General features: G+C 62.8%; 57 protein-coding genes and 1 pseudogene (1 of these 58 only partly in view). 28 read left to right on the forward strand and 30 right to left on the reverse strand.

The genetic code is table 11. The annotated features are described in order from the left end of the window. The 8 genes and pseudogenes from AB0I57_RS09675 to AB0I57_RS09710 all read left to right on the forward strand — a co-directional run. Nucleotides 1-210, forward strand: a pseudogene (locus tag AB0I57_RS09675) (hypothetical protein); the annotation flags it as partial. Between the two features lie 252 nt (nucleotides 211-462). After that, nucleotides 463-1,563: a YncE family protein gene (locus tag AB0I57_RS09680; protein ID WP_358333516.1), complete on the forward strand. Its 1,101-nt coding sequence runs from the start codon at nucleotides 463-465 to the stop codon at nucleotides 1,561-1,563. 279 nt (nucleotides 1,564-1,842) lie between these two features. After that, nucleotides 1,843-2,949, forward strand: coding sequence for a beta-propeller fold lactonase family protein (locus AB0I57_RS09685; protein WP_358333518.1), 1,107 nt, complete (start codon nucleotides 1,843-1,845; stop codon nucleotides 2,947-2,949). A 250-nt stretch (nucleotides 2,950-3,199) separates the two neighbouring features. After that, on the forward strand, nucleotides 3,200-4,294 hold the full coding sequence (locus tag AB0I57_RS09690; RefSeq protein WP_358333521.1) for a YncE family protein: 1,095 nt from the start codon (nucleotides 3,200-3,202) through the stop codon (nucleotides 4,292-4,294). A 383-nt stretch (nucleotides 4,295-4,677) separates the two neighbouring features. After that, nucleotides 4,678-4,815, forward strand: a complete 138-nt coding sequence (locus AB0I57_RS09695) for a hypothetical protein (RefSeq protein WP_358333524.1) — start codon at nucleotides 4,678-4,680, stop codon at nucleotides 4,813-4,815. Nucleotides 4,816-5,063: 248 nt separating this feature from the next. Continuing rightward, nucleotides 5,064-6,164, forward strand: a complete 1,101-nt coding sequence (locus tag AB0I57_RS09700) for a beta-propeller fold lactonase family protein (RefSeq protein WP_358333527.1) — start codon at nucleotides 5,064-5,066, stop codon at nucleotides 6,162-6,164. Nucleotides 6,165-6,466: 302 nt separating this feature from the next. Further along, nucleotides 6,467-7,498, forward strand: coding sequence for a YncE family protein (locus AB0I57_RS09705; RefSeq protein WP_358333530.1), 1,032 nt, complete (start codon nucleotides 6,467-6,469; stop codon nucleotides 7,496-7,498). A 92-nt stretch (nucleotides 7,499-7,590) separates the two neighbouring features. Then, nucleotides 7,591-8,658, forward strand: a complete 1,068-nt coding sequence (locus AB0I57_RS09710; RefSeq protein WP_358333533.1) for a YncE family protein — start codon at nucleotides 7,591-7,593, stop codon at nucleotides 8,656-8,658. Nucleotides 8,659-8,687: 29 nt separating this feature from the next. On the opposite strand, the gene AB0I57_RS09715 is transcribed toward AB0I57_RS09710, so the two are convergent. From AB0I57_RS09715 to AB0I57_RS09730, 4 genes are all read right to left on the reverse strand, one after another. After that, a complete protein-coding gene (locus AB0I57_RS09715) occupies nucleotides 8,688-8,981 on the reverse strand; it encodes a DUF427 domain-containing protein (RefSeq protein WP_358333536.1) in 294 nt (97 codons plus the stop codon). 95 nt (nucleotides 8,982-9,076) lie between these two features. Then, on the reverse strand, nucleotides 9,077-10,552 hold the full coding sequence (locus AB0I57_RS09720) for an FAD-dependent oxidoreductase (RefSeq protein WP_358333539.1): 1,476 nt from the start codon (nucleotides 10,550-10,552) through the stop codon (nucleotides 9,077-9,079). Beyond that, entirely contained in the window at nucleotides 10,549-10,827 is a 279-nt protein-coding gene (locus AB0I57_RS09725) for a zf-HC2 domain-containing protein (RefSeq protein WP_358333542.1), read from the reverse strand. Before AB0I57_RS09725 ends, AB0I57_RS09720 begins: the two co-directional genes overlap by 4 nt. Next, nucleotides 10,824-11,384, reverse strand: a complete 561-nt coding sequence (locus tag AB0I57_RS09730) for a sigma-70 family RNA polymerase sigma factor (protein ID WP_358333545.1) — start codon at nucleotides 11,382-11,384, stop codon at nucleotides 10,824-10,826. The genes AB0I57_RS09725 and AB0I57_RS09730 overlap by 4 nt, the downstream gene beginning before the upstream one ends. 82 nt (nucleotides 11,385-11,466) lie before the next feature. On the opposite strand from AB0I57_RS09730, the gene AB0I57_RS09735 reads away from it, so the two are divergent. The 6 genes from AB0I57_RS09735 to glpK all read left to right on the forward strand — a co-directional run bounded on the left by AB0I57_RS09735 (nucleotide 11,467) and on the right by glpK (nucleotide 17,445). Continuing rightward, complete coding sequence (locus AB0I57_RS09735) at nucleotides 11,467-12,144, forward strand: methyltransferase domain-containing protein (protein WP_358333548.1); 678 nt, start codon at nucleotides 11,467-11,469, stop codon at nucleotides 12,142-12,144. Nucleotides 12,145-12,289: 145 nt separating this feature from the next. Then, nucleotides 12,290-12,841 (forward strand): carboxymuconolactone decarboxylase family protein, encoded by a 552-nt coding sequence (locus AB0I57_RS09740; RefSeq protein ID WP_358333551.1) that lies wholly within the window; start codon nucleotides 12,290-12,292, stop codon nucleotides 12,839-12,841. Next, a complete protein-coding gene (locus AB0I57_RS09745; RefSeq protein WP_358333554.1) occupies nucleotides 12,838-13,515 on the forward strand; it encodes a haloacid dehalogenase type II in 678 nt (225 codons plus the stop codon). The genes AB0I57_RS09740 and AB0I57_RS09745 overlap by 4 nt, the downstream gene beginning before the upstream one ends. 119 nt (nucleotides 13,516-13,634) lie before the next feature. Further along, complete coding sequence (locus AB0I57_RS09750; protein WP_358333557.1) at nucleotides 13,635-14,849, forward strand: AI-2E family transporter; 1,215 nt, start codon at nucleotides 13,635-13,637, stop codon at nucleotides 14,847-14,849. Nucleotides 14,850-15,042: 193 nt separating this feature from the next. Then, a complete protein-coding gene (locus tag AB0I57_RS09755; RefSeq protein ID WP_358333560.1) occupies nucleotides 15,043-15,873 on the forward strand; it encodes an MIP family channel protein in 831 nt (276 codons plus the stop codon). A gap of 54 nt (nucleotides 15,874-15,927) precedes the next feature. Next, complete coding sequence (glpK, locus tag AB0I57_RS09760) at nucleotides 15,928-17,445, forward strand: glycerol kinase GlpK (protein ID WP_358333563.1); 1,518 nt, start codon at nucleotides 15,928-15,930, stop codon at nucleotides 17,443-17,445. A 6-nt stretch (nucleotides 17,446-17,451) separates the two neighbouring features. Here the strand turns inward: glpK and AB0I57_RS09765 are convergent, their stop codons facing one another. The 5 genes from AB0I57_RS09765 to AB0I57_RS09785 form a co-directional block, all read right to left on the reverse strand. After that, nucleotides 17,452-18,456 (reverse strand): PHP domain-containing protein, encoded by a 1,005-nt coding sequence (locus AB0I57_RS09765; protein WP_358334856.1) that lies wholly within the window; start codon nucleotides 18,454-18,456, stop codon nucleotides 17,452-17,454. Between the two features lie 158 nt (nucleotides 18,457-18,614). Further along, complete coding sequence (locus tag AB0I57_RS09770; RefSeq protein WP_358333565.1) at nucleotides 18,615-19,772, reverse strand: insoluble domain protein; 1,158 nt, start codon at nucleotides 19,770-19,772, stop codon at nucleotides 18,615-18,617. A gap of 347 nt (nucleotides 19,773-20,119) precedes the next feature. Further along, nucleotides 20,120-21,583, reverse strand: a complete 1,464-nt coding sequence (locus tag AB0I57_RS09775; RefSeq protein ID WP_358333568.1) for an AMP-binding protein — start codon at nucleotides 21,581-21,583, stop codon at nucleotides 20,120-20,122. Nucleotides 21,584-21,744: 161 nt separating this feature from the next. Beyond that, nucleotides 21,745-22,863 carry a DUF5938 domain-containing protein gene (locus AB0I57_RS09780; protein WP_358333570.1) on the reverse strand — a complete coding sequence of 373 codons (1,119 nt, stop codon included), beginning with the start codon at nucleotides 22,861-22,863 and terminating at the stop codon, nucleotides 21,745-21,747. Nucleotides 22,864-22,918: 55 nt separating this feature from the next. Beyond that, the gene (locus tag AB0I57_RS09785; RefSeq protein WP_358333573.1) at nucleotides 22,919-23,722 is read right to left on the reverse strand and encodes an SDR family oxidoreductase; all 804 of its coding nucleotides are present in this window, start codon (nucleotides 23,720-23,722) and stop codon (nucleotides 22,919-22,921) included. Nucleotides 23,723-24,030: 308 nt separating this feature from the next. Between AB0I57_RS09785 and AB0I57_RS09790 the strand changes: the two genes are divergently transcribed. Further along, nucleotides 24,031-24,663, forward strand: coding sequence for a TetR/AcrR family transcriptional regulator (locus tag AB0I57_RS09790; RefSeq protein WP_358333576.1), 633 nt, complete (start codon nucleotides 24,031-24,033; stop codon nucleotides 24,661-24,663). Nucleotides 24,664-24,699: 36 nt separating this feature from the next. Here AB0I57_RS09790 and AB0I57_RS09795 read toward each other — a convergent pair whose 3' ends face one another. From AB0I57_RS09795 to AB0I57_RS09830, 8 genes are all read right to left on the reverse strand, one after another. Beyond that, complete coding sequence (locus AB0I57_RS09795; protein ID WP_358333579.1) at nucleotides 24,700-25,908, reverse strand: CoA transferase; 1,209 nt, start codon at nucleotides 25,906-25,908, stop codon at nucleotides 24,700-24,702. Continuing rightward, nucleotides 25,905-27,377 (reverse strand): dihydroorotase family protein, encoded by a 1,473-nt coding sequence (locus AB0I57_RS09800; protein WP_358333582.1) that lies wholly within the window; start codon nucleotides 27,375-27,377, stop codon nucleotides 25,905-25,907. The genes AB0I57_RS09795 and AB0I57_RS09800 overlap by 4 nt, the downstream gene beginning before the upstream one ends. A gap of 29 nt (nucleotides 27,378-27,406) precedes the next feature. Further along, nucleotides 27,407-28,774 (reverse strand): FAD-binding protein, encoded by a 1,368-nt coding sequence (locus AB0I57_RS09805; protein ID WP_358333585.1) that lies wholly within the window; start codon nucleotides 28,772-28,774, stop codon nucleotides 27,407-27,409. A gap of 194 nt (nucleotides 28,775-28,968) precedes the next feature. Continuing rightward, nucleotides 28,969-29,691: an ABC transporter ATP-binding protein gene (locus tag AB0I57_RS09810; protein WP_358333588.1), complete on the reverse strand. Its 723-nt coding sequence runs from the start codon at nucleotides 29,689-29,691 to the stop codon at nucleotides 28,969-28,971. Next, nucleotides 29,688-30,407, reverse strand: a complete 720-nt coding sequence (locus tag AB0I57_RS09815) for an ABC transporter ATP-binding protein (RefSeq protein ID WP_358333590.1) — start codon at nucleotides 30,405-30,407, stop codon at nucleotides 29,688-29,690. Before AB0I57_RS09815 ends, AB0I57_RS09810 begins: the two co-directional genes overlap by 4 nt. Next, nucleotides 30,404-31,447, reverse strand: coding sequence for a branched-chain amino acid ABC transporter permease (locus AB0I57_RS09820; RefSeq protein WP_358333593.1), 1,044 nt, complete (start codon nucleotides 31,445-31,447; stop codon nucleotides 30,404-30,406). Before AB0I57_RS09820 ends, AB0I57_RS09815 begins: the two co-directional genes overlap by 4 nt. After that, nucleotides 31,444-32,439, reverse strand: a complete 996-nt coding sequence (locus tag AB0I57_RS09825) for a branched-chain amino acid ABC transporter permease (protein ID WP_358333596.1) — start codon at nucleotides 32,437-32,439, stop codon at nucleotides 31,444-31,446. Before AB0I57_RS09825 ends, AB0I57_RS09820 begins: the two co-directional genes overlap by 4 nt. Then, nucleotides 32,436-33,668 (reverse strand): ABC transporter substrate-binding protein, encoded by a 1,233-nt coding sequence (locus tag AB0I57_RS09830; RefSeq protein ID WP_358333599.1) that lies wholly within the window; start codon nucleotides 33,666-33,668, stop codon nucleotides 32,436-32,438. Before AB0I57_RS09830 ends, AB0I57_RS09825 begins: the two co-directional genes overlap by 4 nt. Before the next feature lie 219 nt (nucleotides 33,669-33,887). Between AB0I57_RS09830 and AB0I57_RS09835 the strand changes: the two genes are divergently transcribed. Then, nucleotides 33,888-34,694 carry an IclR family transcriptional regulator gene (locus tag AB0I57_RS09835; RefSeq protein WP_358333602.1) on the forward strand — a complete coding sequence of 269 codons (807 nt, stop codon included), beginning with the start codon at nucleotides 33,888-33,890 and terminating at the stop codon, nucleotides 34,692-34,694. Beyond that, nucleotides 34,691-35,530, forward strand: a complete 840-nt coding sequence (locus AB0I57_RS09840; RefSeq protein ID WP_358333605.1) for an aldolase/citrate lyase family protein — start codon at nucleotides 34,691-34,693, stop codon at nucleotides 35,528-35,530. The genes AB0I57_RS09835 and AB0I57_RS09840 overlap by 4 nt, the downstream gene beginning before the upstream one ends. Here AB0I57_RS09840 and AB0I57_RS09845 read toward each other — a convergent pair whose 3' ends face one another. Beyond that, nucleotides 35,531-36,958, reverse strand: a complete 1,428-nt coding sequence (locus AB0I57_RS09845; protein WP_358333606.1) for an MmgE/PrpD family protein — start codon at nucleotides 36,956-36,958, stop codon at nucleotides 35,531-35,533. Continuing rightward, nucleotides 36,955-37,767: a cyclase family protein gene (locus tag AB0I57_RS09850; protein ID WP_358333609.1), complete on the reverse strand. Its 813-nt coding sequence runs from the start codon at nucleotides 37,765-37,767 to the stop codon at nucleotides 36,955-36,957. The genes AB0I57_RS09845 and AB0I57_RS09850 overlap by 4 nt, the downstream gene beginning before the upstream one ends. Nucleotides 37,768-38,182: 415 nt before the next feature. Here AB0I57_RS09850 and AB0I57_RS09855 point away from each other — a divergent pair, with 415 nt between their 5' ends. From AB0I57_RS09855 to AB0I57_RS09865, 3 genes are all read left to right on the forward strand, one after another. Beyond that, a complete protein-coding gene (locus AB0I57_RS09855; RefSeq protein ID WP_358333612.1) occupies nucleotides 38,183-38,587 on the forward strand; it encodes a TIGR03668 family PPOX class F420-dependent oxidoreductase in 405 nt (134 codons plus the stop codon). Between the two features lie 37 nt (nucleotides 38,588-38,624). After that, complete coding sequence (locus tag AB0I57_RS09860) at nucleotides 38,625-39,293, forward strand: SDR family oxidoreductase (RefSeq protein WP_358333615.1); 669 nt, start codon at nucleotides 38,625-38,627, stop codon at nucleotides 39,291-39,293. A 181-nt stretch (nucleotides 39,294-39,474) separates the two neighbouring features. Next, complete coding sequence (locus AB0I57_RS09865) at nucleotides 39,475-39,816, forward strand: hypothetical protein (RefSeq protein ID WP_358333618.1); 342 nt, start codon at nucleotides 39,475-39,477, stop codon at nucleotides 39,814-39,816. Between the two features lie 3 nt (nucleotides 39,817-39,819). Here the strand turns inward: AB0I57_RS09865 and AB0I57_RS09870 are convergent, their stop codons facing one another. The 4 genes from AB0I57_RS09870 to leuS form a co-directional block, all read right to left on the reverse strand. Continuing rightward, the gene (locus tag AB0I57_RS09870) at nucleotides 39,820-40,470 is read right to left on the reverse strand and encodes a maleylpyruvate isomerase family mycothiol-dependent enzyme (protein WP_358333621.1); all 651 of its coding nucleotides are present in this window, start codon (nucleotides 40,468-40,470) and stop codon (nucleotides 39,820-39,822) included. A gap of 66 nt (nucleotides 40,471-40,536) precedes the next feature. After that, nucleotides 40,537-41,208 (reverse strand): isochorismatase family protein, encoded by a 672-nt coding sequence (locus AB0I57_RS09875; protein WP_358333624.1) that lies wholly within the window; start codon nucleotides 41,206-41,208, stop codon nucleotides 40,537-40,539. Nucleotides 41,209-41,313: 105 nt separating this feature from the next. Further along, nucleotides 41,314-41,694: a nuclear transport factor 2 family protein gene (locus tag AB0I57_RS09880; RefSeq protein ID WP_358333626.1), complete on the reverse strand. Its 381-nt coding sequence runs from the start codon at nucleotides 41,692-41,694 to the stop codon at nucleotides 41,314-41,316. Between the two features lie 119 nt (nucleotides 41,695-41,813). Next, nucleotides 41,814-44,651 (reverse strand): leucine--tRNA ligase, encoded by a 2,838-nt coding sequence (gene leuS / locus AB0I57_RS09885; RefSeq protein WP_358333629.1) that lies wholly within the window; start codon nucleotides 44,649-44,651, stop codon nucleotides 41,814-41,816. A gap of 118 nt (nucleotides 44,652-44,769) precedes the next feature. Between leuS and AB0I57_RS09890 the strand changes: the two genes are divergently transcribed. From AB0I57_RS09890 to AB0I57_RS09905, 4 genes are all read left to right on the forward strand, one after another. Then, complete coding sequence (locus AB0I57_RS09890) at nucleotides 44,770-45,171, forward strand: SdpI family protein (protein ID WP_358333632.1); 402 nt, start codon at nucleotides 44,770-44,772, stop codon at nucleotides 45,169-45,171. An 18-nt stretch (nucleotides 45,172-45,189) separates the two neighbouring features. Continuing rightward, nucleotides 45,190-46,182, forward strand: coding sequence for a DUF1648 domain-containing protein (locus AB0I57_RS09895; RefSeq protein WP_358333635.1), 993 nt, complete (start codon nucleotides 45,190-45,192; stop codon nucleotides 46,180-46,182). 153 nt (nucleotides 46,183-46,335) lie between these two features. After that, on the forward strand, nucleotides 46,336-46,992 hold the full coding sequence (locus AB0I57_RS09900) for a hypothetical protein (protein WP_358333638.1): 657 nt from the start codon (nucleotides 46,336-46,338) through the stop codon (nucleotides 46,990-46,992). A gap of 118 nt (nucleotides 46,993-47,110) precedes the next feature. Next, on the forward strand, nucleotides 47,111-48,103 hold the full coding sequence (locus AB0I57_RS09905; RefSeq protein WP_358333640.1) for a bile acid:sodium symporter family protein: 993 nt from the start codon (nucleotides 47,111-47,113) through the stop codon (nucleotides 48,101-48,103). 63 nt (nucleotides 48,104-48,166) lie between these two features. Here AB0I57_RS09905 and AB0I57_RS09910 read toward each other — a convergent pair whose 3' ends face one another. Together AB0I57_RS09910 and AB0I57_RS09915 are read right to left on the reverse strand one after the other, a co-directional pair. Continuing rightward, complete coding sequence (locus tag AB0I57_RS09910; RefSeq protein ID WP_358333643.1) at nucleotides 48,167-48,742, reverse strand: TerD family protein; 576 nt, start codon at nucleotides 48,740-48,742, stop codon at nucleotides 48,167-48,169. A gap of 129 nt (nucleotides 48,743-48,871) precedes the next feature. Then, nucleotides 48,872-49,327 carry a TerB family tellurite resistance protein gene (locus tag AB0I57_RS09915; protein WP_358333646.1) on the reverse strand — a complete coding sequence of 152 codons (456 nt, stop codon included), beginning with the start codon at nucleotides 49,325-49,327 and terminating at the stop codon, nucleotides 48,872-48,874. Between the two features lie 467 nt (nucleotides 49,328-49,794). Here AB0I57_RS09915 and AB0I57_RS09920 point away from each other — a divergent pair, with 467 nt between their 5' ends. After that, nucleotides 49,795-50,568, forward strand: coding sequence for a Mut7-C RNAse domain-containing protein (locus tag AB0I57_RS09920; protein WP_358333649.1), 774 nt, complete (start codon nucleotides 49,795-49,797; stop codon nucleotides 50,566-50,568). Here the strand turns inward: AB0I57_RS09920 and AB0I57_RS09925 are convergent. From AB0I57_RS09925 to AB0I57_RS09935, 3 genes are all read right to left on the reverse strand, one after another. Beyond that, entirely contained in the window at nucleotides 50,556-50,750 is a 195-nt protein-coding gene (locus AB0I57_RS09925) for a hypothetical protein (protein WP_358333652.1), read from the reverse strand. The two genes, AB0I57_RS09920 and AB0I57_RS09925, sit on opposite strands and share 13 nt — an antisense overlap. An 89-nt stretch (nucleotides 50,751-50,839) precedes the next feature. Beyond that, nucleotides 50,840-51,445 carry a YqgE/AlgH family protein gene (locus AB0I57_RS09930; protein WP_358333655.1) on the reverse strand — a complete coding sequence of 202 codons (606 nt, stop codon included), beginning with the start codon at nucleotides 51,443-51,445 and terminating at the stop codon, nucleotides 50,840-50,842. Between the two features lie 104 nt (nucleotides 51,446-51,549). Beyond that, on the reverse strand, nucleotides 51,550-52,248 hold the full coding sequence (locus AB0I57_RS09935) for a WHG domain-containing protein (protein ID WP_358333658.1): 699 nt from the start codon (nucleotides 52,246-52,248) through the stop codon (nucleotides 51,550-51,552). A gap of 141 nt (nucleotides 52,249-52,389) precedes the next feature. Between AB0I57_RS09935 and AB0I57_RS09940 the strand changes: the two genes are divergently transcribed. The 3 genes from AB0I57_RS09940 to AB0I57_RS09950 all read left to right on the forward strand — a co-directional run bounded on the left by AB0I57_RS09940 (nucleotide 52,390) and on the right by AB0I57_RS09950 (nucleotide 55,283). Further along, nucleotides 52,390-53,328, forward strand: coding sequence for an NAD-dependent epimerase/dehydratase family protein (locus AB0I57_RS09940; RefSeq protein WP_358333660.1), 939 nt, complete (start codon nucleotides 52,390-52,392; stop codon nucleotides 53,326-53,328). A gap of 10 nt (nucleotides 53,329-53,338) precedes the next feature. Beyond that, nucleotides 53,339-54,637, forward strand: coding sequence for an MFS transporter (locus tag AB0I57_RS09945; RefSeq protein ID WP_358333663.1), 1,299 nt, complete (start codon nucleotides 53,339-53,341; stop codon nucleotides 54,635-54,637). Nucleotides 54,638-54,794: 157 nt separating this feature from the next. Beyond that, complete coding sequence (locus tag AB0I57_RS09950; RefSeq protein ID WP_358333666.1) at nucleotides 54,795-55,283, forward strand: hypothetical protein; 489 nt, start codon at nucleotides 54,795-54,797, stop codon at nucleotides 55,281-55,283. A 128-nt stretch (nucleotides 55,284-55,411) separates the two neighbouring features. Here AB0I57_RS09950 and AB0I57_RS09955 read toward each other — a convergent pair whose 3' ends face one another. Beyond that, nucleotides 55,412-56,035, reverse strand: a complete 624-nt coding sequence (locus tag AB0I57_RS09955; RefSeq protein WP_358333669.1) for an alpha/beta hydrolase — start codon at nucleotides 56,033-56,035, stop codon at nucleotides 55,412-55,414. A 92-nt stretch (nucleotides 56,036-56,127) separates the two neighbouring features. Continuing rightward, on the reverse strand, nucleotides 56,128-56,845 hold the 3' portion of the coding sequence (gene argJ, locus AB0I57_RS09960) for a bifunctional glutamate N-acetyltransferase/amino-acid acetyltransferase ArgJ (RefSeq protein WP_358333672.1). The gene runs 446 nt beyond the window's last position; 718 of the gene's 1,164 nt are visible here — the last part of the coding sequence; its start codon lies off the right edge, out of view — the gene reads right to left on this strand; its stop codon occupies nucleotides 56,128-56,130.

Consider the following 56,845-nt stretch of genomic DNA (forward strand, 5'->3'; position numbering starts at 1 on the left):
ACGCAAACCAACACGGTGATCAACACCATGACAGTCGGGAACGACCCACGCGCAGTAACGATCACGCCGAACGGGAAACGCGCCTACGTCACCAACTTCAGTGCCGACACTGTGTCGGTGATCGCCATCGACCAATGCATCGGATCGCTGTGCATCGACTTCGGCGCGCTGACCGACCCCGTCTGGAACGCCGCCAGCGTGTTCAGCTGACACCCAGCCTGCCGCCTCGTCGCCAGGCGAATGTACCGTTCGACGCCTCGGTTGAAGCCAAAGGTACATTCGCCCCCGTCCGAAGACGTCTACATGCTCGTGCACCAGAGTGACCGTGACAGTTCCGGCGCGCCTCGAACCGATTTAGCTATCCGTTGGTTAATCTCCAATGGGCTGCCGGCGTCCGTATCCGGGCGACGGTTCCCCCCAACATTGTCGATCCGTTTTGTTCCTCGCGCAGCAGGAGAAAATGTGAATCACGACAGTAGATTTGGCGCTCATTCCACGATCCGGGGTCGCGTCCGACGCCTGGTGCTCGGGATGCTGGCCACGTTCGCGATGATATTCGGCATCGCCGGAGCAGGGGCAGCGACCGCGGCAGCGGACACCGTCATCGCCACCATCCCGGTCGGGGGCAACCCGAACGGGGTGGCGATCACCCCGGACGGAACCCGCGCCTACGTCGTCAACTTTGGCCCGAACACGGTATCGGTGATCGACACCGGCACCAACACCGTCATCGGCCTGCCCATCCCGGTCGGAATCGACCCGCTAGGGGTGGCGATCACTCCTGACGGCACCCGCGCCTACGTCACCAACTTTGGTGACGACACGGTGTCGGTGATCGACACCGGCACCAACACCGTCCTCGGCCTGCCCATCCCGGTCGGAATCGACCCGTGGGGGGTGGCGATCACCCCCGACGGCACCCGCGCCTACGTCACCAACTTTGATGACAACACGGTGTCGGTGATCGACACCGGCACCAACACCGTCCTCGGCCTGCCCATCCCGGTCGTACTCGGCCCGATCGGGGTGGCGATCACCCCCGACGGAACCCGCGCCTACGTCGTCAATCACGTTTTGTTCAGCGGGGTATCGGTGATCGACACCGCCACCAACACCGTCATCGACAACATCTTCGTCGGGGTCGATAGCGGGTCGAACGGGGTGGCGGTCACCCCGGACGGGGACTTCGCCTACGTCGCCAACCAATTCGACGGCACGGTGTCGGTGATCGACACCGCCACCAACACGGTGATCGAGACCGTCACGGTCGGGGGCGCCCCGATCGGGGTGGCGGTCACCCCGAACGGCACCCGTGCCTACGTCACCAACGGCGACGGCACGGTGTCGGTGATCGACACCGCCACCAACACGGTGATCGAGACCGTCACGGTCGGGGGCGCCCCGCATCGGGTTGCGATCACCCCGGATGGCACCCACGCCTACGTCACCAACGGCGACGGCACGGTGTCAGTGATCGAGATCGACCAATGCGTCGGATCGCTGTGCATCGACTTCGGATCGCTCACAGGCAGCGGGTCGGGCGCCGGCAGCGTGTTCAGCTGACGCCGGCCCTGCCAATACCAGTGACGCCGCCACCGGCGACCATTCCGGTGGCGGCGTCATTCGGTCGTCGGCGTGTGCAAGCACGAAATCGGGCGGTGAGTGCGGTACTGGAAGATCCGGCCACGTATGGCGTTGTGGCCGTCGAAGTTCGGGCGTGTTGGGGATCGAGATGGGTATCCGGCGGTTAACATCCGATAGGCTGCCGGCGCTTCCATCCCGACCGTTGACGCTGCCACGGCACGGTTGATCCGTGTTGTTCCTTGTACAGCAGGAGAAAATGTGAGTCCCCACAGTAGATTTGGCGCTCATTCCACGGTCCGGGGTCGCGTAAGACGCCTGTTGTTCGGGATGCTGGCCACGTTCGCGATGGTGCTCGGCATCGTTGTCCCTGGGGCGGCGACCGCGGCAGCGGACACTGTAATCGATACCATCACCATCGGGGACGCCCCACAGGCGGTGGCGATCACCCCGGCCGGGGCCTTCGCCTACGTCACCAACCTGGGTGCCGACACGGTATCGGTCATCGACACCGGCGCCAAGATGGTCGTCGGAGCACCCATCCCCGTCGGAAGCCTTCCGACCGCAGTGGCGGTCACTCCCAACGGAAACCGCGCCTACGTCATCAACGCCAATGACGGCACGGTGTCAGTCATCGACACCGGCACCAACACCGTCGTCGGCAAACCCATCTCCGTCAGGTTCTTCCCGACCGGGGTGGCGATCACCCCCGACGAGGCCTTCGTCTACGTCACCAACAGCGGTGCCAACACTGTGACCGTGATCGACACCGCCACCAACACCGTCGTCGGCAAACCCATCCTCGTTGGGTTCTTCCCGACCGGGGTGGCGATCACCCCCGACGGGGCTTTCGCCTACGTCACCAACAGCGCTGCCAACACTGTGACCGTGATCGACACCGCCACCAACACCGTCGTCGGCGAACCCATCCCCGTCGGGACCGACCCGCGCAAGCTGGCGATCACCCCGAACGGAAACCGCGCCTACGTCACCAACCAGGGTGACGGCACGGTATCGGTCATCGACACCGCCACCAACACGGTCGTCGCCGTACCCATCCCCGTCGGGAACACTCCGACCGGAGTGGCAGTGTCGCCGAACGGAAACCGCGCCTACGTCACCAACAGCGGCGACGGCACGGTATCGGTGATCGACACCGCCACCAACTCCGTCGTCGACGCACCCATCCCCGTCGGCGACACCCCGACCGAGGTGGCGATCAGCCCCAACGGCACCCGCGCCTACGTCACCAACAGCGGTACCAACACGGTGTCGGTGATCGCCATCGACCGATGCCTCGGATCGCTGTGCATCGACTTCGGTTCGCTCACCGGCAGTAGCTCGGGTGCGGACAGCGTATTCAACTGACGCAAGCCATGCGAAGACCAGTGACGCCGGTTCGTCGACATATATGCGCAGCGAAATCGGGCGTTGGACGTGGTCCTGACGCTCGATCCAGACTCGTGTGGCGCTAAGCCCGCGAAAGTTCCGGCGTGTTGGGGATCGAGACAGCTATCCGACGGTTAACATCCGATGGGCTGCGGGTATTCGTATCCGTCCTGCCAACTCTGCCACCGCACGGTTGATCCGCTTTGTTCCTCGTACAGCAGGAGAAAATGTGAATCACCACAGCAGTTTCCGCAAGTACTCCACGGTCAAGGGCCGCGCCCGCCGCCTGTTGCTGGGGATGACGGCCACCGCCCTGATGGTGGTCGGCATGGCCGGAGGTGGGGCGGCGACAGCGGCGGCGGATACAGTCATCGATACCATCCCGGTCGGGTTCGAACCGAGGGGGGTGGCGATCACCCCGGACGGAACCCGTGCCTACGTCGTCGAGATAGTAAGCGAATCAGTGTCGGTGATCGACACCGCCACCAACACCGTCGTCGGCGCACCCATCCCGGTCGGGAACGGCCCGAAAGCAGTGGCGATCACCCCCAACGGAACCCGGGCCTACGTCATTGCCGCCAACACGGTATTGGTGATCGACACGAGCACCAACACCGTCGTCGGCGCACCCATAGCGGTCGGGAACAATCCGAATGCGGTGGCGATCACCCCCAACGGGGCATTCGCCTACGTCACCAACACCAATGACAACACGGTGTCGGTGATCGACACCGGCACCAACACCGTCGTCGAAACCATCCCCATCGGGAACGGCCCGATAGCGGTTGCGATCACCCCGTTCGGAAACCGCGCCTACGTCACCAGCGTCCTTGATAATTCGGTGTCGGTGATCAACACCGCCACCAACACCGTCGTGGGCGCACCCATAGCGGTTGGGAACAATCCGAGAGCGGTGGCGATCACCCCCTTCGGAACCCGCGCCTACGTCGCCAACTCCAATGACGACACGGTGTCGGTGATCAACACGATCACCAACACCGTCGTCGGCGCACCCATCCCGGTCGAGGACTCCCCGGAAGCGGTGGCGATCACCCCCAACGGAAACCGCGCCTACGTCGCCAACACCGGTGCCGGCACGGTGTCGGTGATCGACACCGGCACCAACACAGTCGTCGAAACCATCACGGTCGGGCACGGCCCGATAGGGGTAGCGATCACCCCAAACGGAAACCGCTCCTATGTCACCAACTTTGGTGACGACAATGTGTCGGTAATCGCCATCGACCGATGCCTTGGATCTCTTTGCGTCGACTTCGGATCGCTCACCGGCAGCGGCTCGGGTGCAGGCAGCGTGTTCAGCTGACGGCGACCCAGCGAAGACCAGTGACACCATGCGGTTCGTCCATGTGCGTGCCTCGTAAGCAGGGTGATCGTCAGAGTTTCAGCGTGTTGTGGTCGAGGTAGCTACGGACGGTTAACATCCGTTGGGTTGCCGGTGATCGCCTCGGACCGTCGGCTCTGCCACGGCACGGTTGATCCGTTTGGTTCCCCGCACGCCAGGAGAAAATGTGAATCATCACAGTAGTTTTCGCTCGTACCGCGCGGGACGGGCCCGTGCCCGGCGCCTGTTGCTCGGGATGCTGGCCACGTTCACGATGGAGCTAGGCATCGCCGGCGCCTGGACAGCGACCGCCGCCGCGGACACCGTCATCGGACACCATCCCGGTCGGGGACGGCCCGGGAGGTGTGGCGATCACCCCGGACGGGGCCTTCGCCTACGTCGCTAACTCCGGTGATGACACGGTCTCGGTGATCGCCATCGACCAATGCCTCGGGTCGCTGTGCATCAACTTCGGCTCGCTCACCGGCCGGGCGTTCAGCTAACACCTGCACAGCAAAGTCCGTCGTTCGATTCATCGGCGGGTATTGCATGACGAAATAGGGCGTTGGGCTTGGTCCTGACGCTCGATCCAGGCTCGTGTGGCGCTACAACCGCGAAAGTTTCGGCGTGTCCTGGATTGAGATAGCTATCTGACAGTTAACATCCGATGGGCTGCTTGTATCCGTACCCGCGCGCCGACTCTACCTCGGCCCGGTTGATCCGTTTTGTTCCTCGCACGGCAGGAGAAAATGTGAATCACCACAGCAGTTTTGACACACGACCCACGGCGCCCGTACGTGCGCGGCGCCTGTTGAGCGCAGTAGTGGCCACATTCGCGATAGTACTCGGCATCGCCGGAGCGGGAGCGGCAACCGCGGCCGCCGACACAGTCATCGCCACCATCCCGGTCGGGCCCAGCCCGTTCGGGGTGGCGATCACCCCAGACGGGTCCCGAGCCTACGTCACCAACACCGCCGGCGTCTCGGTCTCGGTGATCGACACCGCCACCAACACGGAGATCGACACCATCGGGGTCGGGGGCGGTCCGTTCGGCGTGGCGATCACCCCCAACGGAACCCGCGCCTACGTCGCCAACCTCCTCGGCAATTCGGTGTCGGTGATCGACACCACCAACGACACCGTCGTCGGCGCACCCATCCCCGTGGCAAACAGCCCCGTCGGGGTGGCGATCACCCCCAACGGATCCTTCGTCTACGTCACCCGCGTTGGCACCAATTTGGTGTCGGTGATCGACACCAACACCAACATGGTGGTCGACACCGTCACGGTGGAGAACGGCCCGTTCGGCGTGGCGATCACCCCCAACGGAACCCGCGCCTACGTCGCCAATGCCGATGACGACACGGTGTCCGTGGTCAACACCGCCACAAACACCGTCGTGGGCGCACCCATCCCGGTCGGAATCAACCCCTTCTTGGTGGCGGTCACCCCCGACGGAAGCCGTGTCTACGTCACCAACCGTAACGGCAATTCGGTGTCGGTCATCGACACCGGAACCGACTCGGTGGTCGACACCATCACGGTCGGGACCCTCCCGGAAGGAGTGGCGGTAACCCCGGACGGAACCCGCGTCTACGTCACCAACAGCGGTGGCGCCAGCAATTCGGTATCCGTGATTGACACCGCCACCAACATGGTGATCGAGACCATCCCGGTTGGGCTCAGCCCGGAGGGGGTGGCGATCACACCGGACGGGAGACGCGCCTATGTCACCAACAGGGGTGAAGGCACCGTGTCGGTGATCGCCATCGACCAATGCCCGGGATCGCTGTGCTTCGACTTCGGCTCGCTCACCGGCAGCGGCTCGGGCGCCGGCAGCGTGTTCAGCTGACGTCGACCCTGCGAAGGCGGTTACGCCGACGTGCACGAGAGTCGAAATCGGGCGTCGGGCTGGGGCTCGATCCGGCCTCGTGCAGCGTTGTGCCCGTGAAAGCTCCGGCGTGTTGGGGATCAAGGCAGCTACTCGGCGGTTAATATCCGATGGGCTGCCGGTGTTCATATCCGTCCGCTGGCGCTGCCACGGCACGGTTGATCCGTTTTGTTCCTCATACGCCAGGAGAAAATGTGAATCACCACAGCAGGTTTCGCTCTCATCGCGCGGCCCGAGGTCGAGCCCGACGCCTAGTACTCGGAATGACCGTCATCACCCTGACGGTATTTGGCATGGCCGGGATGAGTCCGGCGACCGCGGCAGCGGACACGGTCATCGACACCATCAATGTCGGTATCACTCCGCTGGGGGTGGCGATCACCCCGGACGGAACCCGCGCCTACGTCGTTGAGTTTTCCGACGAATCGGTATCGGTGATCGACACCGGCACCAACACGGTCGTGGGCGCACCCATCCCCGTCGGACAAACCCCCCGCGCGGTGGCAATCACCCCCGACGGAACCCGCGCCTACGTTACCGAGATTGACGACGATTCGGTGGCGGTGATCAACACCGGCACCAACGCGGTGATCGACACTGTCACCGTCGGAGACAGCCCACGCGCAGTGGCGATCACTCCGAACGGAACCCGCGCCTACGTCACCAACAACAATGCCAACAGTGTGTCGGTGATCGACACCGGCAACAACACAATCGTGGGCGTACCCATCCCGGTCGGGCTCGGACCGTTGGCAGTGGCAGTCAATCCGAACGGAAACCGCGCCTACGTCGCCAACGCCGGCGGTAGTTCGGTATCAGTGATCGACACCGGCACCGACACGATCGTGGGCGTACCCATACCCGTCGGAAACAACCCGTCCGGGCTGGCGGTCACCCCGAACGGAAACCGCGCCTATGTCACCAACTTTGGTGACAATACGGTGTCGGTGATCGACACCACCACCGATACCGTCGTGGGCACACCCATACCCGTCGGAGACGGCCCGCTTGGGGTCGCGGTCACCCCGAACGGAACCCGCGCATACGTCACCAACAGCGAGGACCATTCGGTGTCTGTGATCGACACCGCCACCGACACCGTGATCGAAACCATCCCTGTCGGGCAAGGACCGAACGTGGTGGCGATCACCCCGGACGGCACCCGCGCCTACGTCACCAACTTTGGTGACAACACCGTGTCAGTGATCGCCATCGACCAATGCCTCGGATCGCTGTGCATCGACTTCGGTTCGCTGACCGGCAGCGGCTCAGGCGCAGGCGGCGTGTTCAGCTGACATCGCCCCTTGGCCTGGTCACGGGTGTAGTCGCGAGTGTGCGGTTTCCAGCCCGGTTGATCCGTTCTGTTCCGCGTACGACAGGAGAAAATGTGTATCACCACAAGAGTTTTCGCGTATATCCCACGGTCGTAGGGCGCACCCACCGTCTCATTCTCCGGTTGACCGCAGTTGTCGCGATGTTGCTGGGTATCGCCGGGGCATGGGCGCCGACCTCGGCCGCGGATACCGTCTTCGAAACGATCCCTGTCGGGAGATTCGCGCAGGGGGTGGCGATAACCCCCGACGGAACACGCGCCTACGCCGTCATCGGGGACGACGACTCGGTGTCCGTGATCGACACCGCCACCAACACCGAAATCACGACCATCACCGTCGGCCACTTCCCGATTGGGGTGGCGATCGCTCCCAACGGAACCCGCGCCTACGTCACCAACCTCCTCGACAACTCGGTGTCGGTGATCGACACCACCACCAACACCGAAATCACGACCATCACGGTAGAGAACGTCGCCGAGGAAGTGGCGATCACGCCGGACGGAACCCGCCTCTACGTCACCAACTTTCTCGACAACACGGTGACGGTGATCGACACTGGCGCGAATACCGAAATCAAGACCATCACCGTCGGGACCGGCCCGTCCGGGGTGGCGATCACCCCGGACGGAACCCGGGCCTATGTCCCTAATGCGTCGGACAATTCGGTGTCGGTGATCGACACCACCACCAACACTGAAATCACAACCGTCACCGTCGGCGAACTCCCGCAAAGGGTGGCGATCACCCCGAACGGGTCCCTCGTTTACGTCACCAACGCCGATGACAACACAGTGTCGGTGATCGATACAGGCACCAACATGGTCGTCGGCATGCCCATCGCGGTTGGGGACGGCCCGCAAGGGGTGGCGATCACCCCGAACGGGAAACGCGCCTACGTCACCAACTTCGACGACGATACGGTATCGGTGATCGACACCGGCACGAACACCGTAGTCGAGACCGTTACCGTCGACGGCGCCCCTTTCGGGGTGTCGATCACCCCGAACGGAAAGCGCGCCTACGTCACCAACTTCGTCGACCGTACGGTGTCGGTGATTGCCATCGACCAGTGCCTCGGCTCGCTGTGTTTCAACTTTGGTCCGCTGACCGGCAGCGGCTAGGTCGCAGGCGGCGTGGTCAGCTGACAAATTCAGCTGGAGCGGACGTCCACGCCGTTCCAGAACGCTATCCGTCCCTTGATTCGGCGGGCCAGTGGTGACGGGTGGCGATAGGTAAAGGCTGCGCTCCGGAGAGTTATCCCTCCCGCCGCGACGTCGTAGTAACTGGCGATGCCCTTCCAGAAGCAGAGGCTCTTGGATCGGTTCGCTACCAGCACACCATCCACGACGTCGCTCTCGGGAAAGTACACGTTCCCCTCGACGATCACAGCATCGTCCGTGGTCGCTATCTGGGTGTCGCCCACGAAGGCGGTAGCAGTGTTCATGGCGTCCTCGTTTCGTCATCCATTATGGGAACCCGGTCACCCCTACGACAACTTCTCGTTCCGAGGGTTCCTTTCGAAAGCGGTGGTCGCGGGCGTCAATTTGCCCGAATGCGCTGCCAAGTTCTGCGGATGCGAGCGAGGACTTTGATGGCCCCCGACACGACGGGCCGGGCCAACTGAGACCGAACGTCGACTATGGAGGCGTTCCACGGCGCGTCGTTGTAGGTCGGGTAAGGGTGGGTGGCTCCCGCCAGATCGCGTGTCCGCAGACCCTGCCTGATCGCGAGCACCATCTCCCCGATCGTCTCACCTGCCCGAGGGCCGACGACGGTGGCTCCGACGATGCGGTGCCTGCCATCGACTACCAGACGGGTGAACCCGCGCGTCTCACGCTCCACGATCGCCCGGTCGACGTGCTCGTGGCCGAGAGTGTGCACCTCCAGGCCGGGGATGCGGCGGGCGGCCTCGACATCGATTCCGGCGACGGCGATCTCGGGGTCGGTGAAGGTTACGCGTGGGGTGCCGGTGCGGTCGACGGTGCGCCGCAACCCCAGGATCGCGTTGGTAGCGGCAATACTGCCGTGCATACCTGCCGTATGAGTGAACTGGGGGTGACCGGTGAGATCGCCTGCCGCCCATATCCTCGGGTTGGTGGTGCGAAGGTGATCGTCGACGGTGACGAAACCGCGGCGATCGACGGCGACGCAGGCCGCGTCCAGTCCGATCGACGCTGTCCTCGGCTTGCGCCCGACGGCGATGAGCAGGCTGTCGAACTCGACGCGAGTACCGTCAGCGAGCACGAGTGCCTGGCCGGTGACGGACTCCGCCGTCACGCCGGTCAGCACGGTGACCCCGTCATCCACCAGGCTCTCGGCGACGAACGTGGCGGCTTCCCGGTCTTCCGCCGGAAGAAGCGAATCCGCGGCTTCGACTACCGTGACTGCGGAACCAAGTCGCGCGAAGGCTTGGGCGAGTTCACATCCGACGCTTCCACCGCCGAGTACCGTCAGCCGCGGCGGGAGTTCGGTCAGTCCCCAAATCGTCTCGCTGGTGAGGTAGTCGATCTGGTCGAGCCCCGGCAGATTCGGCAATGCCGGAGCAGCCCCTGTCGCGATCACTGCCTGCCCGAACGTGATGGTGTTCGCTCCGAGGGACAGGGAGCGGGGACCGGTGAAGCGGGCCGCCGCGCTGACGACGTTCACGTTCGCACGGCGGAGTGTGTCAGGTGAATCGACCGGCGCAATGGTCGCGATCGCGTCCTTGACATGCTCCATCACCCGAGCGAAGTCGACGGTCACGTCCGAGGCGTCGATTCCGAACTCGTGTCCGCGACGCATCGCTGCGGCCACCGACGCCGCGGCGAGCAGCGATTTCGACGGGACGCATCCAGTCCACAAGCAGTCTCCACCAGTGCGGCCGCGTTCGACCAACACCACTTTCGCCCCGAAGCCTGCCGCCGTCTTCGCTGCGACAAGACCGGCAGACCCGCCCCCGATCACAACAAGATCCGCCGATCCGGGAATCGAGTGCCGACTCGGCGGTGGGGAAGCGGCGAATTCCGCTCGGGTCACTGCAGGTCACCACGGACGAGGCGGTCGATCACCTGGCGCATGTGAGTGACACTATCTGCCTCGGGCATCCGCCGGGCCGCCCACCGAGAGAGGGCGGTGTTGATCTGGCGGTACTCGGCTGCTGCAGCACTGCACTTGTCGCATTCGGCCAGATGTGCCTCCAGCCGACGAATCTCGTTCTCGTCGAGCAACGCTGCCGGGTCGGAGTCCAGATAGCGCTGGATCCGGCGCGCCGACCAATGGCACGTCAGCATCGTGCGAACAGCCCTGATCATCGCTTCTCCCTCATGGCCGCCGCGAAGCCCGGCCGCAATTGTTTACGCACGCGTCCACGTGCTCGGTTGAGCCGCGACATCACCGTCCCCACCGGAACGCCGAGAACGTCGGCGGCTTCGCTGTAGGTGAGTTGATCGACGTCGACGAGAAGCAGCACCGTGCGGAACTTCGAGTCCAGAGCCTGGACGGCACGTTCCAGATCGGCAGGCAAGATCGCCGCCATGACCCGGTCCTCGGTCGTGGGTTGCTCGACCCCGAACGCCGGCCGGGCGTCAGGGTAGACAGTGGCGTCCTCGATAGCATCCGGACGCCGGCGTCGATGCATGTTCATGTTCGTGTTCCTCAGGATCGTCAACAACCACGCCCGGGGATGGCGCCCGTCGAAACGGTCCACGCTCCGCCAGGCCCGCACCAATGTCTCCTGGACGAGATCCTCCGCATCCGCCGGACCGGTCAGCGTCCGCGCTACCCGCAACAGCACTTCGATCTCGGGTTCGACATGCTGCCGAAAGCCGCGGGCGCGCTCGTCGTGGTCGTCTGGCTCGGGTGGATGCACACTGGGGAAACCCCCCGACTTCCCCGCCGTGTTCCCTCTTCGAGAAAAGAGATGCTGCGGAACACCGACGAACGGATTGCCCTTGAGACGAACGGCCCGCTACCGCTCCTCGGCCCGCTTCTATGACCTCATCTCTGCCGAATGGCCGGTGTATCGGGCCGGACGTGTCGCGGCTATCGATCTCCTCATGCTGAAACCAGGCGAAAAAGTCCTCGACCTAGGCTGCGGCACCGGCTTGACCTTCTCCTATATCCAGCGACGGATCGGTCCGACCGGGTCGATCACCGCAGTCGACGCGAGCTCCCACATGCTCGACCAAGCACGAAAACGGACCCGATCGGCCGGATGGAACAACGTTCACCTAGTCGAAGCCGACGCCGCCGAATTGAACCCGGCGGATCTCGGCGGGGGCGGCACGTTCGACGTCTCCCTCAGTACCTACGTGTTGTCGCTGATACCGAATTGGCCGCGAGCACTCGCCACGATGATCGACGTGACCCGCCCTGGCGGTCGCGTGGCCGTCGTCGACATGCAGAAACCGGTCGGGTCCGCAGCCGTGTGGACTCCGCTCGCCCAGTTGGCATGCCTGCTGGGGGGATCGGACATCAACGCACACCCTTGGACCTTGATCGATTCCTCGCTCACCGATGTTCGTGCAACGTCCGCCCGCGGCGGGCACATCCAGGTTCGAGTGGGCTCGGTTGCCGGTACGTCCAGGTGCTCAACCGACGGCTCGACCGGCGATTCCCCGAGACACTGACGCCGCTTCCCTCGTCCTCACCCCGTTTCGTCCCTTTCGTCACGGTTTCGGCCATCACCTGAAACTTTTTTGTTTGCGAAGGGAATAGCTCACGGACTCACCAGGTTTCCAACATGTACTACCCGTACGTCGTTAGGACGAACTCATGCCACGCATTCCTGTTCACACGACCGACAGTGCACCTGAAGGCAGCAGCGAACGACTTCAGGTCTTGGCGAAGAAATACGGCAGAGTCCTCAACATTCACGGTGAGATGGCGCATTCACCTGTCGTGATAGCCGCGTACTGCGGGATCATCGACGCGATCGCTCAGCACGGGAGTTTCGACGCGCGTACCCGCGAGGCCATCGCGCTCGCGGTGGGCGCGGTAGATTGCTGCGAATACTGTCAATCCGCCCACACCATGGCCGGCACCCGCGCCGGACTCACCGAGGAACAGACCATCGCGATCAGACGCGGCGACGACGACTTCGACGACAAACTCGGGGCGATGCTGAAGGTGGTCCGTGAGGCCGCCCAGAAGGTCGGCGAAGTGGACGACCGCACCTGGAACGCCGCGCTCACCGCAGGCTGGAGCGAAGACGAACTCGCGGAAGCATTCGCGCACCTCGCCGTGAACATGTTCACCAACTACTTCAACCACTACGTGGAAACCGAACTCGACGTACCCCCTGCTCCGGCACTGAAAGCGTCGTGACGACCCGGGTTCGGCCTGAAGTCGTCGTCTTCGACGTCGTCGAGACGCTCGCATCACTCGACGCCGTGCGAGCCCGGCTGAATCATCTCGGGCAGCCGAACTCGCTGCTGGAGCGGTGGTTTACCCGTCTACTGCGTGACGCCATGGCGATGACCTCTTCCGGCGACTACCGAAGCTTTCTCGAAGTTGCCGCGTCCGCGCTCCATGCCGAGGCACACAGCGAACTCTCCAAGTCGCAGATCGACTTCGCAGTCACCGGATTCGGACAACTCACCGCCCAACCGGAGGCGGCGGCAACCATCGAAGCCGCGCAAGAGGCGGGCTTTCGCATCTTCGCTCTCTCCAACGGGTCCGAAAAATCGACACGCGCATTCTTCGACCGCTCAGGACTTGCACCGAAGGTCGAAGAGGTACTTTCCGTCGACGCCGTCAAGGTGTGGAAACCCGCGCCCGCGCCGTACAAGTTGGCAGTCGAACGCGCCGGGGTCCCCGCGGAGCGTGTGGCACTTGTCGCTGTGCACTCGTGGGATATCCACGGAGCTCACCGAGCCGGCCTGACCACCGGATGGTGCCCACGCCTCGAAACGTTTCCCACGCCGGTATTCACCAGCGCGGATGTCACTTCGGACTCCTTGCCGGGAGTCATTCACGCCCTGGCTCGTCTACCTTCCTGATCTATCGACTGATCGAAGTCGAACCGGAAACGCTGACGCCAGTCCTCCGGAAATGCGGCTCGCGCACCTTCCCGGCGAGTAGATTCCGGCTATACCAGCAGTCGACCGCGGAGTGTGCGATGAGCGAGGGCAGCAGCCGACTGGATCAGACAACTCCTGCCGAAGCCTCCGGCCAGGCCAACGCAACGCGGTGGTTGAAGCAGGCCATCCTCTACGTCCTGCTCGCAGTCGCCGCCTACCAGATGTCCGGCTGGCTGTTCTACAACCTGCGCGGGTTCCTCGGGTTGCTGTTTCTTGCATGGCTGTTCAGCGTCACCATCGAGCCGATCGTCGACTGGATCGAGGCCCGCGGCTTGCGGCGCGGCGCAGCGACCGGACTGGTGCTGTTGGCAATGTTCGTCGGTGTTGTGGGGTTCGTGGCACTGTTCGGAGCGTTGCTGGCCGAGCAACTCGCTGAACTTCTCACTGCTCTGCCCGGAGCGCTCTCATCCGTTGCCGAATGGTCCAACAGGGTCTTAGGCACCGACTTCGCGACGGGTTCGGACCTTCTGAACCTCACGCCGGAAACCATTCGCGACCTCGCGCAAGAGTTCACACCCGGGATCCTGGGGGTGGTGTCGTCAATCGTCGGAGTGGTGTTCCAGGCATTGGCGATGCTGTTGTTCGTGTTCTACATGTCCGCGCAGGGTCCGGCGTTTCGTCGCACGATCTCGAGTTGGTTCCCGGCCCGCCAACAAGAGATCATCGCGGTGGTCTGGGGGATCTCGGTCGAGAAGGCCGGCGGCTATGTGGTGTCGCGTCTGGTGCTCGCGGCGGTGAGCAGCGTCGCCACCGGCATCTTCCTCGTGATCATCGACGTGCCCTATTGGCTTCCCCTCGCGTTGTGGACGGGGATCGTGTCGCAATTCGTCCCCACCCTGGGCACCTACCTCGCGATCGCCCTACCCGCGATCATCGCGGCGGCAGCCCAACCGATGGACGGCGTTTGGGTCGTGGTGTTCGGGACTGTCTACCAGCAGATCGAGAACTACATACTGCATCCGCGAATCACCTCCAAGACGGTGTCGATCCATCCGGCTGTTGCATTCGGTTCCGTGATCGTGGGTGCGTCACTGTTCGGCGCAATCGGCGCCCTCGTCTCGGTTCCGGTGGTGGCTGTGATCCAGGCCCTCGTCGAAACCTACGGGCGGCGTTACGAACTCGCAGCCGACACCCTCGCTCAGCCACCGGATGCCAGTGCCGATGACAAGGCGAATACCGGAAGAGGCAACGCGCCGTCCGCCGGCGGTGACGATGCACCGAACACCGGGAAAGGCACCGATCCGGAGAGGTGACCGTGCACCACCTGTTTCCCACTTCGCGAGTTCGAGGAATCAGGGCCGGCTCCGCGACTGTTGCGGACCGAGAGCTACGCACATAACGTCGAAACTATTCGTGATGCAAGTCACTCCGGCCTGTTGTCCGGCCGGTTCCCGCCACCCGGGTGCAGCGAGGAGCCGTCGAGCAGCCGTAACAAGGAGTTTTGCCGTGCAGAAGCTGAAGGAGTTCGGACTAGTCGGAGAGCTGGCAGCGGAGTTTCTCGCCACCATGGTTCTGATCATGATCGGTTGCGGAGCGGTTGCTCAAGTCGTCGCCGGTGGCGAGAGCGTAGGAAACTACAACACCATTGCCTGGGCATGGGGATTGGGCGTCACGCTCGCGATCTACATCGCCTCCCGAACCAGCGGCGCCCACATCAACCCCGCGGTGACCGTGGCCTTCGCGACCTTCGGAGACTTCCCGTGGCGCAAGGTGGCTCCATATGTCGTGGCGCAGACTTTCGGAGCATTCGTCGGAGCCCTGGTGGTCCGGGTGGGGTACGCCGATCTGCTTGCTGCGGCCGACCCCGGTCACACGAGCGCGACGCAGGGCGTCTTCTCGACCATGCCCGGAAACGGCACGCTCCCGGTGAGCGTCATGGGAGCGTTCACGGATCAGATCATCGGCACGGCCATCCTGGTGCTGCTGGTCTTCGCGATCGTCGACAAGCGCAACACCTCACCGGCGGCCAACCTCGCACCGTTCATGATCGGGCTGATCGTCATGGCGATCGGCATGGCATGGGGCGCCAACGCCGGCTATGCGATCAACCCTGCACGCGACTTCGGACCCCGGCTCGCGTCCTACCTGACGGGATACGCCACCGCATTCACCGATCCATCGGGCTATCCATACTTCTGGGTTCCAATAGTGGCACCGCTCATCGGCGGCCTCATCGGCGCTGCGATCTACATGCAGCTCATCGCACGGTTCCTGCCGCCACCGCCACATCCCGACCTCGATGCGATGACCCCGCACGGAGATCAGATCAAGGCTTGAACCACGCACTCCCGATCGATCCACATATCCACAGCAACCGAAAGGCCAATCTCAATGCCTGATTTCGTCGGTGCCATCGACCAGGGCACGACCAGCACTCGCTTCATGGTCTTCGACCACGGCGGAAACGAGATCGCCCGCCACCAACTCGAACACGAGCAAATACTGCCGCGTCCTGGGTGGGTCGAACACAATCCGGTAGAGATCTGGGAGCGCACGTCGGCAGTGCTGCAAACAGCCATGAACCGGTTCGGAATCGGCCCGGCCGATCTGGCGGCGTTGGGAATCACGAACCAACGTGAGACGGCAGTGGTGTGGAACCGAAAAACCGGGCGACCTTACTACAACGCGATCGTCTGGCAGGACACCCGCACAGACCGGATCGCCTCGGCGCTCGACGAGGGAGAGGCAGGCCAGATCATTCGACGTAAAGCCGGGTTGCCGCCTGCAACCTACTTCTCCGGCGGCAAGATTCAGTGGATCCTCGACAATGTCGACGGTGTCCGCGCTGCGGCCGACAACGGCGAGGCGATCTTCGGCACCATCGACACGTGGCTGTTGTGGAATCTGACCGGCGGCGTCAACGGCGGCGTCCACATCACCGACGTCACCAATGCCAGCCGTACGATGCTCATGAACCTCGAAACCCTGGACTGGGACGACGAATTGCTCTCCTTCTTCGGAATTCCCAAGCAGATGCTTCCCGACATACAGCCGTCGTCTGCCCCGAATCTATACGGCCACACCATTGCTCACGGTCCGGTCGGTGGTGCGGTTCCACTGTCCGGGGATGTCGGCGATCAACAGGCCGCGATGATCGGGCAGGTGTGCCTGACAGCGGGGGAGGCCAAGAACACCTACGGAACCGGAAACTTCCTGTTGCTCAACACCGGCGAGAAGCTCGTCCGGTCGGACAACGGACTGCTCACGACTGTCTGCTACAAGTTCGGTGACCAAGCTCCGGTCTACGCGCTCGAGGGGTCAATCGCAGTTACCGGTTCGGCGGTCCAGTGGCTGCGCGATCAGTTGGGCATCATCCAGGGCGCCTCGCAGAGTGAATCGCTGGCCGCGGAGGTCGAGGACAACGGCGGGGTGTACTTCGTGCCTGCCTTCTCCGGCCTGTTCGCACCGTACTGGCGCTCCGACGCACGCGGCGCCATCGTGGGGCTGTCCCGCTTCAACAACAACGCCCATATCGCCAGGGCTACCCTCGAAGCGATCTGCTACCAGAGCCGCGACGTCGTCGACGCCATGCACAAGGATTCGGGCGTCCCGCTCGAAGTGCTCAAGGTGGACGGTGGGGTTACCGCGAACAATCTGTGCATGCAGATTCAGGCCGATGTGCTCGGAGTTCCCGTCAGCCGACCCGTCATTGCAGAAACCACGGCCTTGGGAGCCGCATACGCGGCAGGGTTGGCCGTCGGGTTCTGGCAGTCCCTCGACGAACTCCGAGAGAACTGGAACGAGAGCAGACGCTGGCACCCGCAGTGGAACGAGAGCGAACGCGAAAGTGGATACGCAGGATGGAAGAAGGCCGTACAGCGGACGCTCGACTGGGTGGAAGTCAAGTGAGCCGAGTCAACACGACCCCGCCCATTCCAGTAGATCGTCGACGGACCAGGTGTTGACGACCCGCTCGGCCTCGACACCGCACCGCATCGCCCGGTCGCACGCGTAGCCCTGCCACGCGAGCTGTCCGGGCGCATGCGCGTCGGTGTCGATCGCGAACAGGCACCCTAGGTCCACGGCCAGATCGATGAGGCGACTCGGCGGATCCCGGCGTTCGGGGCGGCTGTTGATTTCGACGGCGGTGCCGTGGTCGCGGCAGGCCGTGAACACCTTCTCGGCGTCGAACCTCGACTCCGGCCGGGTACCGCGTGTGCCCTCGACGAGGCGACCGGTGCAGTGACCCAGCACATCGACCAAGGGGTTCTGCACAGCGGCTACCATCCGTCGAGTCATGGCCCCGCGTTCGGACCGCAGCTTCGAATGCACGCTCGCGACAACGATATCGAGTTCACCCAGAAGATCGGGGTCTTGATCGAGGGAGCCATCATGGAGGATGTCGACCTCGATTCCGGTGAGGATGCGCAGCGGCGCCAGTTCTTCGTTCAGGCGGGCGATTACGTCGAGCTGGGCCCGCAGACGTTGCGCGGACAACCCGTTGGCAACCGTGAGGCGTGGGGAATGGTCTGTGAGAGCGCAGTATTCGTGACCGATGGTGGCCGCGCTGCGCATCATTTCTTCGATAGGACTGCCGCCGTCGGACCAGTCGGAATGGGTGTGCAAATCGCCCTTGAGCGCTTCTCGAAGCGCACCTCCGCCTATGGGCGCTGCGGTATCACGCAACTGAGTGAGATATGTAGGCACACCTTCGAACGACTCGTGAATCACTGCTGCCGTTTTCGGTCCGATTCCCGGCAGGTCGTGCCAACTGTCGGTGCGGCGGCGAAAGTCCCTCTGCTCGGCGGACAACCCGGCGACCACATTCGCCGCCCGCCGATACGCCTTTACCCGATGAGTCTCTGCCCGCGCGCGCTCGAGCCAGAACGCCGTCTCGCGTAGGGCCTGCACTGGGTCCATGGGGCTGTCGGCGTCCATCACTCCAGTGTTGCGCTCCCTCGGACATCACCGCACAGTTTCGCCCCCCAGAATTTCGCCTTCAAAACGCCAGAACACCGGGCAGCCAATCCTGCCCGGTGTTCTGGAAGCCCGTGTTCTGGAGCTAGGTCGCCAGTGACCTACGCCTCGATACCCTCGTTGACCGCGTCAGCGATCATGCCAATCGGCAGGGCCGGGACGGCCATGTCCTCGTTGAAGTCGGCGACGGCCTGATCGAAGGCCTCGATAACTCCTTCACCACCGGGCAGCGACCCCACCGCATCGCGGATCTGCTGGTCGACGACCGGGACGGAGGCAACCATGTCACGGACTGCGGTCGCGGCAGCGGCGCCGACCGGGTTGGCAGCCTCCCACGCAGCGAGCTCAGCCTCGGTCTGGGCTGTGATGGCGGCCTGGTCGATGTCCGGGATCACGGTCTCCATCGGCTCACCCAGATCACCGGCACCGTAAGCGTTTGCAGCTTCGAGACCGGCCTGGACGCCGCCGATACCCCCGACGACCGCTGCCGGGATACCCGCGACGGCGGCGCCGATGGCTCCGCCCGCCAACGTGCCGACCGTACCGGCAGGCACGAAAATGGTGCCCCCAATAAACGCCCCTTGGGCTAGGCCCAAGGCGACAGCACCCGTGCCGCCGAACGTGCCGCCGATCAGGGCTCCGGCGACGGTCGGGACCACTGCCGCACCCACTGCCCCGGTCACTCCTCCGACTACGGCGCCACCGACCTGCGCGGCCGCGAGACGCTCCGCCTCGTCGGTCTCGAGGCCGGTAGAACGCCAGAAGTCGGTGACCTGCGCCTCGATCACGGCTGTCTGATTGTTGGTGCGTTCAGCGGTGTCTGCGGTCATCCAGTTCGGGCGATCGGCGATGTACCGGCCGATGCGGACCTTGTCTTCCGGAGCCTGAATCGGTGCGGTGAACTTCTCGAGCTGGACCGGCAGGTGAAGCTGCGAGTAGTCGACCGGAGCAACGTAGGTGTCCTCGGTGTCGACGGGAGCGACGTACTCGTTCGACTCGTAGTCCCAACCTTCGAGCGGCTTCGCTTCCTGCTGGTATTCGACCGGAACCGGAATCCAGGTCTTTGACTGCTCAGCCGGCTCGAGACCCGGCTGCATCGGAGCGAGCTCGATACCGGGCTGTGACGGAGTGGACGCAATGCCGGCCTGGCTCGGCTCAGCGTTCGCGATACCCCCGCCCACAGCAACGATGACTGCCGTGCTGACCGCGGTGGTTCCCGCCGTTCTTGCGATCTTGGTCTGCTGGCGGTGCTTGCCCATATATCTATATCCCTTCGGTGGACAACTATGTGATCAGGCCGTTCTGTGAGAACGTCGAGTCCGTCGGTGCGGCGACGGAAGTACAAGCACATGGCAACGGGCGCATGATCGCCCCCTCGGCGACACAGCCGCGAGCATCACGAAATCCCCCCACCCCACTACTTCGCAGTGACCTCCAGAGGGTCACTGCGCTTGTGAAGCCGTCATTGTAATAGTCCGCGTACCCACGTCACGTGCGAGGGGCACGAACCCTGTGCTACCTACCACAGCAAAAACCGGACGAACCATAGGTTCGCCCGGCAGCCGCCTTCAGTTCCGCCGATCGCAAGGGCGACCGGCTCTTCAGCTCACGATCGATTCTCGGCCCGCAGGGTTGGCTTGTCGAGCTTGCCAACGGCATTCTTCGGCAGGGTTTCGCGTGTGATGATGTCCACCGGAAGTTTGAACTTCGACAACGACTTTCGGCACACATCGAACAGGTCGTCGGTAGTGAGCGCCGATCCCGATCGCAGGGCGACATAGGCGACCGGGACTTCACCGTAGACCGGATCTGGCTTCCCGATCACCGCAGCTTCCAGGACGTCCTCATGGCGGTAGAGCGCCGTCTCGATCTCCTTCGGGTAGAGGTTCTCCCCACCACGAATGATCATGTCCTTGATGCGGTCGACCAGAACCAGATAGCCGTCGCCGTCGAAGTATCCGACGTCTCCGGTGTGCAGCCACCCGTCGACCAGGGTCTTCGCAGTTTCTTCCGGCTTCCCGAAGTATCCGGCCATCACGTTGGGCCCGCTGATGACGACTTCGCCGGTCTCGCCCTGCGGTAGTACAGCCCCGTCTTTGCCGACGATCCGCACCTGCTGGCCCGGGAGTGGAGTCCCGACGGTGCCGGGTTTGCGCGGACCTTGCGGTGGGTTGAGGGTCGAGGCGCACGTGCCCTCGGACAGACCGTAGCCCTCGATGAGCGGAAATCCGTATCGAGTCTCGATGCGGTCGATCAACTCTGCCGGCATCGGTGCGGCACCACCGATGGCCAAGCGGATGGAAGACGTATCCGGCGAGACTTCCTTGTCCAACGCGTCGAGCATCGCATAAACCGTAGGAACTCCGGAAAAATATGTCGGACGGTGCTTTTCGACCAGATCGAAGAATGTGTCGATGGAGAACTTGACTGCGATCGTGGTGCTGGCGCCGACCGACAGCGGGGTGAGCGTGCTCAGAATGATCGCATTGGCATGGAACAGCGGCAAGACCAGCAGGCAATGATCCTCGGCGGTGACGTCGAGCGCCGTAACCACGCTTTCACACATTGCGGTGAGATTGGCATGGGTGAGCATCACTCCCTTGGGTGAACCGGTGGTGCCACTGGTGTAGATCAGCAGAGCCAGCTCGTTCGGCTCCGGGTTGTGTACGGAGTCGGCAGCGGTACCGGCGTGGAAGGCAGTTGCCAGGTCACCGATACCGAGGTATTTGCCATCGAACTCGGGAGCGGGCCGGTCGTCGCTCACCAGCACCGCGGCTCCGGCATCGCGCAGCTGATGAGCGGTCTCGAAGTCCGTCAGATTGGGGTTGACGGGAGTAACGGCCGCTCCGAGTCGCCATGCGGCGAACAAGATCACTACCAGCTCCACCCTGTTCACCAACTGGACCGCCACCACGGAACCTGGTCGCACCCCGAGTTCGCTCAGTTGGGCGGCCGCAGCTCGGACGCGATCGGCGAAGTCGCCGTTGGACAGGCTCACCCTCTCGTCGCCGATGCACACACCATCAGGATTGGTGTCTGCGCGATCGTCCGGCAATGCTGGCCAGCTCATGGTGACGAACCTCGATTCAGTCAAGCTCCCGGTGGAGCACTGTTCTACTAAACATGTTGGAAACAAGCATTTTCCACGTCCGTGCGTGGAGTTCGTCCTGGATGACCCGCGGGCTCGACGGCATGATCCCGGCCGCGCCCGCGGGAAGAATCGCCGGCGGGTCAGGTATGCACGGTGACGACAGGCTCGAGAACGAGACCGAAACTGCGCAGGACGCCGAGCAGTTCACGATGGCCGAACGCTTGGCATGCGGAAGCGAACCCTACTCGTCGCGGTGGTTGCTGCATCAGGGAGTAGGCGGTGTACGCCTGCAGCAGGCCCGTCTGCTTGTAGTTGCAGTTGCCGTGGATCACGACGTGTGCCCGTCCGAGCGGTCCCGAAGCATGAACCGAGTCAATGGATTTGTTGATCCGTGGATTCTCCCGCGGAGGCATCCCCGCTTGCACCGATGCCGCGATCTCCGACAATGCTGCGTCCTGCTCTTCGGGGGGCAGCGATTTGATCTTCTCGTCGATCATGGTGCGTGTCGCAATGGCTCCCTCCATCACCGACTGGTCGGTCACCCCGCCGATCGCTCGGCAGTTCGCGACTCGCGGATCGTCCTTGAACCACACCGGATGTGACATCCCACCCCAGGGCAGTGCGATGACAGTGTCGTGCTGGCCGGGCAAGCTGACCTGGAAACGCGCGTTTCGCTCCCATTCCACGTACTGGTTCTGCGACAGGTGGTACCAGTCGGAGTTCAAGGTGTGAAAGATCGTCTGCGTCGAAGCGTAGGTAGGAAATCCGTTGAACATCGTCACGATGTCCAGCGAGTCCAGCCCGGGAGTCTCGAGGCAGATGTTCGCAGCAATTTCGCTCGTCGTGTACATGTGTGCGATGCCGGGCGACAGCAGTAGGCCCTTCTCCTCGTACTGCTGTGCCCATTTCTCCTGGGAGTGCATGACCCAGTTCTGCTCGCCGGTGGTATCGGTGTAATGGCATCCAGCGGCAAGGCATGCTTCGACCACGGTTGGTCCGAACTTGATGAACGGGCCCACCATGTTGCAGACGACCTGAGCTCCTGTGAACAGTTCGGTCAGCGCCTCCAGCGTGTGTTCGACCTCGACGATTTCATGGTCGACGCTGTCGACGCCGGGCACCTGGAGAAGCGCTTCCTTGATGCGGTTGGCATCACGGCCTGCTGCGACGAAGGGGATGTTGTACTCGCGCAGGTACTCGCATACGAGGCGGCCGGTGTACCCGGAAGCCCCGTACACAATTACGGGTTTCGTTGTCATGGCAGTCCTTTTCGAGTGAGAAGCAAAGACGCGGTACGAAGAGATTGAGGCCTCGCTACATGCCCATGCCGCCGTCGACGGGAATTCCCGCGCCGTTGACGAACTGAGCGGCATCCGAGGCGAGATACACCACCGCGCCGGCCATATCGGCGACCTCACCGAGGCGTCCGGACGGCGTCTGCTCCACAACGCCCCCCACGACTTGTTCGACGGAGTCCCCCAAGCCGATGGTGACCATGTCGCCTGCGAGCCGGGTGCCCATCTCCGTCGCCACCAGGCCGGGGTACAGGCAGTTCACACGTACGCCATAGCCGAGCTGGCCGGACTCTCTAGCCGCGACGCGGGTAAGTCGATCGACTGCGGATTTGGACGCCGAGTAGCCGGCGAGCGCGGGGTAGGCGATGGTCGCGGCCACCGAGGACACGTTGATCACGACACCGCCCGCGCCCGCCGATCCGCCAGGCGACATTGCGGCAAAAGCATGTTTGATGCCCAGCCCTGTGCCGACGACGTTGATGTCGAACATGCGCCGCCAGTCGTCGGGGTTGAAGGATGCCAGCAGACCGGTAATTTCGATGCCCGCGTTGTTGACGAGGACATCGAAGCCGCCCAGTAGGTCGATCGTGGTTGCGACTGCGTTGGTCCAGTCATCTTCGACAGTCACGTCGTGGTGTACGAATCCGCTACGCCGGCCCACCTCCGCGAGCCGCGCGGCCGTCTGCTTACCGAGATCGTCCTGAACGTCACTGATGACAACATCGGCCCCCGCCTCGGCCAGCGCGAAGGCGAAACCCTCGCCCAGTCCCTGCGCACCTCCCGTGACGAGAGCTCTCTTACCTGATAGATCGAATCGACTCACTTCGGTGCTCCCTAAGGATTGGTGTGATGTCACGGCTGCTACGTCACGATTGCGACGTGGGTCACTCTACGCAGATCTAACCGACTGTCAAGAGAAATTCGGACACCTGTCAAGCAAACTGAATACAGCTGTCCAGTGTTTTTGGGCCGATCGTCAAGATCGTCGGATAAGGTGTACCTGTAACCGGCAATCCGCTCTCGGATCCTGACGTTCGGCCTTTCGGTCGTCATGCAGGATTGGCCGTTATGCGGATGGGCCGTCGTGTCGGGGGCCTCGTGTCGGATGAGTACGAATCAAAGGTGGGTCTGATGAAGAAGACATTGGGGGGGTCGGCTACGCGCGTGCGCAAGCGACCGGTCGACAAGTTCGAAGATCGCCGCATGCAACTTGCCGATGCCGCGCTCGTGACCCTCGCCGAGCAGGGCTATGCCCGGACCGGGCTGCGTGACATCGCGGAAAGGTCGGACTTCACTCACGGCACGCTGCACTACTACTTTCACGACAAAGCGGAACTGATCACCTATTGCGTTCGGCGCTACAAGAACCGCTGCATCGCACGGTACGACTCCCTCGTCCAGGATGGCGAGACCGCGCAGGACGTTCTCGAGGCATTCAGCGGCGCCGTCGTTTCGACGATGATCGAGGACGCTCGAATGCAGCGGCTGTGGTACGACATTCGATCTCAGGCAATGTTCGAACACGTCCTCGCCGCGGACGTGGCCGCACTCGACCGAGATATCGAAGACATGATTTTCAGAGTCGTACTCCGATACGCCGAACTGAGCGGACGTGAGCCCTCATTGAACCCCGCGCTGACGTATGCGCTATTCGACGGACTCTTCCTTCACGCGGTGATGAACCATCTCGCAGGCAAAGCCAGTGAGTCGGAGGTACGGTCAGGAATCGAATATCTGCTCGGCAGCGTGACGCGTCCGGTCTAGCTGTTCGTTGGTTGGACCGACGTAGGCGACAAGTCCTCAAATCACACCGCTGCCACGAAGGGCGGCAATGGCGTCATTGCTCAGGCCGAGTTCTGCGAGCACCTCGTCGGTGTCCGCTCCGAACGCACGACCGGTATGCCGGATACTCCCAGGACTGCCCGTCATTCGCCACATCACGTTCTGCATACGAACAGGCCCCAGATCTTCGTCGCCGACGGTGGTAACCATTTCGATTGCATTGACCTGTGGGTCCTCGAGCAGTTCGCTCGGTTTGTACACGGGAGCCACAGCGGCTCCAGCCTTCTCGAACGCGTCGACGACTTCCTCACGCGTGCGCTCACCGATCCATTCACCGACATACTTGTCGAGCAGGTCGGCGTGCGCGGCGCGCTGGCGTCCAGTCTCGAACCACGGCTCGTCGATCACCTCGGGATGGCCGACCAGCGTCAAGACCCGCTCGGCAATCGAGTTCGCGCTGGTCGAGATCGCCAACCAGTGATCATCTGCCGTCTTGTAGAGATTGCGCGGTGAGTTGTTGCTGGAGCGGTTCCCAGTACGTTCCGGATCGATACCCAGCTGGTCTGCGTAGACGATGCCCGGCCCCACTGCAGTCATGATGGGACTCAACAGGTCCAGGTCGATCACCTGACCCTTGCCGCCATTGTTCGCGCGGTGCAGCAGCGCCATCGACACCGCAGAGGATCCAGCGATACCCGCCAACGAATCTGCCAGGCCGAAGGCCGGCAGTGTGGGTGGACCGTCAGCCGGTCCGGTCAGATCCGCGAAGCCGCTCATCGATTCGACGAGCGTGCCGAACCCGGGACGCCGCGAGTATGGACCGGTTTGACCAAATCCCGTAACTCTCAACAAGATCAGGCCGGGATTCGACTCGGAGAGCGTCTCGTAGTCGAGGCCCCACCGTTCGAGTGTGCCGGGTCTGAAATTCTCGACCACGACATCCGACTCGGCCGCAAGGCGCCGAAACAACTCCGCGCCCTCTTTCTTGCTCAGATCAAGGGTCATCGTCCGCTTGTTGCGGCTCACCATCGTCCACCAGAGCGGGTGGCCGTCCTTGGCCAACCCATGCCCGCGCATACCGTCGGGCCGAGAAGGATGTTCGATCTTGATGACCTCCGCACCGAAGTCTCCGAGGATCTGTGCCGCCAAGGGCCCCGCGAGGATGGTCGAGATGTCGAGCACCTTCACGCCGCGCAGTGGGCCGTCAGCTACCTGTTCGGCTGTCATTTGTACGGACGGTGTAGGTAGTGGCCTGCAGGCTCACCGGTCACCACTCCGGCGGTCAGCACTCGTTGGCCTCGAACGAAGGTGTCGGTGACTTTGGCGCCCAACTCGAATCCCTCGAAGGGCGAGTATTCCTGAGTGGATTCCGAATCTTCACTCCTTATCGTCCAGTTGTGGTTCGGGTCGACGAGCGCCAGGTCGGCATCCATGCCGACCGCGATGTCTCCCTTACCGGGAAGCCCGTATCGTCGCGCGGGATTGAGTGAGGTCAGCTGAGCGATACGTCGCCAGCTCAGACCACGCTTGCGGCCTTCGCTGACCAACCCGGGAAGCAGGTATTCGGCGCCACCGAATCCGGATTTCGCTGCGAAGACGTCACCACGATCCTCGGCGAACTTTTTCTCGTCCCTACAGCAAGCATGGTCGCTGACCACCCAGTCGAGGTCACCTGCAAGCAAGTGCTCCCACAGAGCTTCTACGTCGGAACGGGGGCGAAGCGGTGGGTTCACCTTTCCGCCGAGGCCGTGTGCGGTATCGATGTCGGCCAGCAGGTGGCCGATGGTCACCTCGCGACGAAAGTTGACGTGTGGAAAGGCCTTGGCCATTCGCATCGCAGCAGTCAACGCCTTTCGCGAAGACAGATGCAGCAGGTTGATGTTCGGTAGTGCGGTCTCGTCCGCGAGGAAAGACGCGATGGTGATGGCGAGTCCCTCCGAATGCGGTGGGCGTGACGCACTGTATGCGGCGAGGCCCGACAGCGAGCCTTCCTCCTCGACCATCTTTGTGTAGGCGCTCATGATCTCGGCGGTCTCGCAGTGCAGCGACAGAGAGATGTGATCGGCCTTGTCTTCCATTTGCTCACGTGCGGCCTGGATACCGCGCATGACGAACTCGAAGTGCGCGAGGTCGTAACGCTCTCCCTCGGGCGTCATGAGGAATTCGCGTTGATCAGTCGACCGACCATGCAACCCGTGGCTGCCGTAGAACATGAAGATCTTGAAAGACGTCACACCATGATCCGTTATGAGCGAGGGAATTTCGTCGATGTGCTGTCTGGACATCGGCGCGAGATGGTATGCGTAGTCAACGTACGGGCGGTCTCGAGTGGCCGCCAGGACCTGAGGGAATACGTCCGCGTACGCGCCACCGGTGTTCATGTAGTACTGTCCGGTCCGCATGTACGACAACGACGTGGTGACACCGCCCTGCACGCACGCCCGAGACTCGGTCTCGGCGTCTTCGCCGAGTGGGTTGTAGATTCCCCAGTGCTGGTGTGCATCCACCACCCCAGGAAACGCCACCTTTCCGGAGGCGTCGACGACGGTATCGGATGCCTTGGCGGCAATGTTCGGCTCGATACGAGTGAACTTGCCGTCTGTTATCAGCAAATCGACGAATTCGCCCTCCTCGGGCGCATCGGGACCGGGCCGAATCACCCTCGCATTGGTGATCAGCAACGATGAATTCGACATGGCGGTCCTTTCGAAATGAGATGCGAGTGTCATACGGAATCAGCGGCGGCGTCGGCCGCAAGATAGGAGAGACCGAGGGCTGAGAGGAGACCATTGCCCGCGAGATACCCGGCGGCCCCGTGACCTGAGATACCCATCGCGGCACCGCCGGAGGCATACAGTCCGCCGATAGGCAAGCCGTTCGGCTTCAACACTCTCGCGCTCTGGTCGACGACGAGTCCACCTTGTGTGTGGAACAGCGCGGGAACGATCTTGACAGCCACGTACGGGGCCATCAACTCGTGTTCGAACGACGTACGCCCGTATGGATCCGCGGCACTGCCACGCGCGTAAGACTCCAGCGCGGCCAACTCTCCCACCACCGCGGACTCCGGAAGTCCTGTGACGCGTGCCAGGTCCGCCGCATCATCGGCCCACACCGCTGCACCCGAATCGACGGTTTGACGAAAATCGTCGAACACCAAGCACTTGTCGTAGATGTACCGGTCGAAAACTATCCAGCCCTCAGATTGCGGACGTGCTGCCAAGAGGGCCGCGTACTCCGAGTAACCACTGGTCTCGTCACCGAATCTGCGTCCCTCCAAGTCGAGGATTACGCCGCCGTGCATCACCGTCGCCCAGCCGACCAGCGTCGCGGCTTTCTTCGAAAGTGCCGCGTGTCCTTGGTAGGAATCGAGAAAGGCGAAGTCGGCACCGAGCCGCTGGCCGATAGTCAATGCGTCGCCGGCCGAGTACTCGCTACCGTGGTATCGGGCAGAGGCGATCTCGGGCACGTAGTTGGACACCAGCTCGGAGTTGGCGCCGTAACCGTTGGTAGCCAACAGGACAGCCGGTGTGCGAATCGACTCGGTGCTACCGTCGCGCAGTCTCACGCTTACCCCGTTCACTGCACCACTGGCACCGACCGACACGTTGGCGAGTCGCGCAGGGATCAGCATGTCGATCCTCGGTTCGTCAGTGACGCAGCGGACCAAATGATCGAGCAATGCGCTGCCGTGACGGCCCTCGACCGTGTGGCATCTCGACTGTGAATGCCCGGGATACGAGAAGTCGGTCACCAGGTCGAGCTGCACCTTCAAGTGGTCCGCCAACCATTCCACCAGCGGTGCACTGACGTTCGCCAGAGCCAATGCAAGGCGCTGATCAGCCGTTCCTCGGGTCTTGCGCATCACGTCGTCGACGAATAGCTGGGGTGAGTCTTCGACGCCCTGCTCCCTTTGCCATCGGGATCCGGCGCCGGGGATCATCGCGGTCGACATCGCGGTGTTGTTCCCCCGCTTGAAGTGCTCGCTTGCTTCGACGACCAACACATCGAGTCCTCGCTCCGCGGCGCGTAGGGCTGCGACGAGACCGCCTCCGGCGCCCGCGACGACGAGATCCGGCCCCTTCGAGTTCATGTCGTGCCCTCGAGAAGGGCGCGGCTTGGTATGCGCGTGTTCACGATGTCGTAGACCTCGAATTCGAGAGCGGGACAGGCGTAGGATTCGATGCCGCGTCGCCGGGATCGCTCCAACCTGCGACGCAGGCTCTGTGTCGTCGCAGCGAGTGAACGTGGTCGTCAAGAGGTGCATGTGAGTAGATCTCCATGGAATCAGAGGCCGGGGTCCGCTTCGATGCCCAGATAGGCAGCTTTTACTCGATCGTCGCTTCCGAGTTCGGATCCGGTGCCCGACAAGACGATCGAGCCACTCTCGATCACATATGCGCGGTCGGAAATGGCAAGTGCCTGCGCTGCGTTCTGCTCGACGATCAGCACGGTCACGCCGTTGTCCCGAATCCGCACGATTGCTTCGAGAACTTCGGCAGCCAGTTTCGGCGACAATCCCACCGACGGCTCATCGAGCGTGAGCAAGCGAGGACGAGCCATCAGCGCGCGGCCGATGGCGAGCATCTGCTGCTGGCCTCCTGACATGGTGTCGGCACGCTGCTTGCGCCGCTCCGCGAGGATCGGGAACAGATCGAAGACCTGCTCGAGTGAGTCACTCATCGAGCTTCGCTTCTGCGTGTACGCCCCCATTTCGAGGTTCTCGGACACCGGAAGACTGCCGAACAACGCTCGGTCCTGAGCCACGTGAACCAGACCGGCCTTGACGATGCGATCGGCACGTACTCCACGGATATCCGTTCCGTCCAGCATTATCCGACCATCGGTCGCACTCACAAGACCGGACAGCGCACGAAGCGTCGTCGTCTTGCCCGCTCCGTTGGCGCCGATGAGCGATACGATCTCGCTCTTGGCGATCTTCAGGTTGAGCCCGTGCAAGATCTCGAGGCGCCGGTAACCGGCGTGGAGGTTGTCGATCTCGAGCATCATGGCGCTTCCTCACCGAGATAAGCCTCCACGACGCGACGGTCCTCGACCACGGTGCGCGGATCCCCTTGGGTCAGCACCGCCCCTTCGTGCATGACGACCAATCGCTGCGACAACGCCATGATGGCGGCCATGATGTGTTCGACGAACAGGACTGTCAGTCCCGCTTTCGGCAGCGTGCGCAACAGGTCGATCATCGGCGCGCGCTCGGTTGGCACCAGCCCCGCGAGCACCTCGTCGAGTAGGAGAACGCGCGGTTCCATCGCCAGCGCGCGGGCGAGCTCGAGTCGCTTGAGGCTTGCCGTCGACATGGTCGAGATCCTGCCGCCGACCTGGTCGGAGAGTTGCACACGGTCGAGTACCTCCAACGCATGGCGTCGTGCATCCGCACGCCTGCGATGCCTGGAAAGCGCAGCGATGGTGACGTTCTCCAGCACCGTCATGGACTCGAACGGCCGCATGAGTTGGAAGGTTCGGACCAGGCCTGCTCTCGCAATCTTGTCGGCGGGCCATCCGGTGATGTCTGTGCCGTCGAAGGTTACGCGACCCTCGGTAGGAGGCTGCTCGCCGGACAGCACGGAGAAGAGCGTGGTCTTGCCTGCGCCGTTCGGTCCGATGATGCCGACGAACTCGCGCTCGGAAACGTCGAGGGTGACCTCACGTACCGCATGTATCCCCGAGAACGACTTGCTCAGGCCCTCGATGCACAGCAAGCTCATCGACGCCACCTCTCACGAATGGAGCCGAAGATCCCCTTGGGCAGGAAGATGACGATCGAGATCAGGATCACCGAGTAGATGACGACGTCGAAACCGATAGTCCCTTGGAGGAATTCGAGGAATGCAGGTGGGCTGCGCAGCAGATCGTTGATCACCTCGGACAACGGCCCGACGACGGCCGCGCCTACCACCGGGCCCCAGATGGTGCCGATTCCTCCGATGACGGCGGGAACGATGGCCTCGACCGAGACCGCCGCGCCGAACGCCTGTTCCGGCCCCACGTAGAAGTAGTACTGCGTGTAGTACACACCAGCTACGGCGGTGATCGCACAGCTTGCCGCCACTGCGATGAGCCGGTATTTCAACGTGTTGATACCGAGAGATGCTGCCGCAGTCTCGTCGTCACGCACAGCCTGAACGAACTGGCCCGCGCGCGAGCGTGTGTAGAAGATGGTGCCGAGCACTGCGAGCGCAAGGATGGTCAACGGTATCCAGATGTAGATCGGGCTCCCCATTTCGAATTGGAGCATCGCCCACGAGTCACTGGACAGAATGGGAATATTGAAGCCATCGGTCTTGTTGAGCGCATCCAGATTTTGCGCCAGCAGCAAGAACATTTGCGCGAAAGCGAATGTAGCGAGCGCAAAATACGCTCCGGCGAGCTGGTATCGCAGGCACATATAGGCGATCAGCGTTCCCACGACGGCGGCAATGGCGGCGGCAATCACCATCGAGACCCATGGTGAAATACCGTGATCGACCAAGAGATACGCGCCGGTATAGGCCCCGATACCGAAGAATGCTGCATGTCCGAAACTGAACATGCCGCCGAACCCGCTCATGATGTTCCACCCGACCGCCATGATCGCGAAGATCAGCGTGCGAACAACAACGGTCTGTGCCTGATCACCGAGAAAGAGCGGGAGAGCGGCGACAATCACGAACCCGACGAGGAGGGTGACCAGTTGGCGTCGTAGCCACGAATCTTTCAGTGGGTCTTCCTGTTTCACCGGAGTCGGCGCTTCTACCGTCATGGTCATCGGCGAGCTCCGTACAAACCTTGAGGTCTGAGAAACAGAACAAGGATGAACACCGCGAAAACCAAGATGAGCGAACCGGTTCCGGGCAGATAGATGGCACCGACGGTTTGTACGAGCCCGATAACCAGCCCACCCACCATGGCGCCGACCACGCTTCCGAGCCCACCCAGGACGACGATCACGAATGCGAGGATGGTGAACTGCTCGCCGACCGTCGGTGTGAGGCTGGTGAACGGCGTCATCAAGCCGCCGGCGACGGCGACACAAGCGGCACCGATACCGAACGTGAGGGCATACACTCTGCCAATATCGACGCCGACGAGCTTGGCTCCGTCGGAGTTCGACGCAACAGCCCTGATCGACAATCCGAGCGGTGTGCGCTCGAGGACCAACTTCAGCGCCACCACGACGATCGCCGCTCCGATGAACGCCAGCACCCGCGGCCACGATGCGACGGCCCCGAGAATCGACACGGCACCCTCGACCGGTGCCTGAACCGACTTGGGTCTGCCGCCGAAGATCATCAACAGCACGTTGGTGATCAGCAACGACAGTCCGAGCGTGACCAGCAACGGGCCTTCGTGACTACCGCTGATCGTGAGCTTGGTGAGCAACGTCGACTGCACGATCATGCCGAACACGAACATCAAGGGCACGGCAGCGATGGTTGCCAGATAGACGGGCAGGCCTGCAGTCGAGAGCGCGTACACGAGGTACATAGCCATGGTCAGCATGGCCCCTTGCGCAAAGTTCACGATTCCGAGTACACCGAAGATCAGAGTCAAGCCGACCGAGATCAGCGCGTAGACACCGCCGAGCAGGAGCCCGGATACAACAGCCTGGGTGACGAGCGCGTGGTCCCTCTCTCCGAAGAGGTAGATGACCGCCAGGATCACGGCACAGATCGAACCTACTGCAAGTCCTGGACTGACATCCTGCGCGTTACGTCGACTCTGCGAAGATTCGCCAGTCGCGGTCGATGTGACGCTCACAGGCCCGTTTCCATTCCTGTTCCGATCGGGAACGCGATGGCATCGGTAGCGAATTCTTCGGGGAACACTTGTGCGATCGCGCCGTCGCGTACCTGCATCACAATCGCCAGTGCGTTCTTGTTCTGTCCGGTCTCGTCGAACTCGATCGGTCCGGCGTTTGCCACCAGCGGATCCTCGATCGAGAGCGCGGCGATCGAATTGCGCAGTGCCTCAGGGTTCGTATCGGCGCCTTCTTCGAGCCCGGCCGCAATTATCTCGACCGCTTGATAGGACAGCACGGCCGTGGTCTCCATCGAGCGGCCGTACTGCTCTTGGAACCGCGCGCGAATGTCGTTGACTCGCTCACTCGTTCCGTCGAAGTGGTAGTTGGCGCTCAGCACACCGTCACCGGCCGCTCCAGCGTCGCTGGGGAAAGAACTGTCGTCGAAGCCGCCGTTGGCAACGCCGTAGACACCCTTCACGTTCAAGTTCAGTTGCTCGACAGCGTCGGCAACGAGAAGGCTGTCAGGGTAGTAGCCGGTGGCGGCAATGACGTCCGGGTTGGATACCGCAGCCTCACGAACTACCGTAGTGGCGTCGGAGAAGTTCGTTGCGGGATAGCTGATCTCCTGAACCGAGGAGATTCCCTGATTCTTGGCTTCCCTCTCGAACGCATGGAACGCGCTTTCACCGTACGCGCCCTCGATATGAATGTACGAGACCCTGTCGATAGCCTGATCGGCCTGCTTCGCTATGTCGACCAGCGCCCTTGCTCCGTCCCTGCCGACAGTGGACGCGTCGGGTTGTATGCGAAACGAGTAGTCGTAGCCATGAGCGAGAATCCGATCGTCGATAGCGACATCTATCACGAGGGGCACCCGCGCCCGTTCAGCTATAGATGTGAGGTTCTGGGTCACGTCACTCTGGTAGGCGCCGACCAGTGCCACCGCCCCGCCGGAAATGAGTCGCTGCGCCTCACTTCGCCCGACGTCGGCTTTTCCTTGACTGTCACCCTCGACCAGTTCGAGCGGACGGCCCCCCAGCGAAGCGATGCCGCCTGCAGCGTTGATATCAGACACTGCCATCGCGGCGCCCTCGTGCATCAAGCCTCCGACACCTGAAAGAGCGCCTGTCGTGGGATGCACCGAACCGATCTTGATCGGACCCGTGTCGTCGGGTCCGGTCGAAGATCCACACGCTGCTGCGCCCATCACCACGACGGCCGTCAGCGCCCCTACAAGCTTCTTCATGGTCGCTTCTGCTTTCCGCGTCCTCTTCCCGGGCGCCGAGTCGAACTCCTCAGGCAATACCCTCCAGCGTTCCGCTCAGCGCGCCATTGAAACGGTCATTACTCTTCCTGCGGACGAGTATGGCACGTGTCACGTACTTGCAACAGGCCCTTTCGTGATTGTCCGGTTTCAAGGTATGGTTCGCTGAGCGGAACATAAATACATCGGAAGGCTCGGTGAATGGCTGTAACTCCCAGATCCAGGTTCGCTGCAGAAACGTCGAGCGGCACCGAGTCGGCAGATCGCGTAGCCGATGTACTCATCTCTTTCGCGCAATCAGATCGCGCGCTTGGCGTTTCCGAGATCGCACGCAATCTGCAACTGAGCAAGTCGGTGGTGCACCGGATTCTGCAGTCGTTGGCATCGCGCTCGATAGTGCAGCCAGTGGCGGGGGAATCGACCTACTCCTTGGGCCCCGCAGCGATCGGGTTCGGCCCGAAGGCATGGAGTCAGCTCGATATTCGGTCCCTCGCCGCGCCTGTCCTGCAGTCGCTGCGCGACCAGACACGCGAGACTGCGACGCTGTCGCTGCTCGTCGGCAACAGGCGCGTCTACCTAGATCAGTATGAGAGCCCACAAGAGGTGAAGATGGTCGTTGAGATCGGGCCGCAATATCCGCTGCACTCGGGCGCATCGAGCCGCGCCATCCTCGCCTTCCTCCCGCACCATATCGCTGTCGAGTCCCTCGAGGAGCTGCGCGAAACCTCGCCCGACAAAGATGTGGATGCAGGCGTGTTCTTCGCACGTCTGAGCGAAATCCGCGAGAACGGACATGCGACGTCGATCAACGAGCGGAACACGGGGGCAGCCTCCATTGCGGCTCCGTTCTTCGACTCCGCCGGTCGCGTTCTCGGATCGGTCAGTTCATCCGGTCCGGCGTTCCGTTACTCGTCGACCGCAGACGCCGAGCACATAGTCCACGCCCGCCAAGTCGTCTCCGCAGCGCGGTCGATCACGAGAATTCTGGAAGACCTTGCCGAAAGATGACGCTCACAGCCCCTCGCTCGTTTCTCTACGTCCCTGCAGTCAAGCCTGAGCTGTTCACCAAGGCGGCTGCTGGTGATGCCGACGCCATCATCATCGATCTCGAAGACTCGGTGCCGCTGACCGAGAAGGCTCGCGCACGCGCCGACGTCAGCGGATGGCTCGGGACTCGCACCGTCAAGGACACCGAGATCTGGGTTCGTGTCACCCCGGAATTTCTGGCCGAGGACCTCGAATCGGTCGCGCGCCCCGGCATCGACGGGATCGTGGTCGCCAAATGCTCGGTCGGCGCGCTGGCTCGAACAGACGAATTGCTCACACGGTATGAGACGGAGCGATCCCTGCGAGCGATCGCTGTCATCGGGCTCATCGAATCCTCCAGGTCGCTGCGCTCACTGCCGGAGATGGCCGCATGCGGTCGGGTTCGCACGTTCGGAATCGGAGAGGTGGACCTGCTGGCAGACCTGAGGATCCGAAACACACCCGAGACCGCTGCGGTGATCGATTCGCTGCGCACCGAGGTCGTCGTTGCGTGTGCTGCCGCCGGCCTTGCCGCTCCCATCGCGCCGACGTCGACCGACTTCCGCAACCTCGACGCCTTCGTCGCCAGCACAGCACGCATGGTCGACATGGGATTCCGCGGCCGGACAGCATTGCATCCCAGCCAGATACCCATCATCAACGCAGCGTTGACGCCCTCGGATGACGAAGTGATCCAGGCACGCCGCCTGCTGGAGCTCTACGAGCTGGCACACGGCGGACCGACCGTCGACGATCGCGGGCGCTTCGTCGACGAAGCGGTGGTTCGTGGCGCGAGAGAAATCCTCGCCCGCGCGTGATCACCGGACGCTCGACTGTCCGACCGAGGTCAAGGGCTCTAGAAGTACTCCGATTTCCGGGAGGTCGGCCAGGGCACGACAGCGCGCGGCGAGGTCGGCAATGTCACGATCGGAGAGGAACGGCCCGGCGTTCGCGGTGAACTTCGCCGACACCTCCTCGAACGACAACGGGCGCTCCGGACCTCCGCGCGTGGTCAGGACCTCCTCGACCAGTGTCGTTCCGTCAGTGAGAGTTGCTGTCAGCACCGCAGGGAATTGCTGTGGAAAGATCTCGTCGCACCGGGAATGCGGTACCACGTCGACCTTGGACATCAAGGCTCGGCGCTGCGCGGATGTAGCCAACTCGTCCGAATAGTCTTCGAGCGCAGCACCGAGGCCACCCCCACCGAGTAGGCCGACCACCACCGCGTACGGACCGCTGAACTGCGCCATGTATCCGGTAGCGGGAGTTCGCTTGACCTCGATGGGCTCGCCGATGGTGCGCAGAATCGCAGCCGGTACACCGAGCACCAGACGCTCTATCTGGTCGGGTGAAACGCCGCGACGACGTAGTGCGGCTCCCGCGTCGGTTGCCGCATGGGTGAAGTGATTGGCCGGATAAGGCTTGAAGAAGATGCCCGGCACCGCCCAGTTGGTCCCGAGTCCGTCAGCGATCTCGGCTTCACGACCTGCCTGATGGAGCCATGCCTGGAAGAAGCCGAACCTGCCCTCCAATACGGTGGGCGGTCCCGTGATGCCGTGCCGAGCCAGACCCTCCGCAGCCAGTGCCGAGTGCGCCGCCCATCCACAGTGCATCCGTTTGACGGTTCCCCCAGTTCGATTGGCTTCGATGATGCCCGACGCCATCGACGCTGCGATACCCAACGTGTGGACGATGCGCTCTTCGGACCCGCCACCGATCACCGCCGCAGCGACCGCACTGCCCATCGAGCCGCAGATCGACGTCGCGTGTTGTCCATGTTCGAAGAACATCGAGTTCTTGGCTGCCGGAATGAAACCGGCCATACCCAGACGGACGCACACTTCCAACCCGATCGCTATACCGCGTACCAGGGTCCGGCCGTCAGCCTGGTGCTGCTGAGCCGCCGCCAACGCCGCCGGAACGACACTCGCGCTGGGATGCAGGATCGAAGGCAGGTGCGTGTCGTCGAAATCGAGGGAGTGGGCCAGGACACCGTTGACGAAAGCTGCCATCGGGGCAGGCAGAGCCACATCGAGTCCGATCGCTGACGCTGAGGCCGACCCTCCCTGTTCGCACGCCCATGCCGTGGCAGCTCGACTGGTCTCCAAGCTGGTGGCCGCGATAGCTATGCCCAAGGTGTCCAGTACTCGCATACCGACGCTGTCTACAACTTCCTCCGGAAGATCTTCGAAGTGAGTCGCAGACGCGAACCGGGCCAACCTCTGTGCAAGTGTCGGGTCCGTCATGCCGAGGTCACCGCGAGTGGACGCACCGGAGACCCCGTCGCGCCGAAGAAGTTCAACGGGACCAGCACGAAAGTGAACTCGTATCGCTGTTTTGCCGACAACTCTTCGAGGTCGAGGGTCTCGATGATGTAGATGCCGCTCTCCACGAGCAACACTCGGTGTGCAGGAAGCACAGCGTGACCGTTACCCGGCGCGAGGCGCTCGAAGGCGATGGTATCCGCGCCCACGGCATGCAGTTTCTTCTCTGCGAGCCAGCGTGCGCCTTCCTCGCCTACCCCGGGAACACCCGACTCGCGCCCGACATACAACCGGCGCACATCGAACAACTGCGCCCAACCGCTTCGAATCAGAACGACGTCACCCTCCGCCACCTCGACACCCTGCCGGCTACAGGCTGCTTCGAGATCTCGCGCCGTGATCTCGTAACCCCCTTCGCAGCGTTCGATTTCGAGGACCCGAGGAATATCGAGCAGCACACCCCGGCGAATCATGGGCTCGATGGTGTGAACTCCTAGTTCGGTGTACTTCCCGCCGACCCCAGCTCGAGCTGCATCGATTCCGCCGTGCATCTTGCCGTCCTGTGACACGTGTGCAAGAGCATCGATGTGGGTGCCAACGTGGGTGCCCATCGTGATCAGGTCGTTGGCGGCGCTGCCGCCGTCGGGTCGAGTGACGTCTCCATGACGTCGCGGCAAGGTGTGCCAGAACCGTGGATGATTCGGCGACTGCGCCATCCCGACGCGCAGTTGCCGGCCGAGGTCGGTGATCGTCACTCCGGCCTGGACGGTCCGGAGGAGTTGGTCGGACATCGATTGCCTCCTTCGTTGCGGCTTCACGAGGGCCGCCGATGGCTGGTGTGCTCATGCGTGATGGCAGGCAGCAAGGCCCACACCGTTTCGTTCAGCGAAACGTGGTGTCATGAATTCATCACGCTATACACAGCATCGCACGACTGGCTTACGGGTGACAAACAATGAAAATTTGCCTCGAGCATCATGACCTCTGCTTTCGTTCGATACATCACCGCCATCCACGCTAGTTCGAATTGTTCCGATGAGCGGAACATATTCCATCTTCGAGACATCTGTTTGGTTGACATCCACTCAACCCGGCATTGGATACTGGTTGGGTGACAGACGCCGCGCCGGTACCCATGTCTTGCAAACAGTGGGAGAAACTCTGCGTGCCGGCGCCGGCTAATTCCGACTACGTGATGGAGCGGTGATGGAAGCGGTCGAGCAGTTCGCGTCGGCCCGCGTCGCGCGGCTCGCCACGGTCGGGCTGGGGAGCGTGCCGCATCTCGTGCCGATCGTCTTCGCGCTCGACTCCGAAACCATCTACTCCTCGGTCGACCACAAGCCCAAGCGCACCACAGCGTTACGACGGCTACAGAACATCGCAGCAAACCCTGCCGTCTCGGTTCTGGTGGACCACTACGACGAAGACTGGAACCAACTGTGGTGGGTTTGCGTCAACGGACAGGCCGAGATCCTCGATGCAGGCACACCCGAGGGCATCTGCGCACTCGATGTTCTTGCCGCCAAGTATCCGCAGTACGTCGAGCGTCGACCGGAGGGACCGGTGATTGCCGTCCGCAGCCTTCGGTGGCACCACTGGTCCGCCCAATGACCAAATCTGCCAATGCCGGCGTCGTAGCCTCGACGGCATGCCTACAGCACTCATCACCGGAGCGAGCCGAGGTCTCGGCGCCGCGATCGCTCGTGAACTCGCACCCACCCACGACCTTCTTCTCGGCGCGCGGTCCGCGGAATCGCTGACCGACATTCTCCGCGAACTCCCCGGCGCCACACCTTGGCCCGTCGAACTCACCGATTACGACGCGGTCGCGACTGCGTGCGCCCCGATCGAGCAACTAAATGTTCTGGTAAACAACGCCGGTGTCGCCGACCTCGACACCATCGCGGAGTCCAGCGTCGAGCAGTGGAAGCGCACCCTCGAAGCGAATGTGGTCGCGGTGGCCGAACTCACGCGACTCCTGCTTCCCGCCCTCCGATCGTCCGGCGGTCACGTGATCATGATCAACTCGGGTGCCGGCCTCAACGCCAGAGCCGGATGGGGGTCATACGCCGCGAGCAAGTTTGCCCTGCGGGCGTTTTCGGACGTACTGAGAGAAGAAGAGCCCTCCCTGCGGGTCACTTCGGTGCACCCTGGGCGGACCGACACCGACATGCAGAGAGCCATCGTGGCAGGCGAGGGCAACGAGTATCGCCCCGAGAAATACATAAGGCCCACGACCGTCGCAAGAGCAGTGCGAGACATCGTCGACACGCCGAAGGATGCGCACTGTACCGAAGTGGTCCTGAAGGTACGCTGAGTGCGCTGATGGCAAAGAAAAAGAGTGATGTATGTCACAAGTCTAAAGAGAAGGAAAAGCTCTAAACTCTTTTCATCAGTCGCCTTCGATTTCAACTCGTTATTCGTTCGAGTTCATCTCGTTATTCGGGCGCCAACGTGAGTCGGGTCTTCAACCTGGCTCTTCAGGAGGAATTGCCACGATGAATACCGCACAGCAAACGCTCGAAGCCACAGTTGTCGCAACTGTCGACGACATGTTCGCTTCGATGTTCACGCTCGATCTCGGCGACGGCGAGGTCGACTTCGGGGCCATCGAGCGCATCCACGCCGGCGACTTCGACGAGTGGATCGAGGCTGCCGCGCGGTCAGGTCTGTTCACGCGCCATGACGTCGACATCTTGGTGCGGTCATGGGAAGCCAACCCGAAGTCCCTCTTCGACGGTCTGCTCTCCGACGTCGACGAGATGACTCAGCGTCGCTACGTCGCGATCTGGGATGCCCTGGACAACGTCTCCTCGTTCGAAACTGCCGAATACGCCTGACAATCAGAACGGCCACGCGGGTACGGGCGGCAAGCCCTCCCGCGTGGGACGTCCGACCAGCCAGGCCAACAGCTCGTTACGCGAAAGCTCCGGCACGGCGACGTTCGGATGGCGCGCACTCAGCTCGGGTAGCTGCGTCCGCAATGTGTGTTCGACGAAGGTCTCCGGCCAATCATCCGCCGTGTAGCCCAGGCCGAGGTCGACGTGGTGGATCTCGAGTTCCCGCCAGCGCAGTATCGGAATATCTCGGACGGTGGCGGGTTTGCGATAGTTCACCGGCATCTCGTACCGGTCCTCGCCGATCTGTCGCAGCGAATCGAGCATCCTTCGGCTGGCAAAGCGAAAATCAGCCGCGAGCAACTCCGCCGGACGTCCCGCACCTTCCTCGATCGCCGCATCGCGTGCAGCAGGACCACCCGGGTACATTTCGGGCACCGACTCGCCGGTCAGGATCCCGAGGGCGAACCGATTGAACCCATCGGAGTTCCTCGCGAGATGCGTGATCACATGCCCGCGGCTCCATCCGGGCAGCTTCGAAGGTTCCGATACCTGACCGTCGGTCAGCGATTCCAGACTCGCTTCCACCGCCCTCTGAGATTCCGCTACAGCATCGAGCACCTCGAGATAAGTCAGTTCAGCGCGCGGCGAAGTCACGCACACGATGGTAGTGCGTGGGAATGACTCGACCGCGGAATCTCGGCTCGAGCTTGGGCAATTGCCCTATCGAATTGCGTCGGACTGGAGTGTCTCGAGGTAGTCCAGTGTGCTGGACAGGTCGAGAACGTCACCGTACTTGGCGTTGATATCGAACAGACTCGCTTCATGCGGACCTTCGGCCCGGTCACCGACACACTCGCGAGGCACCAGAACACCGAATCCTGACTGCACGGCATCGACCACTGTCGCCCGGACACAGCCACTTGTGGTGGCGCCGCAGGCGATGACGGTGTCGCGACGGAGGGCGGTAAGCACAGCGGCAAGGGGAGTACCGAAGAAGGCCGAGGCGCCCTTCTTCGTGATGATGTGATCATCGGCGGTCACCGTCAACCGCGGGTCGAACTCGACCTCCTGTGAACCGTCCCGCAACACCCGGAATCCAGGGGCCTTCTTCAGCCAGGCGACCGAACCCCCTTCCGCTTCCGCCTGGCTGTAAGCGATCTTGGTGTAGACGATCGGTACACCGTGCTCGCGGGCAACATCACACAGGTGGGCAGTTGCACGGACGACTTCGGTCAGGTCTGCACCGCTCGGGTAATCGGGTTCGGTGAAGCCACGGGTGAGGTCGACAACGACGATCGCCGGACGATCGCCTCTCGGAGATGGCTCTCCCAGTCCGGCATTCTTGTAGATTTCTTCGGTTTTCCGACCCCAATGACGGTTCTGATCGAGCACGGTACGACCCCTTCGGTGCGTGCTGTCTTCCAACCATGTTTCAGTCCACACTAGGGGGGAAGCGACAGGCGGGCCGGATTACGGCGAGGTGGGCGGGTCCGGCAATCAGTCGGCGCGCGTGATCATGTCCTCCTGCCCCCAGTACGCCTTCATGGAGGTGATCTTGCCGCTGTCGTCGAAGGTCATGACATCGATCGGTGCGATCTCGAGCTTCTGCTCCCCGAGGTCGGTGACCAAGGAGAAGTGGAACGCGGCCGAGTTGCCCGCAATCCTCAGGGTCAGAAGTTCACCGGTCTGCTGCATCGGTTCGAGCACGCTGTAGAACTCGCGCAACGATTCCACCGAGGTCCTCGGCTCGGTACCCACCGGGTCCTCCACGGTCGCGCCCTCGGCGTACAGAGCGAGGACGTCGTCAACCGTCCCTGTCGCCACCGCCTCCACATACCTTTCGACGGTCTTGCGGATGTCTTCTGCGGCCGGTGCCATCGCTGCTCTCCTTCAATGATTAGAACGTGTTCTAATCATGAGCCTAACGCGACAGCGGGCCGTCAGGAAGACATTCCTGGAGCGGCTGCGAATATCGAGTTGCGCAGCCTCCACCGGCGTCAGACGACAACGTTGACCATCTTCCCGGGGACCACGATCACCTTGCGTGGATCCTTGCCGTCCAGAAGCGCGACGATCTTCTCGTCTGCGAGTGCGATCTTCTCGATGTCCTCACGCGCAGCATCCACCGAGACGGTCACGCGGCTACGGACCTTGCCGTTGACCTGGATCGGATACTCGACGCTGTCTTCTACCAGCCACTTCTCGTCGGCTACCGGGAAAGGTCCGTGCGCCAGAGACTTCTCGTGCCCGAGCCGAGACCACAACTCCTCCGCGAGATGCGGGGCCAGAGGTGCCAGCATGAGCACCAACGGTTCCACCCCAGAGCGTGGAGCGCCGTCCGGGTACGCCTTCGTGAGGTGGTTGGTGTACTCGATCAGCTTGGCCGCAGCCGTGTTGTCCCGCAGAGCCGTGTAGTCCTCGTTCACGCCGGCGATCGTCTTGTTCAACGCGCGCAGCGTCTGCTCCGTCGGAGCGTCGTCGGTGACACGGAGTGCACCGGACGCCTCGTCGATCACCACCCGCCAGGCACGCTGCAGGAAGCGCTGCGCACCGACGACGTCCTTGGTTGCCCACGGACGAGATGTGTCCAGCGGGCCCATCGACATTTCGTACACCCGAAGGGTGTCGGCACCGTACTCCTCGAAGATCTCGTCCGGCGACACGGAGTTCTTCAGGCTCTTGCCCATCTTCCCGTACTCGCGCTCGACCTCCACGCCCTGATAAAAGAACTTCCCGTCCTTCTCTTCCACCTCTTCGGCCGGAACGTGCACGCCGCGAGCGTCGGTGTAGGCATAGGCCTGGATGTAGCCCTGGTTGTAGAGACGGCGGTACGGCTCGCTGGAGCTGACGTAGCCCAAGTCGAACAGCACCTTGTGCCAGAACCGCGCGTAGAGCAGGTGCAGCACTGCGTGCTCGACACCACCGACGTACAGGTCGACGCCACCGGGGTCGTTCGGCCCGTGAATCTGCGGACGAGGACCGGTCCAGTATCGCTCGTTCTCCTTGTCGCAGAACACGTCCGGATTGGTCGGGTCGATGTAGCGCAGCTGATACCACGAGCTCCCCGCCCATTGCGGCATCACGTTGGTGTCGCGGCGATAGGTCTGCAGTCCGTCACCGAGGTCCAGCTCGACGTTCACCCAGTCGACTGCCTTCGCCAGTGGGGGAGAGGGCTCCGAGGCAGAGTCGTCGGGATCGAAGGAGACCGGCGCATAGTCCTCGACCTCTGGAAGTTCCACGGGCAAAGCCGATTCCGGAAGGGCATGCGCGACACCGTCAGCGTCGTACACGATCGGGAAGGGTTCTCCCCAGTAACGCTGGCGCGCGAACAGCCAGTCACGCAGCTTGTACTCGATGGTGCCGGTGCCGGTTCCGTCCGCCTCGAGCCGCTCGATGATGGCCTTCTTCGCCTCGGATACGGTCATCCCGTTCAGGAAGTCCGAGTTGACCAGTGTGCCGTCACCGACGTACGCGTCCTTCGTGATGTCCCCACCAGAGATGACTTCGACGATGTCGAGGCCGAACTCCGTTGCGAATTCCCAGTCGCGATGATCGTGACCGGGAACTGCCATGATCGCGCCCGTGCCGTAGCCGGTGAGGACGTAGTCGGCGATGAACACCGGCAGCTTGTGCCCGTTGACCGGGTTGACCGCATACGTGCCGAGGAAGACCCCCGTCTTCTCCCTGTACTCTTGCCGCTCGAGATCCGACTTGGACGCGATCGACTTCCGATACGCCGCAACAGCGTCCACTGGACTTTCGGCACCACCGGTCCAGCGGGGGTCGACGTCCTCGGGCCATTTCTCGGCGACGAGTTGATCTACCAGATCGTGCTCGGGCGCCAGCGTCACGTAGGTTGCGCCGAACAGGGTATCCGGGCGCGTCGTGAAGACCTCCACCTCATGACCATCGGCAGCGAAGCGTACCTGGGCGCCGTGTGAGCGTCCGATCCAGTTGCGCTGCATGGTCTTGACCTTCTCGGGCCAGTCCAGGTACTCGAGGTCGTCCACGAGTCGATCCGCATAGGCGGTGATCCGCATCATCCACTGCTGCAAGTGCTTGCGGAATACCGGGTAGTTACCGCGATCGCTACGACCGTCTGCGGTCACCTCTTCGTTGGCCAAGACGGTTCCCAGGCCGGGACACCAGTTGACCATCGAATCAGTATGGTAGACAAGGCGATACGAGTCGAGGATTGTCTCTTTCTCGGCATTCGGCAACGACTTCCAGTCCCGACCGTCCTCCAACGTGCGTTCACCCGAAGCGAATTCGGCCTCCAGCTCCGAGATCCGACGAGCCTTGCCCACCGCCTCGTCGAACCACGCGTCATGAATCTGCAGGAATATCCACTGCGTCCAGTGGTAGTAGTCGACATCGGTAGTCGCAAACGTACGACGCTCGTCATGACCGAGTCCGAGGCGACGCAACTGTCGCTTCATGTTGGCTACGTTGGCCTCGGTCGTGGTTCGCGGGTGCGTGCCCGTCTGCACCGCGTACTGCTCTGCCGGCAGACCGAAGGCGTCGTATCCGAGAGTGTGCAACACATTGTGGCCGAGCATGCGGTGATACCGGGCGAACACGTCGGTGGCGATGTAGCCGAGCGGGTGACCGACATGCAGTCCCGTCCCGGACGGGTACGGGAACATGTCCTGAACGAACAGCTTGTCGGCGGGAACCTCGCCCGCCAACGGACCGACTGGATTGGGCGCGTTGAACGTACCCTCGGCACTCCACCGGTCCTGCCAGCGCTGCTCGATCTGGCCGGCGAGTTCCGCGGTATAGCGGTGCTGCGGGATCGCGTCGGAAGGGTTGACGTGCTGCACGTGCTCGGTCACTGTGGTCGCTATCTACTTGGCTGATTCATTCTTGGACAATGGTGATACCCGTTACCAGGGTAGAACCTCACTCAACCCGGGATCACTTGTGCATCCGGGTTGGCCGTATCCTGGTCTGGTGTTGATTGTCTCCATCCTGCTGTTCGTATTGGCTGTCGCGGTCTCCGGTGTCGCCGTAGCAGGCCTGACCGAACGCCTCCCGCGCAACCGGTGGGCGGGCGTCCGAACCCCCGAGACATTGCGTGATGATCAGACCTTCGTGCTGGCCAACAAGGTCGCAGGCCCCACACTGCTCGCCTCTGCCGGGCTCCTCGTCATCGGCGGAGTCGCCGGAATCCTGATCGGCGGAGCCGTCGGAATCGGCGCCCTCCTCGCCAGCGTCGTTGCCGCCGGGCTCACAGCGGCTTCCGGTGGATCCATCGCCGCGCGCGCCGCAGCAGCAATGCCTGCCCCCGACACCGGCGCCTGCGGGAGTTCCTGCGGCGCCTGCTCACTGAAGGACGCCTGCCAGCCGTCCTGATCGGTTGACGATCGTTCGGTGAATCACACACGCATCACCGACCCGGCCGGAGCACTCTTCGGCCTCCTCCTGCCGGTCGTCGCAGCGCTGTCCGGCGTGATCCTGACGAAGGCGTGGGAAAAGCGTCTCCCGGCCGAACTCGCCACCCATTGGACCACCACGTCATCGAGCGGCTTCGCGACCCCGATGTCGAGTGCGTGGACCTTCGCCTTGACGACAGTTCTGATCGGTGGCGGGTGTTCGGCGATCTCGGCATTGGCCCCGGCGATGCTCATGATGCGGCGCGCAATGCTGGTCGTCGGGCTGTCCGTGGTCGGCTTGATCCTGACGGTGCAGGTGGTGATGCTGAGCGAACAGCTCGATGTCCGAGATGCCGCAGACACCGAACTTCCTCTGTGGTCTGTCGGCCTCGGCTTTTCACTCGGCTTCGTCGTGGGGATGGTAGGCGCCTCACTGCTACGCGACTACCGTCGACGGGTTTGCGCCACACAGCCTCCCGACACCCAACTGCCGCGAGCTGACACTCCGGGTGCGGTAGCCGACACTGTCGGTTTCGGCACTGTCGGCTCATTGGTCTTGCTCGTTCTAGTCGGGATCGCCCCGGCCATAGGCATGTGCCTGCTGGTGGACGGGTGGTGGCCGCTGGCCGTATTCGTTCCGCTCGGACTACTGATCGTTAGCCGAGTGCGGTTCCAGGTGGTGGCCGATCGGTCCGGCATCAGAGTCGTGAATATGGGCATGACCGCACTGCACTACGGCATCGACGAAATCGAGGGCGCGCGAGTCGAGCCGATCAAGCCTTTCGCCGACTTCCGTGGCTGGGGATTCGTGGTGAAGGGTCCGCGGAACTTCGGTGTCGTTACGAAGACGGGACCGGCTGTGATCATCACAACGGCGTGCGGTGATCGGTTGACGGTCACGAGTGCCCAAGCCGATCGCATGGCCGGGGTCTTGAACTCTTTCGCCGACAGGCGCTTCCGGTACGACCATGATCGAGTTGCTGAGCCGTAGCCCGGAGACCCAGGGTCGACTCAGTCGACTGAATGTGTTGACCATCACAGCGATTCCCGGAATTTGGAGCGGCCGCTGTCGGCCGGTTGATGTAGCCTCCTCACTTGATCAGCGCCCATGGGGCACCGCGACAACGATCGAAGACGGAGTGGCATGCGTAAGACAGGAATCGGGATCGCCGCAGTGGCGTCGCTGGCACTACTGACGGGTGGGGTGGCCAACGCACAGGAGTCGGAACCTCCCACCTTCGACGGTACTGATACACACACCGTCGGCACCGGTGAAGAAGAGATGGCACCGGGCATCTACCGCACCGCCGGCGGTGAAAACTGCAACTGGATGCGTATTGGTGCAGAAGAGGCCGAGCTTGCCGAAGGCAAGACGTCGGTAGCTGACATGGCCGGTGCAGTGATCATCGAGGCCACCGACACCGAGTTCAAGACTAGCGACTGCGCGGACTGGGAATGGGTCGATAGCGTGCCGAACCCCCCGACCTCGGTCTCATCGTCCGGAATCGTGTGGAACACGGGCAGCCTGGGGAACATGCTGGCCGATGACATCGACGCCGGGGAAGGTAGCCACACCGTCGGCGACAGTGACGGAGACGTCACACCGGGCATCTACCACAATGTCAGCGACGAGACCTGCACCTGGGAGCGACTTGGCGCTGAAGAAACTGCAGTCTCCCTGGGCGAAACGTTTGAGCCCGGCATGGCCTCGACAGTGATCATCGAGGCTACCGACGCCAAATTCACAACGACAGCGGGCTGCGGCGAGTGGACGAAGGTCGCAGAGCTATCGGAGGCCTAATTCGTAAGGCCACTTCCGAGGGGCGGTGGGCGGTGGATAACCACCCGCCCACCGCCTGATAACCCTGCGGCCACTTCGTCCTAAGCCCCAGCGGCCGCTCCGCTCTATTCTGGGGACGGTGAAGTTCCTCAGCCGGTTCTACATCGATGGATTCATCTTGGGAATCCTCGCTGCGGCGGTTCTGGGGAGCATCTTTCCCGCCTCGGGCACTGGCCAGACGGTCCTCGACTGGGCCACCCGCATCGCGATCGGCCTACTGTTCCTGCTCAACGGTGCACGCCTGTCGCCAACGGAGGCGCTGCGGGGATTGCAGCACTGGCGTCTTCATTCCGTCGTGTTGATCGCGACCTTCGTGCTCTTCCCGCTGGTCGGACTCGCGTTCCGTGTGCTGGTCCCAGGTGTGCTCAGCGAAGACCTGTACACCGGCATCCTCTACCTGTGCCTGGTTCCGTCGACGATCCAAACGTCGGTCGCGTTCACGTCCATCGCGAGGGGCAACGTAGCCGGCGCGATTGTGAGCGCGTCGTTGTCCAACCTCGTCGGGGTGTTCCTGACACCGGTTCTGGTGATTCTGCTGATGAGCACCGAAGGCGGCGCTGCCATCGACTTGACGTCGATCACGGACATCGTGCTCCAGCTGCTGGTGCCGTTCTTCGTCGGGCAATTGCTCAGGCCGTTCATCGGCGACTGGTTGCAGAAGTACCGCGAGCCCACCAAATTCGTCGACCGCGGCTCGATCTTCCTCATCGTGTTCTGGGCCTTCAGCGCAAGCATGAGCGAAGGCGTCTGGAACACCGTCTCCCTCACGCAGGTGATCGGTGTAGTGGCCGTGTGTGCGGCCCTTCTCGCTTCGGTTCTGGCGATCACAACCTTCACCGGCCGCGTGCTGGGATTCAGTACTCCCGACCAGATGGTCATCATCTTTTGCGGATCGAAGAAGAGCCTTGCGGGACTCGCAATGGCCAGCGTCCTGTTCGTCGGTGAACCGGTGGGCCTGATCGTACTGCCGTTGATCATCTTCCATCAGTTGCAGCTGATTGTCTGTGCTGCGATCGCACAGAGATACGCCAGGCGGAATCTCGAGCAGTCGCACTCTGCCGCCCAGCAATAGACTCACCTGGCTACGGCCGCGCAACTGATCCTGATCAGCCGCGCCGCCGTAGCCGCTGGAGGTCTAGGCGGTGACGCCGTAGTCGCGGGCGATGCCCGCCAGACCCGATGCATAGCCCTGACCGATAGCGCGGAACTTCCAGTCCGAGCCGTTGCGGTAGAGCTCACCGAAAACCATCGCGGTTTCGGTGGAAGCGTCCTCCGACAGGTCATAGCGCGCGAGCTCTGAGTTGTCGGCCTGATTGACGATGCGGATGAACGCGCTGCGGACCTGACCGAACGACTGCGAGCGGTTGTCGGCGTCGTAAATCGCCACCGGGAACACGATGGACTCTATGTTCGCCGGTACGGCGGCGAGGTCGACCTTGATCACCTCGTCGTCGCCGGCTCCCTCACCGGTCAGATTGTCGCCGGAGTGCTTGATCGCACCCTCCGGCGACTCGAGGTTGTTGTAGAACACGAAGTGCTTGCCGGACACAGCCTTCTTGTCGGCGCCCAGCGCTATCGCGGAGCTGTCGAGGTCGAAGTCCTGCCCGGTCGTGGTGCGAACATCCCAGCCGAGACCGACGGAGACCGCGGTCAAACCGGGGGCTTCCTTGGTCAATGAGATGTTTCCACCCTTGGTCAGGCTAACGCTCATACTTGGTCCTCCTGAACTTGTTGCTGTGTTGATTCCCGATGGTTCGGGTGATCGGGGTCTGTGGAACAGAGTTGCTGCTGCTGAACAGAATCCGGACGAGCGACGACCGCCGCACGCGCGACGCTCGTCTCAGAGGTCGAACTCGCCTGGGTTGATACCCACGGCAAAGCACGCTTCCTTGACCGCCGTCTTTTCGTCGGCGTCGAAGTTGCCGTCGGCGCCGCCGATGATGATGCCGATCTGAATCACTGCCCGCGCCTGCTCGGGCTTCGCCTTCAGTCTGCCGATCGTTGCCGTGGCCTCGACCTTGCCGAAATCGTAGTCGCCCTGAAGCTTGTCGCAGAACCAGTCGAACTTCTGACGAAGCTCATCCGGCGCAAACACTTTGAGTGCCTCGTTGGACATGATCAGCGCGGCCGTCTTCTGTCTTTCCGAAGCATCGATGCTGCCGTCGGCTGCCGCGATGAGCGCACACATCGCCATGGCGCCGTTGGCGAACTCCTTGTTCTTGAACTGCGCAGTCTTCGTCTGGAGTTGCCCGTTCAACTCTTGCGTCTTGGTCTTGAGTTGATCCCAGAAACCCATGTGGTCCTCCTATTTCGGTGTTGCTCGGCACATACGAGTCAGTGCCGACATAGGCGCAGTCCTGCGATGTGAGAGTGCAATCGCAGTTGCGCTGAACGTTTCACTGTCGGAATTGATGCTGGGTGCACTCCTGGTCGGAGCATCTTCCGGTGCACTTTGTGAGCCCAATCCCACGGTGTGCCTTCTTACTCCGTACCCAGGGTCTCCGGATGGTTCCCGATCCCAGTTGCCGGCTGTGTCGAGCCGGTCGTTCACAAGGTCGGTCTTCCAACCCTTCGATAGCAGCATGCTCTCCTTTGTTGCAGCCCATCCGCTCCCCACGGGCGGGCACCCTCCAATGCTGACACGCTCAACGGACCATCCGGACAGTGACCCCTAGGAACACCGCCGATACACCAAGGGCGAATCTCGAGGAGTCGCACTCCGCCGCACGGCGATAGACTCGAGGCGACCAGAGGTGATCCGCGATGTCGCTACGCCGTTGTGAGTTCCGCTTCTACGAGGAACTGAACGATTTTCTGCCGCCGATACGACGCAAGCAGGCCTTCCAGCACGACTTCGACGGCACACCGTCGGTCAAGGATCGGATCGAATCGCTGGGTGTGCCGCACACAGAGGTGGACCTGATCCTGGTCGACGAGGTGTCGGTCAACTTCTCGCACCGGCTTCGCGGCGGCGAACGTGTCGCCGTGTATCCGGTCTTCGAGCGTTTCGACCTCACCGGCGTGACGGCCTTGAGGCCCCGCCCCCTACGGCGGCCGAGTTTCGTGCTGGACGTGCATCTCGGTCGCCTCGCCGGCTACCTCCGGCTACTCGGTTTCGATACCCGCTACAGCAACAATTTCGCCGACACCGAACTGGTGGATATTTCCCTGACCGAGCACCGTACAGTTCTCACGCGGGACACGGGAATCCTCAAGCGGTCGGCGCTGACGCACGGCGCCTTCATACACGAAACAAACCCCCGACGTCAGCTGCGAGAAGTCCTGGACCGCTTCGACCTCCAATCACAGATCGCGCCCTTCACCAGATGTGCACGTTGCAACGGTCTCCTGGATCCGGTGCCCAGAGGCGAGGCTCTCGCCGTGGCACCACCGGGAGTCGCGCGGCACTCGCACTCCTTCAACCGTTGCCGCGACTGTGACCAGCTGTATTGGTCGGGCAGCCACCTTCCGCGGCTACGCCGGTGGCTGGCGGCGGAGGCAGGGGTCCAGCTCATGCCGGATGCTCAGGAGGCGTGAGGCAATTCCTGCCTGGATGATCCTTCCTGGTTGGATTCGTCCTGGCAGGCACAGTCATCGAGTTCGCCGCAGTCGATGATCAACGCGTGCCGGACCTCGGACAGCTCGACACACGACTCGTCCGTGCACTCGGCGGGGTAGAGCGCATGCACGATCAGCGTTCCGTCGCAGGCGTCGATCATGTCTGCCGCCTCCTCAGCTATCGCGGTATCCGCCTGATGTTGTGATACCACCCGTCCCCGACAGCACGGGGATTTAGCTGGCGTGTCTACTAGTTTCGCTCGATGTCGATCGGGTGAGTAGCGAGAATCGCGAGGGGAAGCGGCTGCCGACGTAGCACCTGCGCCCACACGTCGACGAACGCCGGAGCGACGACGTCCGACGCGAGCGCCGAAACCACGATCCAATCCTCGCGATGCAGTTCGGAGTCGAGCTGACCGTAGGTCCAGCCCGAATAGCCGGCGAAGATCCGAACTCCCTCCACGAGCGGCGCAATGAGCTCGGGATCGGAATCGAGATCCACCATCACCACGCGACCGTGCACTCGGCGCAGTCCCGGGACTCCAGTCGTCTCTGCACCCGATCGCAGCGTCGCCAGGCACAGCGCCGCGTCGCGTTTGACCGGGCCGCCGACGTACAGCGCGTCCGGAGGCGCGGCGAGCGCCGACCACTGTGGCAGTACGTCGTTCACTGGAGTTTCACTGGGACGGTTGATAACCACACCGAGGCTGCCGGCATCGTTGTGTTCGATCACATAGATCACTGTGCGACGGAATGCGGGTTCGACGAGATCGGTGGACGAGACCAACAGGCTGCCGGGTCGGACCACCGGTTCCGCCGACGCAGTTCGGTCCTCTGGTTCTTCTGCTTGCGCCACCAGAACATCATCCCACCGACACGGAGCGGATGTCGTGGATGACGCGGCGCGGGTGTGGCGCAAGAGACGTCATCGAGGGCTCACACCGTCACACGGCCACGCGATCACGCAACGGAAAGTCCCGCTGTCTCAGCCAGCACTGCGAGATGGTGTTCGAACATCGCGGCGGGGTCGGTGAAGGTGTCGCTGCCGTACTGCCCGAAGATCTCGAAGTTCACCGCTCCGAACAGTGCCGTCCAGGCCAAGATTCCGCGGGCGAGTAAGTGATCGGGTATTTCGAGCCCGATTTCGCCGCGGATACGCTCGAGATCGGCCGACAGTTCGTCGCCGATCGGAGCCACAACGTTGGCAGCGAGTTTGCCCACCGCATAGGCATTTCCGAAAATGCTGACGAGGCAGAGAACGACACGTGTCCCGGGTATGGTGGTCTGCTCGCCTGGTGCGTGATAGCCGGGAACGGGGCTACCGAACAGCAACCCGTAGAGAGCCGGCTCTCGTAGAGCCCACTCGCGTGTTGCACGACCGAGTGCGAGGAATTGCTCACGCGGGTCCTCAGTGGACGCCACCGCCGCCTCCACTTCCTCACCGAGTTCGTTGTATCCATCTACGACGAGCAACGTGAGCAACTCGTCACGACTCCTCACGTACCGGTACACCGCAGACGACACCACGCCGAGATCCCGGGCGACGGCCCTCAACGACAGCGCCGCGGCACCGACCGCCGACAAATGCTCACGACCGATGCGGGTGATGTCTTGCAGCGTCTGCTCACGAGCGCGCTCACGCGGGGTTGTTCCTGGCATGACTCAAGAGTGGCAATTCTAGAGAGCGCTGTCAACAAAAGAGAGCACTGCTCTTGACAGTGGCCGCGCCGAGGTGCATTCTGAAGAAAGAGAGCAGTGCTCTCGGATTGTCTTGAAGGTAACTCACAGCGGGGAGTAGAGATGTCGAATGTGGAGATCGTCACCGGAGCAGGGCCTGTAGGTTGGACTGTCGCTTCGCAACTCGCGGAACAGGGACGACAAGTGCGCGTACTCACCCGCTCCGGAAACGGACCGGAGCATCCCCTGATCGAGCGCCTGAAGATCGACGTCAACGATGCCGCGTCACTACGCGAAGCGTTCGACGGAGCCGTCGCGGTCTACCACTGCATTCACGCCGCCTACAACGCTGCGGCCTGGGAAAGCGAACTTCCTGCCGCCGAGCAAACAGTGCTGGGGGCGGCCGGAGAGGTCGGGGCCGTCGTGGTCTTTCCCGAGAGCCTCTACTCCTATGACGCCTCCAGGCAGCCGATGACCGAACACACCCCGCGAACCGCCGACCGTGGCAAGCGGGGCGTTCGGACCAGGCTTCTGCAGGCCCGCGAGGCCTCCCCGACCCCCACTGTGAGCGTGGTCGCATCCGACTTCTTCGGACCCGGAGTGCTCAACGCCCACGCAGGCGAGCGCATGGTCCCGGTCGTTCTCGCCGGCAAGACGATGCGAGTGCTCGGTTCCGCCGACCAACCTCACTCCTTCACCTACGTTCCGGACCTGGCAGCCGCGATGATCACCGCCGCACACGACCGGACACTGTGGAACTCGGTGCTGCACGCACCGACAACCCCCGCGGTGACACAGCGGCAGATGGTCGAAGCCTTCGCCGAGGCCGGCGGAGTCGAAGCGCCGAAGGTGAGTGCGCTACCCGGTTGGTTGATTCGCGGAATGGGCCTCATCCACCCTGGAACCCGCGAACTGGGCGAGTTGCTGTACCAATTCGAGGATCCCTTCGTCATGGACTCCACGGAGAGCGAGGCCCGACTCGATCTGCATCCGACACCGCTCGCCCGGGCCGCTGAGGAAACTGTCAACTGGTGGCGGGCCACAGTCGGCGCTGCCGGATAAGGTCTAGCGAATGGCCAAAAAGCTCGGGAACCGGCGTCAGGCGTTGCGCCGAGTCGCATACACGTTGCGGCGGTCACCCGGGCTGGCCCGCCTCGCTACGGTGCGCTTCGCCAGCCAGTTCGGCGACGGAATGTTTCAGACCGCTCTCGGTGGCGCGATTCTCTTCAACCCCGAGCGCCAAACAGATCCTCTCGCGATCGCCGCGGGGTTCACGGTCCTACTGCTCCCGTACTCGGTGATCGGACCCTACGCGGGCGCACTCCTGGACCGTTGGGATCGGCGGAGCGTGCTGTTGTGGGCGAATGTGTTGCGCGGACTTCTGATACTGGTCACCGCCATACTGTTGGGGACGGGGGTCGGCGAGTCCGCACTCCTGATCCTCGCCCTCGCCACCGTCGGTGTGAGCCGTTTCGTGCTCGCGGGCGCCTCGGCCTCATTGCCCCATGTGGTACATAGGTCCTGGCTGGTCGCGACCAATTCGGTACTTGCAACGACCGGTTCCGTCGTCGCCTCACTCGGGGCCGCGACCTCCGTGGCCATCATCGGCGTCCTGGGTTCGGACAACCGTGGCACGGGAATCGCCGCGGCGGCGTCCGCTTTCGGATCAGTGGTGGGGGCGATCGCGGCCTCCCGCTTCCATCGGCGACTCCTCGGCCCCCACGCGGAAGAGAAGCCCGAGTCGGGAGCCATCCGCGCCGTCGCCGCCGGGCTGCGCACCGGAGCCGTCGCCGTTTGGCATTCGCCGGGAGTCACCACGGCCATGATCGGGATCGGCATGCACCGGATCGTCTTCGGCATCGACACATTGATCATGGTGCTGGTGCTACGCGATACAACTGCCCTCAGCGCACTGCCTGGCGGACTCGTCGGGTTCGGAGTCGCGGTCGGTGCCACCGCCGCAGGTATGCTCCTCGCCGCAATCACGACGCCGTTCGTGGTTCCGCGTATCGGCCGGTCCCGCACCATCATCGGCGGCCTGGTCCTCGCCGTCGTCGTGCAATCGACCCTCGTCGCGGCACTCACCGAACTCGCGCTGCTGGGCGGTGCGTTCCTCCTCGGCTTCGCGGGACAGTCCATCAAGCTCACCGGGGACGCAGCGATGCAGATCGAGATCGAGGACGACCGACGGGGACAGGTGTTCGCTCTGCAGGACACCGTATTCAATGCCGCCTTCGTCGCGTCGATCGCCGCAGCGGCCGTCGTCGTCGCCCCGGACGGCCGGTCACTGGGACTGGTCCTCACGGGTTCGGCGTTCTATGGCCTCGGCCTGGTCGCCGTGCTGCTCAACTCGCGGCGCGAAACAGTGTGAGCATCATCGCTCCAGCGAGACCGAATACCCGATGTGTCGGACCGTGGTGATACACCTATACGGCAATTCGGGGGGAGCTTGTACGGGATCGTGATCTCGTCGGATGGTCGCAAAGTCCGACCCCATTTACTACGAGCAGAATTGAGAGAGCTACAAAGTGATTCGAAAGTGTGTAGCGGTTGCGACGGCGGTAGCCGGCGCGGTTGCCCTGGGAACCGGCACCGCCGCGGCCGCGGCAACATCATTCGGCGCGGGCACCTATCTGGTGGGTACCCACATCGAGCCCGGCGTTTACCAATCCCAGTTGAGAGAAGGTTGCTACTGGGAGCGCCTGGACGGGTTGTCCGGCGAGTTGGACGATGTCATCGCGAACGACTTTACCTCGGACGCGAGCCGGCAGATCGTAAGGATCTACAGTTCCGACGTGGCATTCAACTCCAGCCGGTGCGGTACGTGGACCCGACTGTCCGACCCGGCACCGGCACCGGCACCGGCACCGGCCCCACCCGCAGCGCCGGTGGCGCCCGCACCGGAACCGCTGTTTCCACCGGAGTTGATCGTTCCCGCGATCGGCAGCGCTGTAATCGGTTCGGCGATGTTGCCGAACCTACTTCCGGTGATGGTCATGGGATCCACGATGCCCTGACCCTGTGCCTGACTCGAGTTGGCCGAGTTTGATTCGCTCCCAACCGAAGTCCCACAGGTAACACAACGAAGGTCATCTGCGCAGTCGCTGATCGTGAAGGGTTCGTGCCGACGTTCGGGACGAACCCTTCACGGTTTCAGCTCGTGTTCGACGAACCAGTTCCTGGCATGATCCGCGACGATGTCGAGCGTTCCGGGTTCTTCGAACAGGTGCGTCGCCCCCGGCACGATCACAAGTTCGTGCTCGCACTCGAGCAGTTCCGCTGCCCATCGGTTCAGCTCGACGACGGCAGTGTCGAGGGAACCGACCAACAGCAGCGTCGGCGCGCGCACCGCTGACAGGCGTGACCCTGCCAGATCCGGACGCCCACCGCGCGAGACGATCGAGCTGATGTGGACGTGGCGCTGGGCCGCAGCGTGCATGGCCGCACCGGCGCCCGTGCTCGCGCCGAAGTATGCGATCGACGGCACCCGGTCCCGCAACTGGGCGGTCACCTCACACAGCCGCGCCGACATGAGCGGGATGTCGAAGACGCGCTTGCGGTCACCCTCCTCGTCGGGTGTGAGCAGATCGAACAGCAGCGTGCCGAGACCGACATCCTGCAGGAACCCTGCCACGTACCGGTTCCGAGGGCTGAACTGCCCACTGCCGCTGCCGTGTGCGAACACGACCACGGGAAGGTCGCCGATCGGATCGGCCAGTGTTCCGGACAATCGCGCACCGTCGACCTTGAACGTCGTCACGGTGCTCATACATCCATTGCACACCCGAGCGGGGTCCGAGCGCAGTCGGTTTGAAATCAAAGCGGCCGGTGAAGCGATCTGTCAGTGTGCGTGCCGGCTTCTCAGGTCGTGTAGTCGGCGTTGAGCCGGACGTAGCCCTCGGTCAGATCGCACCCATACACGGTGAATCGCCCCTCATCGATGCCGAGGTCGATCCGGATGACGATCTCATCGCCACACAGGTATTTCGCGGCGCGCTCGAGCAACTCGTCGTCGGGTTCGTCCGGGTGCATGACGAGATCACCGAACTGAATGCGCACTCGCTCGGGCGCGATGTCGGTTTCTTCATCGAGTTTGCCGATAGCCATGGCGACACGGCCCCAGTTCGGATCCGCGCCGTGGACGGCGGTCTTGACCAGCGGCGAATTGACAACCACCTTGCCGACCCGCTTTGCCTGCGCGTCGTCACGAGCACCGGTCACTTCGACCTGGATGAGTTTGGTGGCACCCTCTCCGTCGGAGGCGATGTTGCGCACAAGGCGCAGACCGCACTCGTACAGCGCCCGCTCGAACTCCTCGAGGTCGACTGGTCCGGCTAGCCCGTTGGCGAAGATCGCCGCGGTGTCGCTGGTGGAGGTGTCGGTATCGATGCTCAGCGCGTTGAACGTGCGGTCGATGACTCGGCGGAACAGAGCGTCGAGCTCGTCGGCGGGGATGTCGGCGTCGGTGAAGAAGAAGGTGAGCAGGGTGGCCATGTTGGGCTCGATCATCCCGACCCCCTTGGCGATTCCCACGAGAGATGCGTCGCCGACGGTGGTGTGGAAGAACTTGGGTCGGGTG

It is taken from the genome of Rhodococcus sp. NPDC049939 (assembly GCF_040656415.1).
In the GTDB taxonomy this organism is placed as follows: Bacteria; Actinomycetota; Actinomycetes; order Mycobacteriales; family Mycobacteriaceae; genus Rhodococcus_F.

What these genes read in the sequence shown, in the direction of transcription:
- AB0I57_RS09740 (WP_358333551.1), top strand. Translation starts at nt 12,290, where the DNA reads ATGCCACGCATTCCTGTTCACACGACCGACAGTGCACCTGAAGGCAGC.
- AB0I57_RS09750 (WP_358333557.1), top strand. Translation starts at nt 13,635, where the DNA reads ATGAGCGAGGGCAGCAGCCGACTGGATCAGACAACTCCTGCCGAAGCC.
- AB0I57_RS09845 (WP_358333606.1), bottom strand. Translation starts at nt 36,958, where the DNA reads ATGACGGACCCGACACTTGCACAGAGGTTGGCCCGGTTCGCGTCTGCG.
- AB0I57_RS09765 (WP_358334856.1), bottom strand. Translation starts at nt 18,456, where the DNA reads ATGGACCCAGTGCAGGCCCTACGCGAGACGGCGTTCTGGCTCGAGCGC.
- AB0I57_RS09955 (WP_358333669.1), bottom strand. Translation starts at nt 56,035, where the DNA reads ATGAGCACCGTGACGACGTTCAAGGTCGACGGTGCGCGATTGTCCGGA.
- AB0I57_RS09850 (WP_358333609.1), bottom strand. Translation starts at nt 37,767, where the DNA reads ATGTCCGACCAACTCCTCCGGACCGTCCAGGCCGGAGTGACGATCACC.
- AB0I57_RS09810 (WP_358333588.1), bottom strand. Translation starts at nt 29,691, where the DNA reads ATGATGCTCGAGATCGACAACCTCCACGCCGGTTACCGGCGCCTCGAG.
- AB0I57_RS09790 (WP_358333576.1), top strand. Translation starts at nt 24,031, where the DNA reads ATGAAGAAGACATTGGGGGGGTCGGCTACGCGCGTGCGCAAGCGACCG.
- AB0I57_RS09775 (WP_358333568.1), bottom strand. Translation starts at nt 21,583, where the DNA reads ATGAGCTGGCCAGCATTGCCGGACGATCGCGCAGACACCAATCCTGAT.
- AB0I57_RS09770 (WP_358333565.1), bottom strand. Translation starts at nt 19,772, where the DNA reads ATGGGCAAGCACCGCCAGCAGACCAAGATCGCAAGAACGGCGGGAACC.
- AB0I57_RS09715 (WP_358333536.1), bottom strand. Translation starts at nt 8,981, where the DNA reads ATGAACACTGCTACCGCCTTCGTGGGCGACACCCAGATAGCGACCACG.
- AB0I57_RS09865 (WP_358333618.1), top strand. Translation starts at nt 39,475, where the DNA reads ATGAATACCGCACAGCAAACGCTCGAAGCCACAGTTGTCGCAACTGTC.
- AB0I57_RS09855 (WP_358333612.1), top strand. Translation starts at nt 38,183, where the DNA reads ATGGAAGCGGTCGAGCAGTTCGCGTCGGCCCGCGTCGCGCGGCTCGCC.
- AB0I57_RS09805 (WP_358333585.1), bottom strand. Translation starts at nt 28,774, where the DNA reads ATGAACTCGAAGGGGCCGGATCTCGTCGTCGCGGGCGCCGGAGGCGGT.
- AB0I57_RS09925 (WP_358333652.1), bottom strand. Translation starts at nt 50,750, where the DNA reads ATGATCGACGCCTGCGACGGAACGCTGATCGTGCATGCGCTCTACCCC.
- glpK (WP_358333563.1), top strand. Translation starts at nt 15,928, where the DNA reads ATGCCTGATTTCGTCGGTGCCATCGACCAGGGCACGACCAGCACTCGC.
- AB0I57_RS09815 (WP_358333590.1), bottom strand. Translation starts at nt 30,407, where the DNA reads ATGAGCTTGCTGTGCATCGAGGGCCTGAGCAAGTCGTTCTCGGGGATA.
- AB0I57_RS09880 (WP_358333626.1), bottom strand. Translation starts at nt 41,694, where the DNA reads ATGGCACCGGCCGCAGAAGACATCCGCAAGACCGTCGAAAGGTATGTG.
- AB0I57_RS09725 (WP_358333542.1), bottom strand. Translation starts at nt 10,827, where the DNA reads ATGATCAGGGCTGTTCGCACGATGCTGACGTGCCATTGGTCGGCGCGC.
- AB0I57_RS09860 (WP_358333615.1), top strand. Translation starts at nt 38,625, where the DNA reads ATGCCTACAGCACTCATCACCGGAGCGAGCCGAGGTCTCGGCGCCGCG.
- AB0I57_RS09935 (WP_358333658.1), bottom strand. Translation starts at nt 52,248, where the DNA reads ATGCCAGGAACAACCCCGCGTGAGCGCGCTCGTGAGCAGACGCTGCAA.
- AB0I57_RS09830 (WP_358333599.1), bottom strand. Translation starts at nt 33,668, where the DNA reads ATGAAGAAGCTTGTAGGGGCGCTGACGGCCGTCGTGGTGATGGGCGCA.
- AB0I57_RS09835 (WP_358333602.1), top strand. Translation starts at nt 33,888, where the DNA reads ATGGCTGTAACTCCCAGATCCAGGTTCGCTGCAGAAACGTCGAGCGGC.
- AB0I57_RS09910 (WP_358333643.1), bottom strand. Translation starts at nt 48,742, where the DNA reads ATGAGCGTTAGCCTGACCAAGGGTGGAAACATCTCATTGACCAAGGAA.
- AB0I57_RS09780 (WP_358333570.1), bottom strand. Translation starts at nt 22,863, where the DNA reads ATGACAACGAAACCCGTAATTGTGTACGGGGCTTCCGGGTACACCGGC.
- AB0I57_RS09820 (WP_358333593.1), bottom strand. Translation starts at nt 31,447, where the DNA reads ATGACCATGACGGTAGAAGCGCCGACTCCGGTGAAACAGGAAGACCCA.
- AB0I57_RS09795 (WP_358333579.1), bottom strand. Translation starts at nt 25,908, where the DNA reads ATGACAGCCGAACAGGTAGCTGACGGCCCACTGCGCGGCGTGAAGGTG.
- AB0I57_RS09900 (WP_358333638.1), top strand. Translation starts at nt 46,336, where the DNA reads ATGCGTAAGACAGGAATCGGGATCGCCGCAGTGGCGTCGCTGGCACTA.
- AB0I57_RS09705 (WP_358333530.1), top strand. Translation starts at nt 6,467, where the DNA reads ATGACCGTCATCACCCTGACGGTATTTGGCATGGCCGGGATGAGTCCG.
- AB0I57_RS09800 (WP_358333582.1), bottom strand. Translation starts at nt 27,377, where the DNA reads ATGTCGAATTCATCGTTGCTGATCACCAATGCGAGGGTGATTCGGCCC.
- AB0I57_RS09940 (WP_358333660.1), top strand. Translation starts at nt 52,390, where the DNA reads ATGTCGAATGTGGAGATCGTCACCGGAGCAGGGCCTGTAGGTTGGACT.
- AB0I57_RS09840 (WP_358333605.1), top strand. Translation starts at nt 34,691, where the DNA reads ATGACGCTCACAGCCCCTCGCTCGTTTCTCTACGTCCCTGCAGTCAAG.
- AB0I57_RS09945 (WP_358333663.1), top strand. Translation starts at nt 53,339, where the DNA reads ATGGCCAAAAAGCTCGGGAACCGGCGTCAGGCGTTGCGCCGAGTCGCA.
- AB0I57_RS09920 (WP_358333649.1), top strand. Translation starts at nt 49,795, where the DNA reads ATGTCGCTACGCCGTTGTGAGTTCCGCTTCTACGAGGAACTGAACGAT.
- AB0I57_RS09915 (WP_358333646.1), bottom strand. Translation starts at nt 49,327, where the DNA reads ATGGGTTTCTGGGATCAACTCAAGACCAAGACGCAAGAGTTGAACGGG.